The organism is Gilliamella sp. B2828, assembly GCF_026537125.1.
In the GTDB taxonomy this organism is placed as follows: domain Bacteria; phylum Pseudomonadota; class Gammaproteobacteria; order Enterobacterales; family Orbaceae; genus Gilliamella.
This window is the reverse complement of sequence record NZ_JAFNMU010000015.1, coordinates 1-49,363: the sequence shown is the minus strand read 5'-3', so window position 1 is coordinate 49,363 and position 49,363 is coordinate 1. Positions and strand designations below refer to the sequence as shown.

Genomic DNA, 49,363 nt, shown 5'->3' with positions numbered 1-49,363 from the left:
TTTGCTGATCAATTGGGCATAAACTCGTTGCCAACTAAAGCGATTGGCAACGGCTCATTCACCCCGATCATTAACATAGAAGGACAGCTTATGTTGAAACACATTATTACCGTCGTCAGTTTGGTAATGCTTATCACCGGTTGCCATACCTCACGTAACACTAACCGAGTTGACCCCAATTTACCCAAAAAACCTTACGCTGAATGGCGTATTGGTGGTCGTTATCCACTCTATTTTCAATCAACAGTTTTTTCAACCATGGTAAAAACCCAATCCAATAAATATAAAATTATTAATATCGCTGCTGGGGGTAATTACAGTCGGGATCCGGGTAAATGGAACACACGTTTTGGTATCAATGACCTGCCTGTGTATTCTGATTTACCGGAAGAATTTTATATTTGCTGGTCCTCTTTTGCCGATCAAACTTTTTATCGCACTAAATTAGTGGTGCCATTGTGGGCACGGCAAGAAATGGTAACGCCACATCACTACTATTCTGAAGCCTACGATCAAAATGAGATTGGTTATAATGACACGGTTATTATTGGTTTTGCCCCGGGTGGCAGTGTGACCGGTTGGCTCATAGGCGTTGCTCACCCTGACGCACCGTCAATAGAGTTTGGTAAAGGGATCACCGAACGGATACCGCAAGGATCTGATGTGTGTCCCAATCCTTACCCGAACGGAAAAATAACTGAAATCACTCCCGAAGCTAAAGCCTGGTTAAAAAAACACGGCATGCCTAAAGCGTGGCAAGAAAAGTACAATAACGTCACCATGGGACAATACCTGAAACTGAAAAATCCACCCAATTTTTAGGCTATTCTTGCATATGAACATAATGATTTCTCAGGGTCATCTTATACAATTAGGTAAGTGAGTTTGAAGGTTTTAATTAAAAAAATCATATATAGCGTATACGTAAGAAATCATAATGCACTTGATAATATGGAATCTCTACAATACGCTAAAAAGTACAATCTATTTAACCTAAGTCGTTTGTTTGTTATTGAGTAGTATATGTCAGTTGCTTGCTTTTTTTTCAGTTCAAAACTCAAATGTGCCAATGGCAGTCAATGATTATTTTTATATTAATTAAATTGATTTATATCACCAAATACCATTTTAATACCTTCACTAATATCACATATATCATCCAGGTATAAAATATGTAGATTCTTCTTCGCACGAGAACAAGCCACGTAAATTAGATTCTGAGTATTTTCTATTTGTCCTTTATAATTGTTATCCAGCAATTTTCTATTTTGTTCTTCTGGAGTAGATTGAATATGTGAAAAATAATTTTTAAACTTATCTTTTCCAGGACCTGTACTGCCGAAATTATGTTCCATAATAATAGCCACATTATCATATTCGGATCCTTTAGTTCCATGATAGGTATGATAAATGACCTTCGTGTTAGTATCTCTATCTTCATTAATAAATGAAACCCATTTCAACCATTCAGTTAAATTTACATTGAGAATTGTCTGAATTTTTTGATCATTTTCAATTTTTAGCTCTTCAACTTCGTTAGATTCTTCAAACATTGTTTTATAAATCATATCTCTGATATATGTATAAAATGAATTATATTTTTTGATTTCGGAATAAAGTTTTGAAAAAATGTTATTGAGACAATATTTAATTGCCAAATTAGTATCATCAACGTGATGACTTTGAATAATTTCCGATATATTTTTTAGTAACTCTTCCAAAGTATTCACTTTCATACCAGAAAATAAATCAATTACTGTTTTAGCATTATCAAATGTAATATCATTATTAGTCTTTCCAAACAGATCATAATATGTTGTATTCTCATCATTTAACTTTTTATAAAACATTACTAAATGATAAAAAATAAGCACAGCAGGATGAAGTTTTTCTAGTTGATGTGACAGAAGTTGAGAATTAATATCTTTATAGTAAATAATTTTAGAATCACTAATTGATTTATAAACATTTTCAAATCCTCCAAGACTGGCTAATGAACGATTTAGAGGAATCAAACAGTCAATTTTTTCATCTTGCGGAATTGTTCTATGATATTGGTCTATGAATTCTCGTATTTTACTAGTTTTATTTTCTTCATCCGTTTTCTTTAAATAGAAAAACTGGATGTCCCCCTTGTTACGGCTGGGATCTATCGGTTTTTGTTGGATACTGTCATTTCTAATTTTATTAATAATATCAATTACTTGAATATGGGATCGTCGATTAAATATCTTATCAATATTTTCTATTTCTGAATGAATTTCCTGAATATTACTACCGACGCCATCATCATAGATATTTTGTTTTGTATCTCCAAAGTAACCAACTAGCCATCTTTTCTTGTTTTTGAGCACATAATAGTGCAATATTTGAACTAACTTTATCACATTCTCGTGAGAATCTTGATACTCATCAATAAAAATAAAAGGGTATTTATCCACAAGAATTCTTGTTAGCATTGGATGTTTATTAATCAACGACAGGCTATATTCCAATAATGTATCATGACTAAACCTCATAGAGGCTAATTGATCTGAATTAAATTTACTGTCATAAAGGATTGTAATCTTTTTTCGTTCTAGAGGATCATTAATTCTATCTAACGCATTTGTGTAACGCTCTTTTTTATAAAAAAGCTCTACAAGTTTTTTAAAGTTACTTACATTGTTTAAAGCTGAGGAGAGATAAGCGTGTTTAGATTGATAGCTTGTATAACATTGCTTAAATTTATCTGCAGAATAATCTCTATTTACATAAAAGCAATGTTTTGTTTCTTGAATTAGGGATAAAAATAACTCTAAGTTGTCATTAAAAATGGCTGATAGATTTTTATCCTTTTTATATTCTTCTATTTTTTTTTGAATATTAGTTAATTCAATTTCTAGCTTTTCCTTATGTAAGTCGATTAATTCGCTCTTTTGATATAATTTTATCTGTTCCCATAACATTTCATGAATAGTTGAAACTAAAACAAATTGTGTATTGCCAAGACGTTCTTTAATCTCATTAACGGCTACATTGGTATACGTTATACATAGGATTTTTTGATTATTCTTTTTCAGTTCTAATTGTTTTGTATTTAGAATATATTTTATAGATTCGATTAGGGCATAAGTCTTTCCCGCACCTGCGCCGGCATTGAATCGAAAACTTTTAAACTTTTCAATTGCATCAAAAATTTTATCTTGTATTTCACGCTCTTGTTTAAGATTTTGCTCTAATGTCATAACTTATACCTTATACCTTATACCTTATACCTTATTGCTTAATTTATTTTCCAACCATATAAAACCATCCTTAATATATTTAGGTAATTCGCGTTTTATACAGTTATCAGATGTACAGTTATCAGATGTAATGAGTTTATAAAGTAACTGACTCGCAAATTCAGATTTGCCATCATTATTGCTAAGACTTCGCTGTAATCTAAATGAATTCTGTATTAAGTTTTCCATTTTTTTTCCGTCTTCAGTTATGTCGTTATAAATATTTGGTCTAATATTAGATATTACTTTATGCAAAAGAGCATTTTTGTAATGAGTTAATATGATGGCTTCTTCAAAACTTGTTGCAAATTGCCCCTCGATGGGATCTTTTTGATAGACAGCATAGAGCAAACCTTCTTCAAAATAATCTTTTAAATCGATGAGACAAATGGTTTTATCTGATGTATCTGATGTATCTGAGTTAATTAAATTTTTTAATAAATAAATTAATGTTGGATTAGTGGTATGTCTATTTTCTAGAGACGTTATTTGTGCATAATTTATTTGATCAGAATCTTGGTTAAAACAAATAGGGCATTGTTGATCTTTTTCTTTGTGTTTTTTATTTTTCTCGCAGCTATATCTTTTGATATCTAAATCAGTAATGATTAGGCAAGGAATATTTAATTTTCGAATTAAAGGCAAATAGACTTTACTATGAGCACCATCGATTCTAAATATTGAGATATAGTAATTATTTAATATCTTATTTTGTTCTAAATAATAATATAACAATGTTTCTTCTGTTACTCCTTCCACAAGGATAACCGCATCTGAAAAGAACAATTCAGATACTTTGTATTTAATATGTTTTTTTAAGAATAAAATATCATTCTCTCTCGTTGGGCTATCTTCTTCAAAAATATTCGTGTCATCTAAAGGTATCGAAACTGAATATTGATTTTTAATTGTTAAATAATTAATATTATTGAAAGAATTTGAACCATGAATTTTACTATTTACAATATGAGAGGAGTGCGTTGTTACTATGATTTGACATTGAAGTGTTTTCTTACTTTCTGACTCCTTATAAGCTAATTCTAAAGCTTTTTGAACGGCATTATCAATTCGAGAAATAAAAAACTCTTGCATTTGCGGATGCATGAATACTTCTGGTTCTTCAATAAATAATAAATTTATTCGACTTTGATGGCAATTTTCTTCATAAGTATCAATATAATGAATTATTTCACCGATGATATTGAGTAAGTTTATATAACCTAAACCAAATTGATCTTCGGGTATGAAATCATCACCATCAGTAAAGCTATATTTAATTAAATTTTTTAGAATACTTTTTTGTGTAACATTTCCTCTTAATTGCATGCCAACGTGATTTTCATGTTCAATCTTCTGTAAAATTGTAGAAACAGATTCATTTTTGCCTTGAACTCTTTCTGTAATGGTATCATTGATGGTTTTAATATCATTCTTAAATAAATCTTTATATCTCTCATCGTCGAATTGAGAATAGACAATTCGTTGAAAAACACTTGTAAGTACATTTTCATTTAGATGACGATTCGCTCTGATATATCTAATTGAAAATAGGTTATGCAATGAAAAAGAATTAATATCAGTATCATTTTTATTTTTGTATGTAACTTTATATTCAATAACCGATTTATCATCAAGCAGCTCACATAGTTTTTCTAACAGTATATTATTTTTTGAATTAGTATTAATTTGATCTTCTTCGGTTTCGGTTTCTTTAATTATTTTTTTAATATGATCATGAAAAAGTTGGGTATCTTTTAATTCATATATAACTTTTATTTCAATTGCTTCTGCTATTCCATTATGACTTAATGTGATCAATTGGGAAAGGTTTGTAATAAGATCTTGACATCCATTAAAGTCGATTTTTACCCTAAGTATGAACTCTAACTCAGGAGTAGGAAGGTTTTCGAATGGTTTATCTGCTTTATAAATTTCTAGATACCTATTAAGTAATTTTTTTAAATAATAGATATTGAAATCAGACGATTTAAGAGATTTGTTTCTTTCTTCAGTAATGAAAGCTAACGCATTAGTAATTGTTGATTTTCCAGCATTGTTTTTACCAATAATTAATGTACTTGATGGAGAAATTAAAGGTTCTGATTTTCTATCTTCATCTTGATGATTGGATGAATGAGCGATCTGACTGGGATTGACAAAATATACTGTATTATCCTCTTCGCCAAACTTTCGATAATTTTTTATCGTAAAGCTCTCTAAATACATTATTTATCTCCTTATATACACTTATAAAATCAGTATGGGAATCCAATCTATCTTCACATGAAATATTTTTGTTTTAATTACGTAAAAAATTAGTTAACAAAAGGTAGATAGAGATTCTTTTAAATGAACAGATATTTTGCAGCTAGACCATGTAATCATTGGTTCATTCATTATTAAAACTCTTCCTTCCTATTTAAGAGTGTTATCTTATTAAATAATATCAGAAAATTTTCTAATTTGAAATTGATTATTTATCTTCACATTCTATTATTTTTTTAAAACGCTCCAAATATCTGCTGTTCGGTCAGTAGAGTCGAAACGAATTTTTGCTCGAGGCAGAATTCTTTATTTGCTCATATTTTGCAACAAAAATAATTGGAAAAAAAAAATAATATTCGACCTACTTTTTTTTTCTTGCTCGTCCAATCTAGTTGCCTTAAATATCCCCGTTGAGCTTACTGAACTATCCTACACATATTCCCCAACAGTATCATGATGTGTAGTAATAATGCCTTACTTGCAATTCATTGAGTGCTATAGATGACATAAGATAGAATACCATGCTCAAATCCCTAGAAACCTGTGCCAAAACTTTCTGGTTTGTAAAACTTTGATTTTGATAATATGCTATAGCTTCTTGATCAAAATTATACCCGAGACTATGCGGTGAACGTTGAACTTTAGGATCAATGGTTTAAGAAGGATTGCACAGTAGTGCATTCCTACTGTCGATGAATAGGTTGGTATTAGTCAACATCATTCTTAAAATAAGGATTAACTTTGCCTTGCTGCCTATATCAATTTAAAGTAGTCGTTTGTAACTAGGTTTTTAACTTACAGATGAGTAATTAATCACTTTTTTATTAGGAACGATTAACCACATATTAACGCAGATGATTATTTTTAATTAATAAAGCACGTTGATTTGAAGAAGCACAATGCGTTTCATAATGTTCTGATACTATTAATAAAAAAGGGAAAGTTGGTTAAAGATAATCTCCTTCCAAAAGACGGTTATTGTTGACGCAAGAAACAGATCCGTATCATCAGCAAATAATAGGAAAGTCAATGTCGAAGCGAATTTTACGTCGTTGAAGATATTTTTTTAATTTCTATTTACTCTTACTGTAATAGGATTATGACAGTATCCCCCCGCTAGAGCGATAACTTATGTGGATTGTCTGTCTAACTGAATAGAGACGAAAACCTACCTCAGAATTAAAGAAGACCGGTCTAAATGTGGCACATTTTATTATGTAATAATGGATGATAGTCTTGTTGAATCAAACTACCTCAGGTTATGCTTAACAAGTCAGCGAATCATGCCTTGTTTATCCCGTCATCTTAAATAAAATCAACCTTTATTTTTGCTACCATTATCTGTTAACAAGGAAATAGGATATCAAGGAAGATATCTATAAATTTCTTTATTTTTAATGGAGATATTCGAAAGCATGATGACTTATTTTTATTAATTGGCAAGACTGTTGATTAATTAGAATAGTTTAAGTATTTATAGCATCAATATTGTTGATCAAGTCGAAAATGTATTTTTTATCATGTGCAAAATTGTGATTTTCTGTACCAAATAAGGAAGTGTAAGAAATCATCCCCTCTAATGCCAACATGATAAAATGAGAAACTTCTTCGCATGATTGTGTTTTGCCTAAACATTCTTGAATCGTAGTTTGAATCCAATATTTATGTTCTCGTGCAATTGTACAAATTTCTTCATTTTTATTTTGATATTCAGCTTGAGCACGAACAAACATGCAACCATGAAAATTATCACTATGAAACCATCGAATATACCATGAAATAATGGCATTTATCTTGTCAATTTTATCCGAAAAGACAGCCACCACATTGGTAAGAGACTCTCTAAAGAAAGCATCTCTTCTCAATAGCACTTTACATACTAACCCATTTTTATCACTAAAATATTTATAAAGTGTTCTTTTAGAGACACCTGCACGGTTTGCCACTAAATCTAAACTTATAGCACGATAGCCTTGTTCATTAAATAATAATTCAGCAGAATCCAATATATTATCTACAATCTCGGGTTTAAGTTTCATTACTCTACTCATTTCAAATTGGTTCGAAAACGACCTCAATTATATCACGATTATGATTATAGAATATTTTAAGAATAACATTTGATCATTTCTGACTAAATAACTACACTATGTAAACGATACAGTTTACATAGTGTAGTTATTTATCTTTTTTTATATAAATATAAGGAGCAGGCATGTTTAAAAAAATCGTTGGTGGGGAAGTTTTACAATCTAGACCCGATGTAAAAACAATACTGAGAGGTTTTGCAGGTGGATTTTTGGGGATTATCGTGTTACTTTTAATTACCCGTTTATATGGTGTTGTTTCAATTATGGCGCCATTAGGAGCGACGTGTGTTTTGTTATTCGCTGTCCCTAAATCTCCATTAGCTCAACCTAGAAATATTATTGAAGGGCATTTAATTTCTACATTAATAGGATTATTAACAATGAATCTATTTGGTGATGGAATGCTCCCTATCGCATTCGCTGTTGGTGCTTCAATTGCATTAATGCAACTACTGCGTGTTGTTCACGCACCTGCTGGAGCTAATCCACTCCTTATTATAATGTCAGGAACGACTAATTATTCATTTTTACTTACACCTGTACTTATTGGATCAGTATTGCTAGTTATTATTGCATTAGTGATCAATAATATTGGTATTGGTACTCGCTGGCCTTGTTACTGGTTTGGATATCAGCTAAGTATAAGTAAAAGGAAGATAAAATCAAAAAAGGAATAATCCACCCATTTTATTTCTAACCATTTCAACCGTTTGAGAATTAATTTCAGTACAACAAAGAGTTAAATTAATTAATCGATTCATACTCATATTATCTTGATAAGAAATAAAATAAAAAACAAAAGGAATATAAAATTGAAAGCATAAAAAGGTCTACCTACTCAAAACAAGATAGCATCAAACTGAATCAGAAATGAATGTATCAATGTTCAAATTGCAAAGTAAGATACTTAAAAGTGTAAGTATAAGCCGTGTATTTTAAATTCTCATCAATAGTTTGGCTTAGAAAGATAAGTACGTAACGCTTTGATTACTTAGTATCCACTGGCATTATACGATGTTAGTAAATAAATAATTAGAATTGGAGCGGGAAACGAGGTTCGAACTCGCGACCTCAACCTTGGCAAGGTTGCGCTCTACCAACTGAGCTATTCCCGCATGAGAAGTGTTTTAAATGGTGCCCGGGGCGAGACTTGAACTCGCACGGCCAAAAAGGCCGAGGGATTTTAAATCCCTTGTGTCTACCGATTTCACCACCCGGGCTCAAAACTAATTACTAAATGTAATTGCGTTTTGGATGCTGTGCATTTTACTCATTTGAGAAATATCGTCAACTAAAAAATAAAAATAATTGTTCGATTGCTCAATGTTTATCACATTTGCGAGTTTATTAACCTTTTTTACTATTAACGATGTTTTTTAGATCCATAATCGGTAAAATTCAAATAGGCATAAATTTTCTTGAGCTAAATTAGAATATAGTTTTTAACGTCAAATTTTTCACGCTTGAAGATCAGAACATAAAAATATTTAGGTTTATTGTACATAAATTTATGTTCTGAATAGTGGCATTAGCAAAACGCTAGTTAACAATACGACGATTTTGCTACTACGAATGGATGATAAAAAAACGGTAGTTTAATTAAACACTAAAAGATGAACCACAACCACATGTGGATGTTGCATTAGGATTATCTACTACAAAACGTGAACCCTGTAAGCCTTCAACATAATCAATAGTGCCTCCAACTAGATACTGTAAACTCATTGGATCTACAACAAGTGATACACCATTTTTTTCGATAGCAAGATCATCTTCATTTACATTTTCATCAAAAGTGAAACCATATTGAAAACCACTACAACCACCACCAGTTATGTAAACTCGTAATTTTAGGTTTGGATTTTCTTCTTCTGTGACTAATAATTTAACTTTATTAGCGGCAGCATCCGTAAAGTTAATCGGAAAAGCATTACTCATTTTTTTCTCCCAATATTTGATAGCGATATTATATACCGTTGCTGATTGAAAATACAAAACGAAAACTTCTATTAAATAAATTTTTAATCGCTAACTTGAATTTATTTTGATTTTATGAATAAATACAACAAATTTTTTTACAGAGGTTACCTCAATGAAGCTAAATAAATTTAAGTCAGAAAAGTTGTATCATCAAGCATTATCTGTAATGCCTGGTGGTGTAAACTCTCCTGTGCGGGCTTTTAATGGTGTAGGTGGTACACCATTATTTATTGAACGCGCAAATGGCGCTTATATTTATGATGTTGATGGAAAAGCATATATTGATTATGTTGGTTCTTGGGGGCCAATGATCTTAGGGCATAACGATCCCGATGTAGCTAGTGCAGTTATTGATGCCATTCACAATGGATTAAGTTATGGTGCGCCAACAGAAATAGAAACCAAAGTAGCTAATCTTGTTACACAGTTAATGCCTTCAATTGAAATGCTACGTATGGTAAATTCAGGCACAGAAGCAACCATGAGTGCGATACGTGTTGCTCGTGGATTTACTGGACGAGATAAAATTATTAAATTTGAAGGTTGTTATCATGGGCATGCGGATTACTTATTAGTTAAAGCAGGGTCTGGTGCCCTCACCTTTGGTCATCCTACTTCACCGGGCGTCCCTAATGATTTTGTAAAACATACTTTAGTGTGTGATTATAATAATTTGGCATCCGTTAAACAACAATTTGAGCAATATCCTAACGACATTGCTGCGATTATTGTTGAGCCTGTAGCAGGAAATATGAATTGTGTTCCTGCGAGAAAAGAGTTTCTGCATGGATTACGGACATTATGTGATGAATATGGAGCACTCTTAATTATCGATGAAGTGATGACTGGATTTAGAGTCGCTTTGGGCGGAGCTCAAGATTATTATGATGTAGTGCCGGATTTAACATGTTTAGGAAAAATTATTGGCGGTGGCATGCCTGTCGGTGCGTTTGGTGGACGAGCTGACATTATGCAACAATTGGCTCCAACTGGACCTATTTATCAAGCAGGCACATTATCCGGCAATCCAGTTGCCATGGCTGCGGGATATACAACTTTGACTAAACTGATGGAAGTAGGTATCTATCAAGAATTAATGGATAAAACAGCAGTATTAGTTAATGGTCTAAAAAAAGCAGCCAAAACACATAATGTCCCCTTAGTAGTCAATCACGCAGGTGCCATGTTTGGACTATTTTTCACAACCGCTGATGAAGTAAGCAGCTATCAGGATGTTATGCAGTGTAATATTGAATTATTCAAAAAATTCTATCATTATATGCTCGCTGAAGGTGTTTATCTTGCGCCATCTGCATTTGAAGCAGGCTTCATGTCGATTAAACATACCGACAGGGAGATCAATCACACAATTGATGCAGCAAATCGTTTTTTTAGTAACTTAAACTTTTAGTTTATAAATTCTCTATTTTTAAACAAAAGGCATGACACTATTTTTTAATACACTACAGAGATAAAAAATTAAATTATTAAAATAGGTAAATATTATATGGTTAATCCTCTAAAAGAAGGTGAAAAAGCACCTGAGTTTTCATTACCTGACCAAGATGGAGAGTACATCAGCTTGAAAGATTTTAAAGGTCAACGTGTTTTAATCTATTTTTATCCCAAAGCCATGACACCCGGTTGTACAGTGCAAGCTTGTAATTTACGAGATAGTTCTGATGATTTCAACCAATACGATGTGGTGATCCTTGGCATTAGTACAGATAAACCTGAAAAGTTATCTCGATTTGTTGAAAAAGAGTTGTTAAATTTTACTTTGCTTTCTGATGAAAATCATGAAGTTGCCCAAGCATTTGGGACTTGGGGCGAAAAAGAATTCATGGGTAAAACCTATGAAGGTATTCATCGAATTAGTTTTTTAATTAGCAAAGACGGGAATATTGAAAAAGTTTTTGATAATTTTAAAACAAGCGATCATCATGAAATCGTTTTAGACTATTTAGAAAATCAATCTAACTAATTTTTCAAGCAGATTAAATTGTTTAATCTGCTTTAATTTCTTTTATTCCATTATTATTAATATCTTCAGGTGTTGGCCAAGCGTTAATAATAGCTTTAACTAATGTAGCCAATGGTATAGCAAAAAATATTCCCCAAAATCCCCATAATCCCCCATACACAATCACAGAAATAATAATCACTAACGGATGGAGATTTAATTTCTCTGAAAATAAACAAGGTACCAATAAATTGCCATCCAACGCTTGGATTAAAACATAACAGATCATTAAATAGGTAAATTCAGGACTTATTCCCCACTGGAAGATGGCAATTAGCACTACAGGGATCGTTGAAATAATAATGCCAATATATGGAATCAATACTGATAGACCGACAATCACTGCAAGCAACAAACCATAATCCAATCCAAAATACCAAAATGGAATATACACACAAACAGCTAAAATGATTATGTGTAACACATTGCCAACGATATAGTTTGAGATTTGCATATCCATTTCAGCGGCTACCTTATTTAAAATCGTACGATTTTTAGGTAAAATTTTAGAACAATAGGCTAATATCTTGGTTTTGTCCTTTAATAAAAAAAACATCATTATGGGTACCAAAACAGCGTTAATTGCAACGGATACAAACCCTAACAAAGAGACAATTGAAAATTGTAATAATGAGTTTCCTGTTTGCACAACTTTGCTCGTAATGCCTTGAATTATTGAGTCAAATAACCTAACATCAATTAATTCAGGATAATGTTGAGGTAAAGTTGTTAAGAAATTATTAGCAAAATTAAGCATGTTAGGAATATTAGTGATCAAGCTAATACTTTGCTGCCAAATCAATGGTAGTAAAATCATGATTCCGACAAGAACTACCATCATAAACAGTAATAAAACAATAATAACTGCTAATGTTCTTGGCAAACCTTTTCTATGTAAAAAATTAACAGGACTATCGAGTAAATAGGAAAGCACTATGGCAATTAATATAGGTAGCAGAATTTTATTGAAAAAATAGATGATAATAAATAAGCCGATAATCACCGCCATTAATGACACTACATGCGGATCACTAAAACGCTTTTTATACCATTCCATAAACATTTTTAACATCAAAATTCTCCTATCGTACGGGTTACTTGAATTATAAACTCTTTAATTGATTATTTTTTAAAACCACCTAATATACCACGGGTGATTTTTCGACTAATTTGATTCACTACTTGTCTAGTTGCACTTTTAGCTAGCTGTTGGGCAATACCATCATGTTGTCCACCTTTTGGTCCTGTGGAACCAAAGAATATTGAGCGGAAAAAATCAAGTAATCCACCACCGTTTTTATTTTGTTGATTAATCGGGTTGTTATTTACGCTTTGATCATTCTTATCAGACAGAGAGTTAGATAAGTTATCTAATGAAAATCCATTTTTTAATATCTCATAAGCAGATTGACGATCAATAGTCGATTGATATTTGTTATAATACTGGGAATGTTGGATAATTGCTGATTGGTTTTCTGGAGACATTGCCCCCATTTTCGATCCTGGTGCAATAACAAAACCACGTTCGACCATATTCGGACGACCTTTTTCATCTAAAAAAGAAATCAATGCTTCACCAACACCTAATTCCATTATCGCTTTCTCAGTATCAAAACTTGGATTAGCACGCATTGTTTGTGCAGCGGTTTTGACGGCCTTTTGATCTTTTGGTGTAAAAGCTCGTAAAGCATGTTGAACACGATTACCTAATTGCCCTAATACGGTATCTGGAATATCTGTCGGGTTTTGCGAAGCAAAATAAATACCCACCCCTTTGGAGCGAATTAAACGTACTACTTGTTCAATTTTTTCTAGTAAAGCTGGCGAAATATCATTAAATAACAAATGGGCTTCATCAAAAAAGAACACCAGTTTAGGTTTGTCTGGATCACCAATTTCGGGTAAATGTTCAAATAGTTCAGATAAGAGCCATAAAAGGAAAACAGAATACAATTTAGGTAAATTATATAATTTTTGTGCAGACAAAATATTGATAATTCCTTTTCCTTCTGCATTTACTTGTATTAAGTCTTGAATATCAAGCATAGGTTCGCCAAGAAAAAATTCAGCACCTTGTTGTTCAAGCGTCAGTAGTCCACGTTGAATTGCTCCTATTGACGAAAGTGAAATATTACCGTATTGAGTTATAAATTGTTTGGCATTCTCACCAACAAATTGAATTAAAGAACGAAGATCCTTGAAATCAAGTAACAATAAACCATTATCATCAGCGATTTTAAAAACCAATTGCAATACACCGGATTGAATATCATTTAGATTGAGTAATCGTGCTAATAAAATCGGACCTATATCAGATACGGTACTACGAACAGGTATCCCTTTTTCAGCAAAAACATCCCAGAGTTCAATGGGTGATGCATCAGGTTGCCAATTATTAACTTGTATATTATCTAAACGAGCCTTCAATTTCTCCGTTAAAATAGCCTTTTCCCCAAGACCAGTTAAATCGCCTTTCACATCAGCAAGAAAAACTGGTACGCCTATTTGTGAAAAACCTTCGGCCATTTTTTGTAATGTAACTGTTTTACCCGTACCTGTTGCGCCAGTAATTAAACCATGACGATTAGCTAATGCTGCTATAATGGATAAATCTTTGCCATGGCTTTTGGCGATTATGATCGATTCATTCATGGATTAACCTCTTGAAAAATGTTGTTTAATATTTGATGGATAAAAACAATTTACCTATTTTGTCAATTAAATGCTTTTTACTGTTAAAGTTTTAAAGAATATTGTATGCTGAATTAGCAGTAACCGCTATTTTTATTATCCATCTAGCCAATATAAGGAGCCGTTATGTTTCCAGAATATCGCGAATTAATCTCTAAATTGAAAAATAACGATTTACGTTTTCAAAAACTGTTTGATTTACACAATGAACTTGATCAAAAAATTAAAAATATTGAGTCTGGAATTACTGTTGATACGAGCGAAACGATAGATGAGTTGAAAAAACAAAAACTAAAACTGAAAGATGAAATTTATGATATTTTAAGAAAAACCAATGATAACCATTTAAAGTTATAGTTAATTAAATAGTTATTTTTAGACAGATAATAGATTCAAAAAATTAATGAATAAATAAAAAACCCCAATTAATGGGGTTTTTTATTGTATATTAACTTACCTAATTACACCAACGATTTTATTATGATATTGGTGATTATGCTTTTTATTACTTAATCAAGTGTCCTCGAGCCTTTTTTTGTTTGCGACTTTTGATTAGTACAATTAAATTTTTATGTGGTGTTTTCATGTGTTATTTCCTTTTAGTTGTAATTGTATGATTCACAAGATGTTTTATTAGATATAATTTTTAAGATATAAATTAACTATATAAATGAAATTTACATCATTTATATAGTTTTTAATCAAGCTAGAACCATTGGCCGAAACGTTTGATATAGATACGTTTCATTAATTGAGCAACACAGCAATAGCTGAATAATGTTGCTAATAGCCATGGGAAATATGACCAAGGTAATGGTTGCAATCCAATTAATCCACCTAAAGGTGAAAACGGAATATAAATACCCACAGCCATAATTAACAGTGTCATTACAATAACTGGGAATGCAGCTGTACTTTGCACAAATGGAATTTTTTGTGTTCTAAGCATGTGCACAACCAGCGTTTGTGATAACAAACCTTCAATAAACCAACCAGAATGGAACAGTGATTGGGCTTCAATATTATTAGCACTAAATACAAACCACATTAGTGCATAGGTTGTGATATCAAAAATGGACGATGTTGGTCCTATCCAAATCATAAAACGCCCAATATTACGAGCATCCCATTTACGTGGTTTTTGTAAAAACTCGTCATCCATCTTATCCCATGGTAATGAGAGTTGTGAAATATCATACAGCAAGTTTTGAATAAGTAAATGTATCGCTAGCATCGGTAAAAACGGTAAAAACGCACTAGCAACTAATACTGAAAATATATTACCAAAGTTAGAACTAGCCGTCATGTTCAGATATTTCATGATATTACCGAAAGTTTCACGACCACAAATAACGCCTTCTTCTAATACCATCAAGCTTTTTTCTAATAAAATGATATCTGCAGATTCTTTAGCGATATCCGTGGCGGTATCAACAGAGATCCCCACATCAGCATCACGTAAAGCCGGTGCATCATTAATACCATCGCCAAGAAAACCAACAGTATGACCATTATCTTGCAATAAACGAATTATGCGTGATTTTTGCAATGGAGTTAATTTTGCAAAAATAGTACGTTGTTCAATTTGCACTTTTAGCTGTTCATCGTCCATTGTTTCAATTTCAGTACCCAGTAAAGGAATACCTGGTTCTAAACCTACTTCGCGGCATACTTTAATGGTGATTATTTCATTATCACCTGTTAACACTTTAACCCCAACCCCATGTTCGTTTAACGCGGAAATAGCTTCATAAGCGCTCTCTTTTGGCGGATCTAAAAAAGTTAAAAAACCACGAATCGCTAAAGCTTTTTCATCTTGAACATTATATTGAGTTTTAGTTTGGTTAAAGGGTATCTCTTTTATACCAACCGCTAATACTCTAAAACCATCTCTATTATAGTTATGAGCCAATTCAATCAATGCTTGTTTACGGTTTTCATCTAATGGTAAATATTCTCCGTTTTCATAAACAAAATCCGAAATTGATAGCATTTCTTCAACGGCACCTTTACAGATCATCAAATGATTATCATCATTACCTTGAACAACAACAGATAAACGACGACGAACAAAATCAAATGGTAATTCATCAATTTTTTTATAAAAACCAATACCTACTTTTTTGACACTGGTTTTTTCTTCGGCAAAACGGATGATAGCTTTATCCATCAAGTTTTTCATTCCACTTTGATAATAACTATTGAGCCAAGCTAGTTGTAGAACAGATGGATCAATTTGCCCGTTTATATCTAAATGATGTTCTAAAATGATTTTATCTTGAGTCAATGTGCCAGTTTTATCAGTACATAAAATGTCCATCGCACCAAAATTTTGAATAGCGTTTAAACGTTTCACAACAACTTTACGTTTTGCCATCCCAACGGCACCTTTGGCAAGGTTTGCACTAACGATCATTGGCAACATTTCAGGCGTTAAACCAACCGCAACAGCTAAAGCAAATAACGTTGCTTCCCCCCAATCCCCTTTTGTAAATCCATTTATTAATAGAACAATAGGAACCATCACTAACATAAAGCGAATCAATAACCAACTTACACTATTTACGCCGCGATCGAATGAGGTTTCGGCTCTTGATCCAACTATTGATTTAGCTAATGAACCAAAATGTGTATCAGCACCGGTTGCAACCACTATAGCTGTTGCCGTTCCGCTCACTACATTTGTACCCATAAAACAAATATTATTAACATCAAGCACATTATCTTTATCAAGATCAGAAGCTTCAACATTATCGCTGGTTTTTTGAGTTACCGCGCCTAATGTGTCGTATTTTTCAACAGGAATGGATTCGCCTGTTAATACAGCTTGGCTAACAAATAAATCACGTGATTCTATCAAACGAATATCGGCGGGGATCATATCGCCTGCTGATAAATAAACAATATCGCCTGGAACAATTTCACTTAATGGAATTTCAATGCGTTCGGGGCTCATATCTTTATGTGCTCGGCGCAATACCGTTGCGGTGGTTCGGATCATGGATTTTAAAGCTTCGGCAGCCTTGTTTGATCTAAATTCCTGCCAAAAACGTAATATTCCACTTAGTGTTACCATAGTTAAAATAATGATAACGCCAGTCAGATCGGTTTCTTCACCACTTTGTAGTGGTAACCAGTAATCAGTGACAAAACTAACTATTGCTAATATCAATAGCACAAATATAAACGGATTGTTAAAAGCTAATAGTAATTGAGCAAAAGCAGAAGGTACTTTTTCACGAGCGACTTCATTTTTTCCATACTGTTCCAATCGAGATTTAGCATTTTCTTGAGTTAATCCAGATAGGCTTGATTGGAAATTAGATAAAATATTATCAAGACTGTTCTGAGCTTCTTCAAGAGCCTTTATGTTTGAAGTATTTTCTGTCTTTACTTTAGATGTTTTTTTGATCATAGTTTGTACCTATCCATACTTTTTAGACAAAAGAAACCTACACTTTAGTTAAATCATAACTAAGCATTTAAGTCCTAATTGCTAAAATCTAAACGCAAAGCAATAACTAGCCATTTAAGCTGATGCTTAGCATAAAATAAAAATTTAGAAAAAAATAAAATGAGTTAAGAGTTAGATACAACTTGGTGGTTCTAGGTGCTTATCTGTAAGATATAACACTCTTAGAAGCACTTTTAGGGCGCAATGATGTTTTGAATTTGAGTGATAGCATTTAGAAAACTGCATATCGTTCACCGTTACCGTTTTTATCAATTTCGGCTCGTGAACTGAAAAAATAACTATTTAGACAGGTTCATTAACCGATAATGATGCGTTTGAATTTATCTCCCCACTGTTTGGGGTGACCCGATTGAGTGTCCATATTTCTCCTGTAAATTGAACTCTAACCTTTGGATTTCAACTTTTCTTTACCCTCATTTTTAAACCATTTTTATAGTTAAAAAAGAAAGAAAAGCTCCAAGGTGGGCAAGTTATACGCTTTTCACAAAAAGAAGTCAACCTGTAAACAGAAAAATATGTCGAGTTCGCTTAAAAACAACACTTAAAAATGCATAAAGTTGCAATTCAGCATAGAATTAATACTTCTTATGTCCGAGATCAGATATTATTAAAATATGATTAATTAACCTAGATGATTAAGATGGAAATATCACAACCTACTCCATAATAACTGCTCCAATCGATAATCATCTTCACACTTGGTTATTTTGTTTATAAAAGGCAAAGTTCTAGTAAACACTTATAAATTTCGTTAAATATGCCGAGATTTTATAAAGAATGACACTACCAAATTACAATGTGATTATGAATACAATATCAAAGAAATCACGTTAGAATAAGATCTGTTTTTATAAATTTGGTGACATAGAAAAAGAAAATATTTTTTATTCCATCAGTGAGTGTTAAGCTGAATAATATTATTGTTCTGACATAACAAAATTTATTAACCCAATATTTTACTATTTAACAAAATCGCTTAATATCAGTTAAACTCAACTCAATTAAACAAGTTGGGCTTAGGATAGGATATTAACATTTGCACTTATTGGGTTAATGATTGATTTTTAACTCATCTTGTATTGTCAATGTCGTCATTTCGATTCTAACTCTTTTTTGATTTTGCTCACTACATATCGTTTTGCACTCGATCCAGTCAATTGATTGAAAACCTATTTAGTCGTTTTAAAAAACCAATCTTTGTCACAAAGAGCGAAAAACCACTATTTAAAATTATAACGACACGCAAACAATCATACATTATGATTAACCGATTGAATAACAATAAACCAATAAACATTTACATTAATACGTTTTATGCTGTTTTTTAAATATGGGGTTTATGCACAAATCTTCAATCGTGTATTTTTCATTTGATCAATTAAATCTGATAATGATAAACTCAGTTCTTGCATAAATTGCTGATACGAAAATGATTTTTTACTGATTTCCTCTAATTGTAATTCCCAATGTGCAGTCATGTCGGGCATAGACATAATATCAGGCAGTGATAAAATCAAATTTTTACCAACTTCAGTAGAACAAATTAATTTGCCTTTTCGAATTAGAAATTGCCTTTTAAATAGCAGCTCAATAATACTGGCACGCGTTGCTTCAGTGCCTAGACCATCTGTTTCACGTAGAATCTTTTTAATTTCAGGATCTTTTACGAAGCGAGCTATGCCTGTCATTGCTGCTAATAATGTAGCATCCGTAAATGGTCTTGGTGGTTGAGTTTCTTTACTAAGCAATTCGGTATCGATACATTGGACATGTTCGCCTTTTTTGATGAGATTAATTAAGAAATCCTTGCCAACATTATCCTCCGTATTGCTATCAAGTTGAGCGTTTTTGCTTCTAAATAAAGCCTTCCAACCTTCATCAATCATTTGATTATTTTTTGATATAAATTTCCCTCCTTGAATCTCGACATCAATTTGTAATTCAGCATATTGATAGGCGGGATAAAACTGAGCTAAATATTGAGTTGCAACAACTTGATAAACAACTTGCTCATTATTGGATAAACTGCCCATGTTGACTTTACGTAAGGTAGGAATAATGGCATGATGCGCTTCAACTTTTTTATCATTCCATACTTTAGAACGCAATGAAAAATTAGCATTGTCAATTGCTGTTTGCAGATCGGGACAATTGTTTTCAATGGCTGATTTAACTCCATGAATTTGCTTTAAATGATCTTCAGGCAAAAAACGACAATCCGAACGGGGATAAGTGATTAATTTATGCTTTTCGTATAATGATTGACAAATATCAAGCACTTCTTGTGCACTCAAACCTGTTTTTTTCGCCATTTCAATTTGTAAAGCAGATAAATTAAACAACATTGGTGGAGCAAGTTCCTTCTTTTTATTGCTTACTTTATCAATTATTCCTGACTTATCTTTAATGCGCTGGCAAACATTCTCAGCTAATGCTTTAACCAGTACTCGACCTTCTTCATCTTGATAAGGTTCGCAAGCTTCACTTGGTTGCCACTTAGCTTTAAACGTTTCGTTATCCTTAGTTTGCAAAATAGCAATTACTTCATAGAACGGTTTAGGCACAAACTGGGCTATCTCTAAATCGCGTCTCACCACTAATCCTAAAATAGGCGTTTGCACACGACCAATTGATAACACGCCACGATAGCCATTTTTTTGTCCTACCAAGGTACAAACTCGGCTCATATTCATACCATAAAGCCAGTCAGCCCGAGCTCTGGCTAATGCAGAAGTCGATAAAGGTACAAAATCTTGGTTACTACGTAGCTGTTCAAGAGATTTTTCAACTGCACTAGCATTCAAATCACTAATTAAGCAGCGCTTAATAGTTTTGCGTTTTTCTGGGGATAGCTGACAATAGTTTAATACTTCGTCCACCAACAGTTGCCCTTCTCTATCGGGATCACCTGCATGCACAATTTGCTTAGCAGATTTAATTAAATCGACTAAAATATTAAATTGCTTTTCGGTACTTCTTTTTGGAATTAATATCCATTTCTCAGGCATAATAGGTAAATCATCTAAAGACCATTTTTTAAAACGTTCATCATAGATCTCTGGTGTTGCTTGTTCCAATAGATGCCCAATACACCAACTAACCACGTCTCCATTGCTGGCTCGAATAAAACCATTACCTTTTTGATGAGGTTTAGGCAATACATCAGCGATAGCCCTAGCTAAGCTCGGTTTTTCAGCAATAAATAAACGAAAATATTGATTAGATTGCATAATAAGTATTAATCATAAATTTCAAACGACATAATCGCTTTAGGGTTCATTTAAGATAGAGCCTAATTTGGTAGCGATTTTCATAGAGGACTGATTATGCGCATCAAAATTGACCGATATATTACGATCCAAATAGGCTAAAATTAACTTTGTAGAAAAAAACAATGCAAATCCTTTTTGTCTTTCATGAATTACAGTATCAACTTCAATTTCAGTACACTCATTATACGTTAAATAAGATGATGCAACAAAACAATAACATTATCTTTTAAATTAATAAATCCTAATCCTGATTTTTCTAACTCTTAATATAAATGATAGTTTTTATAAAATCTTTAGCTCATTTGAGATTGATAATTTGCTGATAATTTTTTCATCAATGGCTTTTAATAAGTTGTTTCAGGTTATTTTAAGATAATTAATTGTAGTTTCTGGATATTATAAATTGTAGCCAGATAGAAACTAAAATATATCATTTTCTCATCATTATTGCGAAGGTCATTTCCAATCAAATTTTGCAGGTTTTATCACAGGGAATCAGGATTGCATAATTATCACTGTATCCTTTTGGAATATGGTGAGGCATATCCTGATTTGGTTGACCTGCAAAAAAGAAACCACCAATATTAATTACAACTGAACTTAGTTGCAATAGATTAGCTTTACAAGCAGATCGAATATTTCCTTCCCAATAAACATGAATTAATGTTTGAGGTGTAATCTCAAAAAATGATTTAAGGCCGTTTAGATTCATAACCTCATTAAGGTGAATCATAGCTTATCGGTAATTAAAAAATCCATCAGCTACCACCATTTTTTGAGTTTGAGCCATAATACTGAAGCAATACTAATAACAATAAGCAGTAAAATTAAACCGATAAAAGACCATTCTTTTTCATTGAAAGGGATGCCCGCCAAATTAACCCCAAGTAAGCTGGTTATAAAAGTAATTGGTGTAAATATGATGGTGAACAGCGACATTAAATAGATACGTTTATTCGTCGATTCAGCCAAAATGCTGTTAATTTGCTCCATCACTGAACCAATTCTAATTAGGCAGCTGTCAATCTCAGAAACATAATGATTTTGTTGATTTGAAATATCATGCAATCGTTGGCGATCATTATCATCAATCCAAGATATTCGTTCTGTTGAAATTTTTACAAAAATATCTCGTTGTGGTGAAAGTAAACGACGTAATATGAAAAGTTGTTTACGAACTCTTCCTATTTCTTTATGAGAAAAAACTCGCTGATTTAAAAGTAGATCTTCTAATTTGATAATTTTATTATGAACTCCATCGAATGATAAATTAGCTTGTTCACAGATTAATTCAGATAGTTGAATCAACCAATCGGCAACATCTACAGGACCAATTCCTTTCTCTAAATTTTCCTTTAATTTAATAATAGCGTCTATTTTTTGGTGTCGGGTTGAGATAACTAAATTATCCGTAATATAAAATCGAAAAGTGACGATGGGATCGGGAAGTTCGTTGGGTGTGAAATTAACGCCTTTCAGTACGACTAAAATCCCAGAATCGCAGCGAATTTCTTTTGGAAATTGATTTGGCTTTATCAACTCATTTTTGACAAGATCAGGAATGAGTTTTGTTTGATTGATCCAATTGATTGTTTTGCTGTTAGCAAAATCAAGATGTATCCAATAAGGTTGGGTCTTTGAAGCTTGAGTTTTATCACTCAAAGCATTAGCCTTGCCTTTTCCATCCAATTGGCAACTAAAAACAGGTTGTGCTGCAAGGAGATCGGAAACCAGAATAGAACAATCACTATTTTCGTTAATCATTACTAGCCCCATTTATTAAGTTTCCTTAATTATATACTGATTTTGATTCAAAATGCAGCGAATGATTGAGTATCGAGATTAAATGGTTAAAGGTTTAAATATATTTGAGGTACCGACGAATGATTAGGATGATTAAAAATTCCTAATTCAACACCATACCATTGATGAATTTTTTTAACCGTTAACACCTCCGCGGGCGCCCCTTGCTCAACAATTTTTCCTTGATGAATTAATATAATTTTATCCGCATATAATGCGGCGAGATTAAGATCATGCAAAATACAACAAACTGCTAATTTTTGTTTGCAAACTAATTGTTTCAATAATCTTAACGTATGTTGTTGATGATATAAATCAAGAGCAGATGTCGGTTCATCCAAAAATAGTAATTTTTCTGTAGGTTCAGGTTGCCATAACTGCGCTAATACACGCGCCAATTGTACTCGTTGCTGTTCCCCCCCTGACAAACTACGATAGTCACGATCAGCCAGTTTTAAACAATCTGTTTGTTGCATACATTCTTGTATTGCTACCTCAAAATTAGCCTTACCATGAGGAGTGCGTCCCATTGCCACTACTTCTTTCACCTTAAATGGAAAAGTTAATTGGCTTTGTTGCAACATAACAGTTCTAATTTTAGATAATTGTGTTTCAGACCATTGTGATAATGGTTTATTGAATAAGTAACACTCACCTGAAACTGGCTTTTGATAACCTGTTAACAATCGTAATAGTGTTGATTTACCGGCACCATTAGGACCGATGATAATGACCATTTCACTGGATTTTATATTTAAAGACACATTATTAATTAAAGTGCGATTAGCATAACCAAAAGTCAAATTTTCAGCAGTTAACATCATTAAATACCATCTATTATTTATGTCTTAAAATTAGCCAAATAAAATAAGGGCCACCAATTAGACTCGTGAAAAGTCCGACTGGAATTTCGGTAGGCGCAATTAAAGTACGCGCAAAGGTATCTGCTAGTAGTAATAAACAAGCACCACCCAGTGCTGATCCCGGCAATAACCAGCGATGATTGGCACCGACTCGTAATCGAATCATATGTGGTACAACTAGACCGACAAACGCAATCATGCCACTAACTGCGACGGATGTACCTATCAGTACAGCAGAAAGTAATAATAAATACTGCTTAATTCTTCGCACTTTAATACCTAGATAATGAGCATCTTCGTCACCTAGTTGGAGAATATTTAGTTGATGAGAAAGCTTCAATAAACAAAGTAAAGCAGGAACGATAAGTGATAAGGCAACCAAAACTAACTCCCAAGATCCCTTACCTAAATGCCCCATGGACCATAAAGAGAGTTGTCGCAATTGCGCTTCATCACTAATATAACTCAAACAACCCATAATCGCACCAATGACAGCATTTATTGCAACACCTAGTAATACCATTTTAGCCAAATTACATTGCGAATTTATGCTATAAAGATAAATTAACAAACAGATAAAAAAGCTACCAACAAATGCTGCTACCATTTTGCCATACATGATCATAATCGGTGGAAAAACAGCAGGAAACAAAATAGAGAAACCAACCATTAAAGCCGCACCACTACTAATGCCAAGTAAGCCTGGATCAGCTAAAGGATTACGAAATAATCCTTGCATCACTGCGCCAGAGGTCGCTAATGCCATTCCTACAATAATAGCTAACATTATTCGTGGCATACGTATATTTAACCAAATATTCCATAACGGATCATCCACCGACATATCCACTAATTCATCAAGGGTTAGTTTTAACGCGCCAGAATTTGCAGAAAATAGAATTAGCGCCAATAGAATGGCAAATAATCCCCACAACAAAGAACGATGACTATACTTGCGCACCCATTATCCTCTTATCTGTTCTAATTTATTCTCCTAATGGAGTCAATTAATAGGTTATGTTCAAGCTAGGATCAACTACACTGTAAGCTCGATTGTCAATCTGTTGATTGACAATTTTGTCAATAACCATTTTCGCTAAATCTGTACGATAAATAAAACCATGTACTTCTTGCTGATAATAACACTCAGCTTTTAGCGTCATTTCACCATTACGTAATCCGCCTGGTCTTAAAATCAAAAAGTTTAACTGGCTAGTTTGCAACCAAACCTCTGCTAATGATTTTTCACGTACTGCATTACCAAAGGCTTGTTTAGCACGTTCTGACAACGTAGACCATGAATCACCACACCCTAATGAAGTGACTAGAACCATCTGTTTAATAGAAGATTGTTCAGCACAGTCGATAATCACTCGTTGAGCTAAATAATTACCCGTTTCACCGCCCAAAGTTGATATAATTGTGGCTTCACTACCAGCTAATTTGCATAGATTTTTAACCAATGTATAATCGGTTGCATCTCCAACATGAGCCTCAAAACCTTGCTTAGTCAATTGGTTAGCAAAATCAGCATCACGAACTAATACAATGCAACGCCAATTCGCGTGATATTGCTTAACTAAATGAGCAATTTGAAAACCTGTACCTTGTTTAGGGCTTACACCAAAAATTAATAATGTCTGCATTTTGTGAGTAACTTATAGTTAATTAATTTTTTTTGCTAAAGTACGGAATTTGTCTAATTGATCGGTTTTTAATTGATGCTTTTCGTCACGACCAACAAAAATTTTAAACATTGCTTGTCCTGTATGATTTAAGAATATTATTGAAGCTGTGGACATCTTCATAAATTTACGTTCAATAAAAGCAATATATTGACAATGTTCAGCTTTGATATGACCACTTAATCCTTTTTGATGACGAAGGTTAAAGTATTTTTGGCTATGAGTTCCTGATGGTAATTCGCCAGAAATTTCAGCGATTACATCTCCAGTATGAACTAAAAATAGCACATCTCCCCATGTTGAAACTTCTTCCCAAATGGTATCAAAATTACTTCCATCAACAATTTTCGCTTCAGGTAAAGCTTGAATAACTTGTGTTAATGTAACATGATAATCTTGAGCAATTTTTTCTAATAGCTCCTCTGGATCAGTTTTCATATAAGCGGTTAAATTATCTAAAAGGCTTAGTTTATCTGTCATAATAGTATCCTATAATTATGAAATTTGATGTGAATGTTTCGTTCTTTCAGTATTTGATCTAGCCATTGCTGGATGACTATTCATAGCTTGTCTCGCTTGAGCCATTTGTTTCTGTATTTCAATATATTCGGGATTATTAAGCTGTAGCAATAACTGTTGCAGTGCTTGAACTATATTGCTTGACCAAAAACGTCCAGATAAAGTTAGTTGCATACAATAATCTTCGCTTTCCAAGAGCCCAACTTGTTGCCATTGCTTAATTAGCGGTTTCAAGAGATCATATTGCTCAGTGAGTTGAGTTAAATCAATGCGCCCTTTTTCAATCCCTGCTTGTAATCGATAAAGCCATTCGCCTATCACTGGTTTACCAGTGAGCATCATAATTGGTTTTTTACCCTCATCAAGTTGAGCATAATATTGATTTAAATCACGATGAATCATAAATGACTGACCGCCTAATCGCCCACCAGCACAAGACCCAAATGCAAAAAAATGAGAACCTTGCTTAATTAAAAAGTTATACAAATTTCGTTCACGACTATTTTTAGCCCAGTGTGCATTGGTCAAATGTACCCAACCTTGTTTAGCTAAAAATTCTGCACCTTGATGATAAAAATTACATTTATCGGTAATTGACGGGATTTTAATACGCTTATTTTCAACACCTTTAGCCAAGGGGGTAGTTGGTAGAAGATTAAGTGAATACAAATCTACACCATCTAATGACAATTCATTGACAATTTCTAAATCACGTTGCCAAGTCTCAGTAGTTTGATTTGGTAAACCGAACATTAAATCACAAACTAAAGCCACACTATCACGAGCAGCAATACGTTCAAAGCTTCTAATAATTTGTTGCTCATTGGATTCACGACCTAACCGTTGTCGAATATCAGTATTAAAGGTTTGGATACCGATTGAAAATCGATTCGCTCCCGCTTCAATATAACTATCAACACGTTCATCATCAAAGTCAGAAATACGGCCTTCAACCGTAATTTCACAATCAGGTGCTAAAGGTGCATGTTGTTTTATATAGCGAATAACGCGCCCTATTTGTCCCGCTGCCAAAGCTGAGGGCGTTCCTCCTCCAATATAAATAGCATGAATAGGTGCAGATTGCATTGCGGTTTTACTGATTTCTAGCGATATTTCTTTAATTAAATAATTAATATAAGTTTCAGTATTAAATTTTCTTAATGGATTTTGGTAAAAACCACAAAATTGGCAATGGATATCACAAAAAGGAATATGAATATAAATTAACCTTTTTTTTCCCTTTAGAGGGGTTGATTGAATCGCGTTCCACTGAGAGTCAACTTCATGAGGTGATAATGGAATACTTGCTTGCAAAGGCATAACAGCCCAGCGGTCTTTAAAAGGCAAAGTAGCGTTTTGAGCAAAAAAAGTGCTGACATCTAATGATTTCATAACAACCGTTCTTAAATAAATAAACCGTAAAATTAAATAATAATTATTTTCATTTAGCAATATCTTTTATTAACCATTTTTATAATTCTTTGATATTTATATTATTATTTTTTTACAAAAAAATGTTTTTTAACTTATTTTCTTTGTAATTCGTTTACTTTTTAAGCTTCTTACTAAATCCTCACCATTCGTATTAACCAATTATTTATATTGATATTGTTAAAAAAACATCACTAAGCAAAAACATTTTTCTTAAAAAATTTAGGAATAAAAAACAATTTTGTTGATAATAGTTATCATTTTCACTATATTAACGCAGCTATTAAAGTCTACACACAGGAAGTAAATAATGAAGAATTTTGTAACAAAATTAAGTCTATTTTTGTTAATTTTTACCTTTAATGGGATCATAAATACATGCTCAGCTCAGAATAGAATTGTTATTGCAGGTGGATCTTTGACCGAAATTGTTTTTGCGCTTGGTGAAGGTGATCAAGTGATCGGCGTCGATAAATCGAGCACTTATCCACAAACCGTCACCCAACTACCCCAAATTGGCTATTGGAAATTATTAAATATCGAAGGCATTTTATCTTTAAAACCAACGTTATTTATCACTTTAAGTGACGCAGAGCCCAACAATGTCATAAATCAAGTCGCTCAAGCCAAAGTTGATGTTTTATCCTTACAACGTGTTCCTGGAACCCTTGAAGTACTGTATGAAAATATTGAAAAAATAGCCAACAAATTACATAAAACCGATCAAGGAAAAAAGCTCATAGAACATATTAAAAGCAATCTTTCACAAATCCAACATAAGATCGCTATGCACCCCAATAAAACCAAAGTACTTTTTTTAATGAGCATGGGAGGAACCAATTCAGTAGCGGGTAAAAACACCACAGCTGATGCTTTAATCACTATTGCTGGCGGTGAAAATCTCGCTAAACACAACAGTTATAAAAGCTACACAGCGGAATCAATCATTGCAATGAATCCTGATGTTATCATTTTAAATAACCACTCAATATTGCAACTTGGCGGGATGGATAAAATTGACACTATTCCTGGGATTACTGAAACATCAGCATTCAAAAATCATCGAATCGTTACTATCGATGATGGATACCTATTCGGTATTGGGCCTCGAGTCGATGAGGTTGCAAAAATTCTTTATGACAGCTTTTATTCTCAATAAAGATTTAGAAAAAATCGAAATAAAAAATTGTTTAGCAACTTGATTGAATTAAAAAATAATTCACTGAATTGTTATTTAATCTAATTGATTTTATTTAGTTTATTATATTTAAAAGGATTAAAATGATTAATTGTACTAAATTAAAGGTGACCAGCACTTTAGCTCTAGGTTTGACGATTACCATGCCGGTAATGGCTACGGATAGAAATGATGATGAAAGTTACGATGTCATGACAGTCACCGCACACGAAACGACCCAAAAACCAGGTACAATTACTGAAATATCAGAACAAGATATCCGCCGTGACGGTGGTACTAATTTTGGTACTATCATGCGTTACCAACCTCTCATTTCAGCACCAGGTAATATCTCCGGTTCTGGCAGTGGTAAAAGTAGTTGGGACCGAGGGGGCTTTACTGGCTATAATATTCGTGGTTTAGATGCTAACCGTGTATCAATCGACATTGACGGTATGCCATTACCTATCGCTCAAGGTCGAGTTAATTCTGTAGGTCGAGCAGGATTCGGCTCTTATGGTATTGGACGTGATTACATTGATACCTACATGTACAACAAAATTGATATTCAATCTGGCGCCACATCGGTAAGTAATGCCAATAATGCCTTGGGTGGTTCAGTATCTTTCCAAACTAAAACGGCTAGCTATTATTTATATCCAGGTAAAACCCGTTATTTTGGATTCCAGAATAATTATGACAGTGCAGATAGAAGCTATCATCAAGGACTTACGATGGCTGGTGGTGATGATCACCTTAATGGCATTATTGTAGTAAGTCGTCGAGATGGCCAACAAACAAGAAACTATGGTGATTCAATAAGTAGTTATCCCGAAAATTGGCACTCTAACTCAATTTTAGCAGGCTTAGGCTGGCAAATGACGGAAGAACATTTACTTAATACGACGATCGATTACAATAATAAAACCAAAAACTCACATTATGATACTTGGGACAAAGACGGTAAAAAAATAGAATCGTTCGACCATCAACGCAGTAAAAATAACCGCTTTAATTTAGCCATTAAAGATTTATGGCAACCCACCAATATGAGTTGGATTGACTCATTAACTACGCAGTTAAATTACCAGCGTACCAATGTCTTTGATGACACACAATTACAGCACAAATCCAAAGGAAACTTTTATACTCAAACCAACTATAATACCAAAGCGTATAATTTAATCACTACTTTGATAAAAAACATTGATAATCAAAAAATAAGTGCTGGTCTGAATGCAAAATGGAGTGAAGATGAATCCCCCTTCTTTTCATCCGCTAAATCACAATATGGAGAGATTTTTCCTGACGGTGATTATACTAAACCACAAGCAGACAGTAGAAGTTATCAGCTTGGTGGATTTTTTGAAGATCGCATCAGCTTTAGTACTGACAATGGTAATAACTTTTATTTAGTACCAGGAGTTAGAGCAATCTATCAAAATACTAAGCCACGCAATCTTGAAAACATGTCCGTATCAAATATTGATTCCCATCAATTAGGTAAACAGTATAGTAGTAACAGTGATTTCAAAGTTTTACCATCAATGGCATTTATGTATGATATCAATCCAAATTTTACTGCTTATCTACAATATAAACGTAGCGCGCAAATGCCAAATCAAAATCAATTATATGGTACTTATTTAGCACATAGCACTATGTATGTACTCGTTGGCAACTCCAATTTGAAAACGGAAACGGGTGATAATTTTGAACTAGGTTTAAAAGGTCAACCAATATCAGGAATTACGTTATCGTCTTCTGCTTTTTATAACAAGTACAAAAACTTTATTGCTTTCACTCGTTATAGGAAAGATTTTGTTGGCATAGGTAATCGTATCGTTTATCAATCAGAAAACCGTGACAAAGCCTATACTTATGGTGCTGAATTAAGCAGTGAATTTAATATTGGTACTTGGATAGAATCACTAAATGGCTTAAGCACACGATTCGCTATTGGTTATAACCAAGGGAAATCAAAATCAAGTTACTTGGGCGATAAATACATTGAAATGGATACGATTGCTCCATTAAAAAGTACTATTGGTTTATCTTGGGATGATCCAAACAAGTTCTATGGTGTTTCATTAATAGCAACATTCCAAAAAGGTAAAAAAGCGGATGCAACTTCTCGAGAATCATATAATAACGAAGGTCAGCCAATCAAAGATTCATCAGTAGATTATTTTCGAATCGCAGGTCATGGTATTGTTGATTTAACAGGTTATATTAATATTACCGATAATATTAAATTGAGTGGAGGTATCTACAACCTCACGGATCAAAAATACTGGGATTACTTGAGCAATAATAAATTATACAGTACATCAGATCATAAATATCTAAACCTGTTTACCGCACCAGGTAGAACATTCCAGTTAGGTTTAAATATTGATTTCTAAATAAATATCTTAATGTATATTTATGATTATTTTTCACCCGCTTATGCGGGTTTTTTTTTGATAAAAATATCACATGTAATATTTACATGTGATATTTTTGTGTTAATATTGTTTACATAAATTTAACAAATACCGAACAAACTTGATGAAAAAAACTAAAGAGACTAAAAATTCAGCTTTTTATCAGCAACAATATCGACAACGGTTACGTGAACAAGGTTTGATCAAAAAAGAAGTTTGGATTTTACCTGAGAATACAACGAAATTGTTAGAAATTGAAAAACAATTTCGTCACTCATTAGTCAAAAACAATAATATTAATAATAATAAGGAAGTGAACAAAATGGAAAGAAATCAAATTTGGTCAATTGAAGAGCTCTTTAACAAATTAATGCAATCAGAATTAGTTAAACAAAATCATGCAAGTGTTGAAATTATTGATGGTATAGATGCTTGCTTACATATTATCATGCATGAATACGGTGATTTGCCTCTATTTTTAAGCATATCAAATCAACAAATTGTTGTTGAATGTTTACTTTGGCCAATCAATATGGTCAAAAATAAAATTCAATTTAATGAGGAAATTTTATGTACTCGCAAACTATTTCCGTTATCAACTATAGCAATTGAAAAAGCTGGAGACGGATCAGTCAACTACATTATGTATGGTGCGTTAAGTTCATCTTCACTCTTAAGTAACATCATTTATGAATTAGAAACTCTATCTGACAATGTTATTAAAGCGACAGAAGCTTATGAACATCACATCACTCTTAACTAATAAATCGATATAAATAATAAGGAGATTAAAATATGGCTATCTTCAAAAAACTAGTTACAGCTCTTCGGGGTGGTATTAATGAAGCAGGAGAAGCAATCATTGACACTCAAGCACTTAGAATACTCGATCAAGAAATTCGCGATGCAGACAGTGAATTAAAACAAGCTAAAGAATCACTAGCTAATATAATTGCACAACAGAAATTAGCCGCTAAAGTTATTAAAGAAACACAATCTAAAATAGATGAATATGAAAGTTATGCAATTAAAGCTCTTGAAAGTGGCAATGAAGAACTAGCAGTTGAAATAGCAGAAAAACTTGGGATTCTTGAAAATGAACTCGAAAATAATAAACAACAAGAAACTTACTATGATGAAACTGTAAAGAGTTTACGTCAATCCATTTCACAAACAGAAATTAATATTCGAAATTTAAAACAGCAAGTAGATATTGTAAAAGCAACAGAAAGCGTTCAAAAAGCGCAATCAGCAGTTGCACAGCGCTATGGTGGCTCAACTGCAAAATTACAAACTGCTTTAGATTCTTTAGATAGAATAAAAAAACGTCAAGATAAAAACAGTGCGCTTATCGAAGCTAAAAATGAATTGGCTAAATTTGATAATCAAAATGTGCTTGATAGTAAACTTGAAGCCGCAGGAATCAAATCAGGTAATAAAAATGCGGCTGCAATATTAGCAAGATTAAAAGAAAAGCATGATAATCAATCTATTTAATAAAACATACGTTCAAGTGAAAATCGTTAAAGCAATAAATTGATTAACTGATTAAGTTTAGTTAGTTCAAGAGAATGATATAAGGGAAAATAATGGAACTTTTCTGGGGAATATTTTTTTCTTTTCCAGTAATTATATTTAGTGGGTTACTAACACTTTGTGTATTATATTGGTTAGTTGCGGCGTTTGGTATTTTAAGCATTGATTGTTTAGATTTACAACTCAATGTCGATATTGATGATATACCATTAGACATTCCAAATACTCCATCCGGCTTTACGGGTCTATTGATGAAATTAGGTTTTAATAAAGTTCCAATGACACTTATTATTACTTTGATTTCATTAATAGGATGGTCGATCTGTTATTTCTTATTTCGTTTCTTTATGTTACCTCTGTGTGATTTATTGCTAATTTATTACATAGCTGGTTTTTTCATTTTCATAATTGCCTTTATTGCTGCAGTATACCTTACCGCATTTATCATAAAACCTCTTAGACCACTGTTTAGTAAATTAGAAAGCACCAATAGTCATAAATCATTTTTAGGGCAAACTGTTGAAATTCGTTCGAGTTTTGTGAATGAAAATAAAGGAGAAGCTATTTACGATGATGGTGGAGCTGGTTTAATTCTACAAGTTAGATGCACTAACTCATATCAATTCAAACGTGGGGATACAGCTGTTCTACTACGTTACGACACAACATATAACAGCTATGAAATTATAAGCGTTGAAGAATTTAATGGATAAAAGTAAATATTTTTTTGGAGAATAATAAATTATGTCAATCAATACTGATACTATCATGTTTTTTTTAGTGATTATTGGAATAGTCTCTCTAATAATTGTTGGTTTTTTCTTATTGTTTAAAGCCTTTTATATTAAGGTTCCGCAAGGTACAGCACTCATTGTTAATGACATGACGTCAAAACCTAAAGTGCATTTTACTGGTGCTTTAGTCTACCCTATCATCTACAAAAAAGAGTTCATGAAAATATCATTAATTACTTTCGATGTAGAACGACGTGGTAAAGATGGTTTAATTTGTAAAGATAATTTACGTGCAGATATTTGTGTCGCTTTTTATCTTCGAGTTAATGAAACGACAGAAGATGTTTTAAAAGTTGCTAAATCAATTGGAGTAGATAGAGCATCCGATCAAAAAGCGGTAAGTTCATTATTTAGCGCAAAATTTTCAGAAGCGTTAAAAACAGTCGGTAAACAATTTGAATTAGCTAAACTATTTGAAGATCGTATAAATTTTCGTGAACGTATTATCGATGTCATTGGTAAAGATCTTAATGGCTATGCACTAGAAGATGTGGCTATCGACTATTTAGAACAAACTCCAATTAAATCACTTGATCCTGATAATATTTTTGATGCCGAAGGTATTAACAAGATCACCTCAATCACTGCTGTTCATAAGGATGAAACCAATAAACGTGAAAGAGATCTTGAATTAGCATTAAAGAAAAAAGATACCGAAACGATTGAAGCCAAATTAGAGCTTGAACGTCAGCAAGCGGATGCCGAAGCTCGCCAAAAACGTGAAATAGAAACGATTCGAGCTCGCGAACAAGCTGAAACATTAAAAGTACAAGAAGAAGAACGCCTAAAATCGGAACAAGCAAGAATCCAATCTCAACAAGAGATTGAAGTACGTGAGGAAAATCGCTTGCGTGAAGTTGAAGTTGCTCAGCAAAATCGCCTTAGAGCTATTGCTATCGAAGAAGAACGAGTCGAACGTGCACGTTCTTTAGAAATTGTTGCTCGTGAGCGAGAAGTAGAATTACAACGCATTGAAAAAGACAAAGTGATTGAAGAAGAGAAAAAACATATTGCTAATGTGATTCGTGAACGAGTTGCTGTCGAAAAAACGGTAGCCGTTGAAGAAGAAAATATCAAAGAAGTACGAGAAATCTCTAAAGCTGATCGAGAAAAACAAGCAACCATTATTGAAGCGGAAGCTAGAGCTGAGCAAGAATTAGTTAAACAAGTTAAGCAAGCTGAAGCAGATGAACAATCATCTAAACACCGTGCAATTGAAATTAGTACACTAGCACAAGCTGAACTTGAGGTCGCGGCTAAACAAGCTGAAGCAAAAAAACAACTTGCTCAAGGTATTGAAGCAGAAGAAGCCGCTATTGGTTTAGCTGAAGCCAAAGTTCGCAAAGCCCGAGCTGAAGCAGAAGAGAAAGAAGGTTTAGTAAAAGCAAATATTACCGCTGAACTTTTACTTGCAGAAGCAAAAGGTAATCAAGAAAAAGGCTTATCAGAAGCTAAAGTTATTGAAGCAAAAGCATTAGCAACAGAAAAACAAGGTTTAACCGAAGCTAAAGTCCTTGAAGAAAAACTTTCTGCTCAAGCGCGCGGCGATGAAAGAATCGGTTTTGCCAAAGCTTCAGCAACCAAAGAACAAGGTTTCGCTGAAGCACTTGTTATTCGTGAACGCTTAACAGCTGAAGCTAATGGTTTGGTTGAGAAATTTCAAGCAATGGGTACGATGAATGAACAATCTAAAAATCATGAAGAGTTCCGCTTGGCACTTGAAAAAGGTTTTGAACAAGCTATGGCTGCCATTGCTGCTAACAAAGAAATTGCCAGAGAACAAGCTGAGGTTCTTGCTGCTGCATTCAGCAAAGCAAACATTGAAATTGTTGGAGGAAATGATAACTTCTTCAATAGCTTCTCGAAAGCTATCAGTGTCGGTAAAGCCATTGAAGGAACGGTAAATCAAAGCCCTGTACTACAATCTGCTTTACAATCAGTACTATCACGTCTATCCGGTAATAAAAATATGGATTTAAACGAAACATTAAAAAACACTGATTTAAAAGCACTAGCGGAACAATTTTTACCATCAAATAGTGATGAAAAAAGCGAATAAGAAATGATGATTTGAAACATTAGACATTACTTAATTATCGTTAAATAATTATTCAGTTAACATTATCACTATTATCTTCCTTCGGTAGAATATTAAATTTTACCGAAGGTAATAGATTTTCTGTAAAAAGATCAAGAGTAAAAAATGGCAGAAATAAAACAAGAAAACGAGCAACAAAATTCACTCGATAAAGCGGTTGCAGAAGGTGGAGCCTATGAGATCCTTCGTAAACGTTTAACCTCTTTGGGGCAAGAACTTAATCAGAAAACGGAAGCCTTGAATCAACAACGACTTTCGGAATTTGGTAAAAGTGATATGTCAATCATTGGGCGAATTCGCATTAGAACCGAAAATAACTGTATCGCTCGAGATATCGTTAGATTTGGTGATTGGTTATTATTTGGTTATAACGTCTTTTTAGGATTAAAAAAAGAAACAAAAATTGAAGATGTGTTTTCTCTTTACCATCTTGTTGAACGTGATGACAATTACGAGGCAGATCCGGTTGATCTGTCAAATACTTTTCTAAATATCAATCGTTTTGTTCAAGACTTTAATGAACTTTATACCTATTATAAAAATGCTCAATTATTGCAACTGGTTGAACGAGACGGTAAGCTTCTTGCCAGTTTTCAGATTGGTGAAAGAGTTAGTGACATTCGAGTTTTTCGCTGGTCAATATCCAGCGATAAAAAAACGATTGACTATATTGATAATCGCGGAGAGCGTGATATTGCTTTACCTCCTGCTTATGATTTTGAATGGACTGAAACTACCCGAGAAAATATCGTTAATGGTCGATTCTCCCATGTGAATATTCTTGATACCGTTTTTGTTGAAACCATTGGTGGTGACCTTACCATAAAATGTGAAAACAATACTAACGATGGATTAGGTATTTATCGTGAAGAGGTATTAGATAAAAATCAATCAATAAACGATGCAAAAATTGAATACGCAAAAGTAGGCGCCTTAATTCTTTTAAAAGTCTTACCCTACCGAGAAGATAATTGGCGATACCTAATTTATAATACCCTTACCCAAAAAGCACAACGAATTGACTTTATTGGTCAAGCATGTATTCAATTGCCAGAAGATCATGGAGTGATATTCCCTGGTGGTTACTACTTACAAAATGGAGAATACAAAACATTTGATCAATCAATGGCTGGAATGCGTTTTAGACGCATTCGTCGTTCACCCAATGGTGAAGATGTCTTATACATTTTTTATGAACCAAATTCTGGTCGTCTAGCTCTATTCAATTACAATATGATTGAGCGAAAATTAGATAACCCAATTCTAGGTCATGGTTATGCCGTATTTGAAGATGGGCGAATGGTTGTATTTGAAGGAGAAAACAATGAACCAACTCGCGTTCATCCAATGCAAATTTGGCAAACGCCCTTTTATAGTGCCGAATTTGCAGCAACACAGCCAACCCACAATACGTTTTTAGGCAAAATCGGCAACGCTGAATTAGTACGTGGAATTTCTGATCTCTATTTTATTTCTCGCGAAATTGATAATCAATCCATCTCTTCACAACTCTATAGCAAATTAAGTGAAGATACTAAAAAATTATTTGATGGCTATTTTTGGCTTGCTGATGAAAAAAATCTATCTTTCTCACCAATACTTCGTAATATTACCCAAACCAGTGAATTAGTACTTGATGAATACGAAAAAGTAGAAAGCATTCGACGCCAATCAGAAAGTGCGATGCGTGAGGCTATTACTCATCAGCAAGATTTACTAACCAAATTATATCCTGATAGCTGGCAAGACACACAAGAATTCGTCGATGCGCTTAATGCCATAAAACTGCAATTAGGTCGCCTTGTGACATTGAGAACTTATCGTTATATCAATTTAGAGCAAATTGATAAAATGGAAATTGAGCTAAAAGAACGTCAATCTTTAGTTTCACTTGCTACTGCCGGATTTTTAGGTAGCGAAAAAGCTCTCGAACCATTTATGTCAAAAATAGATAACATTGAAAAATATTTAGAGGAAGCTGATACTGTAGTCAAACTCGTTGAGCCAATAAAAATCACGGACGAAATGTCCAATGATTTGGATATGCTTTCGCAACTTATGGCATCTTTAAAATTTGATGATGTGACACTTCAAACTAAGATTATTGAATCAATTGCCGAGGTTTATGCCAAACTAAATCAAACTAAAGCAAGAATCAATCAAAAACGAAAAAATCTATCAAGTATTGAAATGATTGCACAATTTGGTGCTCAATTCAAACTATTTAGTCAAAGCATCGCTAGCGCTTTAAGCATCGCAACTACTCCAGAAAAATGTGACGATGAATTATCAAGACTACTTGTTCAACTTGAAGAACTGGAAAACCAATTTAGCGAAAGCGAAGAATTCCTTAATGACATACTGACTAAACGTGAAGAAATATTAGAATCTTTTGAAACTCACAAACAAGCACTACTAGAAGACCGTACAAGACGCACTGAATCCTTGCTTACCGCAGCTGTTCGCATCTTAGATAGCATTCCGAGACGTACGGCTAAATTTTCGGATCAAAATGAACTTAACGCTTTTTTCGTGGCAGACCCACTAGCTTTAAAAATTCGTGAAATTATTGAAAAATTGAGGAATTTATTCGATAACGTTAAAGCCGATGATATTGAATCACGGTTTAAAAGTGCACGTGATCAGGCCATACGAGCATTACGCGATAAATCAGAAATATTTGAATCTGGCGGCAATGTCATAAAATTAGGTCCGAAACATAAATTCAGTGTCAATACTCAAGAACTTGATTTAACTATAGTTCCGAAAGAAACGCACCTATATTTACAATTAACTGGTACGGATTATCAAGAAAAAATCGAGAATAGTCGCTTAGAAAGTTATAAGCCTTTCTGGACCATAACGATTGAATCTGAGTCACCGACACTTTATCGTGGTGAATACCTAGCTTACTCCATAATCAATGCGACGTTAAAAAAAGAGATTGATCTCAGTTATGAAGAATTAGTCACTCAATTAAGTCAACCAGATAACTTGGTTAAAACTGTACGTGATTACGCAGCCATGCGATATCGAGAAGGCTATGAAAAAGGTATTCATGACCATGATGCTGTAAAAATCTTATCCAAACTTATTCCATTAGGAGAAGCAGCTGGTTTATTACGTTACAATCCATTGGCACGGAGTTTAGCTATACTATTTTGGCAATATAATCAAAAGAGTGATGTCGCAAAATTATGGCCCGAAAGAGCCAAGACCTGCAAAGATATTCTAGCTCTTTTTGGTCATGATGAAGGATTAATTAATCTACAAATTGAAATGGCTTCAGAGTTGAATCAATTTTTGCAAAACTTTCCAATACATCATGAAGATTACCATATCAAACAAGCGACTGAATATCTAAGCTACGCATTGACTGAAATACCACAGGAATTTAATTTAAGCAAATACAGTACTTACATGTATGAAGGACTAAAAGCTAAGTTAGAAGAACTTCATATGTGGGGGGATTTTAATCAATCACAACTTAATTTACAAACTCGTTTGACGGATCGATGGAATCTTATTGAAAGTTGGTATAAAGGACTTTGTACTCTACCTCAATATCAAAAATTCGTTGACTACATACCCGAAGCAATTTTGCTGTGCATGCTAGATAAAGAAAATAATATAAATATTCAAATCAGTGAAGTTGAACTGGATATCACCGTTAATGACTTATTAGGTGAACATCCAACAATCAAACAAGGGATTTTAAATATTAACCTCGATGATTTCTTTAGTCGTATGCGTAAACATGCAAGAGTGGTCATTCCTGAATTTCGACATTATCAGACTTTGCGTCAAGAAGTTCTTGAGGAACAGCGATACTTTTTGCGCATCGATGAGTTTAAAGCAAAACCATTAAGTTCTTTTGTTCGCAATAAACTGATTAATCAAATCTATCTACCTATTATTGGTGATAACCTAGCCAAACAGATGGGTACCATTGGAGAAAGCAGAAGAACAGACTTAATGGGATTATTATTACTTATCTCCCCTCCTGGTTATGGTAAAACGACATTAATGGAATATATCGCCAATCGTTTGGGTTTAATTTTTATGAAAATTAATGGACCAGCATTAGGACATAGTGTTTTATCTTTTGATCCCCAACAAGCGCCCAATGCAACGGCACGTCAAGAACTTGAAAAGTTAAATTTAGCATTGGAAATGGGCAACAACGTTATGCTTTATGTAGATGATATTCAACACACCAATCCAGAATTTTTACAAAAATTTATCTCACTTTGTGATGGATCTCGCCGTATTGAAGGTGTTTGGAAAGGTAAAACAAAAACTTATGATTTAAGAGGTAAAAAATTCTGCGTTATTATGGCGGGTAACCCATATACTGAGTCAGGTGAAGTATTTAAGATACCTGATATGTTAGCTAACCGTGCTGATATATATAACTTAGGTGAAGTTCTCGGTGGTATGGATGAGGTTTTTGCTTCAAGTTATATTGAAAACTGTTTAACCTCTAATTCAATTCTGTCCCCTTTGGCATTACGTGACCTTAATGATCTCTATCATCTCATCGATCATGCCCAAGGCAAACCACTTAATACCAATGAGCTAAGTTATGACTATAGTCAAGCTGAAATAAGTGAAATTGTTGCAGTTCTACGCCATTTATTAAAAATTCGTGAAGTAGTATTTAAAGTGAATCAGCAATACATCATTAGTGCAGCACAATCGGATAAATACCGTACTGAACCTCCATTTAAGTTACAAGGCAGTTATCGAAATATGAATAAACTTGCTGAAAAAATTTCGTCAGTAATGAATGATGAAGAACTCAATCAAGTTATCGAAGATCATTACTTAGGAGAAGCACAATTACTAACAAACGGCGCAGAAGAAAATCTTCTTAAATTAGCCGAAATTCGAGGAGTATTAACAAAAGAACAAACTGAACGATGGCAACAAATCAAACATGATTTTATGCGAAATAAAACACTGGGTGGTGATGAAACCAATACAGGTAACCAAATAGTTACTCAACTCGCTGATCTAGTACAAAGCGTACAAGCGTTAAAGTTATAAAACTAGTGGGGTAATGATCGTTCTCGATAGTTTTAAAAGTAAAAATAAGGATAAAGTCTGAGAAAAATTTAAATTTCATCAAAACTATCCATCATTTCGAACTATGTTACTTATAATTTTAAAAATTATAAGTAACATAGCTTTGAAAATAATTTCCATTTATTATTATCAACTATTTGACAAAATAATGTTTTTATCACATACCAATTAATATATACAGCATAGTTCGTCTAGATTCAAAAATCTACCCAACCCTGTATTATTTCTTTATTCGAATGTAACAACCGACTTAAATCGGTTTAATTACATTGTTGGGTAATGAACTTATTATCGTTACCCTGAATTTGCTTTATCAAGGTATTTCGTTCACATTCCCAAGCATTAGGTGGATACATCTTATCCCAAGCTTGCATTAACTTATATTCTGAACTTGATAAATTAATATTGTATTTATCTGACATGTAGAAATAAGTGCGAGCGATAGTGCCTCGTATTTCATCTCGTGGTTGAAATTTTCGATCTTTAAAATCTACTGCGCTTTTACATTTTCCGTACTGAGTAAATTCTTTTGTAAACTGCGAGTATCGATAATTAGAACGGTCACCGTTAACTTCACCAATTGATGGCTGTAAGTTATGTAGATCTCCTTCCATTTCATTAAAGTTAGGGTCTTTCTTACATTTGCTACGCCCACCATCTCGCCAACATTGAAGATGACGTCCAAAGTTCTCTGCTGGCATAACATGCTCCCATTCAATGCGTTTAGCCCGCACTTGATTTTTTCTAGGTACATATCCACATTTATCGAAATCAACTACCCCCTTTTTATTATTGAATGTAAATTCACAGTCGCAATAAAAAGTAGTCTGTTCCGAATTTGATTTGTACAATCGAATGAGTTTTGTTTTTGCTGTACTAAAATTTTGGGCTGAGTGAACAAAATGAGGAATAAATAAAAGAGTAACAAATAGCTTTTTCATAATTCAATTAACATAATAAAAAGCCCAACTATTGAGTGGGCTTAAACTTTGTGCGCTAAAAAACGCATTTTTACATTACTGTTTTTAAACCTTAAAAAAAATTAAAGGGTTAATTAGTTTAATAGGTTAAGTGGTAAAATTAATTATTTCTTATTATCGGCAAAACTTTATGCCAATTATCTACAATTCTTTTAGTTTTAATGTGTGCTGTTTCCCGTTCGATTATTGTTCTAGCATCATTTAAAGTCCGCTTATATTCAACAGCCATTGAGTAAAAAGCGCCTCTAAATTTCGAATCCATCAAGCGTAATGCCGGCTCTATTAATTCTATCTGATAACGCATTTTATCTGCAGCTTTGTATAACCAGGCTAATTTATACAAATCTTCATCAGACAATGCATTTCTAGAATGCATACCGCCAAGCCACTTCATCGCTTCATCAAATTTGCAAGATGGCAAATCCAGATAGCTCGTAATTTTAAATTGCTGATGAAATTTTGAGTAAACAGCTTGAAGCCGTTCACCTGTTCGATAAACCCGCTCATTAATGGCTTGTTGGATTTGCTGTTGTTGTTCTGCATTAATTGTTAATGAATATGATCCAGTTTTTCTAATTGTGGGTAATACTTCTTCTAATACCCAATTTTGAAACTCTATGGCTTCCTTTTTATTGCTTCTAAAAATGATACGATATAAATTTGGTTCGTTAATAAATAACAGTTCTTGATTACCACCATTTGTAGGGAGGTACATTTTATGTACTCCCTTGATTGATATATTAAAACGACTTACTTTAGCATTGCTAATATTTAAAATACCAGCAATATCCTTTAAACAGAAAATCGGCTGATTTTCTAAAAATTGAATACGAACTTGTGATTGATGAAAATTAAAAATTGATAAGTTTGACATGATTAAATCCTCGTAAATAAGTTATTTAATCACCACCAACACGCCAATATTGGAGGTGAACTGAATAAGGTTGGCGTACCGTCTTTACGAGAAACGGTGCTTCTTTCGAAGCCCTCACTCAGCCCACCATAAAAATATAACTAAGCATGCATAAAAATACCGCTTATAGCGGCTATGTTCTCGTAAAAGTTCAGGACGCCAATCCCGACGTTAGATTGTGCTAACGTTTTTTATAATATATAACTTATTTACAATCATTGTCAACCACGCTACTTTCGTGAAAAATTCGATGATATGACCTTTAAAAAATCACTTTTTGGTAAGTAAAATTTCATTTATTTTAGAAGTTTTCTTGCCAAACTTTACGCCTATTTTTTACATGATATTTTGTAAAGAGCATCGCATTTTAATTGATGAATTTCCAAACCATTGTGTGATAGTGATGTCGTTATTTTTAAAAAAATTTTTGCAATATTAGTGAGACGTATGAGCGAAGTAGAAAAAGTAAAAATGATGACATCATCGGCTATAAAATATAGGCAGCTAATAGTACGTTTTCTATATCAATGTATACCATTTTAGCAAAAGAGTTTGTATAAAAAATAGAATGCTCGAAAACTTGTTTATGGAGAGATATCAAACAAAATCGATTCAATAGATAGTCGGAAATAATTATGACTGAACAATTAAAACACTGTCAATTCTGTTGTAGTGAGTATTTTTCTTTCAATGATATCGATTATCCTATGATAAGCATGTCCAAATCGAATGCCAAGCGACACAAGAATTAGACGATCTATTGAGGTGAGTGATAAAAACTCGCCCATGAGTATCACGAGAAAGTAAAACATGAACTGTCGACTATAAGTAGACTGGACAAACGATTGGAGCGGACCTTTGATAAGGTTCTGCTATTATGATTGAATGATGGAAAAGATCAAAATGATTATGCAACGAAGGTCCGACATGCAAAATATTGGCGACCGGTTTTCGGCGGTAAACCTTTATCATGCATTACTGGTGAAATGATAGATAATAATTTACCGACACATAATGCAAAAAATAAAGCGCCGTTGGCTCCAGCTACAAAAAATAAATATCACAAGACCATACTCAGGGCGTTGAGTTTAGCCCAAAAGAACAACTGGATTGCATCTGTTCCGTATGTCGGAAAACAGAAAGAGCCTAAAATTAGGGTTAGGTAGGTAACAAAACCACAAGTTCAAAAGCTATGAAAAGCTCTTTCCCTAAAATGGTTGAAAGATGTTTGTTTATTTGCCCTATTAACAGTTGCAAGAGGTACCAAAATTTTAACCATGACATGGGTTAAAATAGATTTTAACAATAAAATAACAATAGTCAGTAATAATATTGCAAAAAACGAAACCGCTCGACCACTATTATTAAATGACGAGGCAATAGCGTTATTAAAAAGCCGACGATTGATCAATAAAAACTGTGTGTTTGTAAATTCGAAAAACAATCATATCAATAATATTGATCGCCGTGCGTTTAATCGTGCTACTGAAAAATGCAATATCAAAGATTTTCATTTTCATGATTTACGGCATACATGGGCGAACTGCCATCTTCAAAGTAGAACACCTCTATTTACTCTAAAAGAGTTAGGAGGTTGGAGGTTGGAAAACGCTGGAAATGGTGAAAAAATACGCTTATTTGAATGCTGACCATTTAAGTCAATTTTCAAATGCAGTCACAATTTGGTCACAAAACATTAATAAAGATAATCAAGGCGTAAACTTGGCGGTATAACTCGTTGATTATCTTATATTTAATGGCGTCCCCTACAGGATTAAAAGAAAAAGAATATATATTTGATTTATATGAATTTTTATATAAAATAAAAATAATATACCGTTTAAAATACCGTAGAGGTTCATTAAAATAATATTTAAAGATATATTTTATGTTTTTTGATTATTCTAACACTTTCTGCGATCCACTTTCCAACTTTTTACTTCAATTCACACTCCCCAAAAATATTAGTTTATGATGAATAAAACTAACTAACCTTTCATAACATGATCACAATAAACTACACAAAAACGATTTACATACTAACCGACCCAGATAACGATTCAATTTACAATTGCAAAAATGATTCGTACCTAATTTTTCCGTCACTTGATGTCAATAAAGAATGGTGGTGTTTTTATCGAAACAATGGATTAAATAAAGTTGGTATTTTTGAATCGTATAAAAAAGCAATTGAATATATTAAATGGTTATGTGATCTAGTATGACATTTATCACATCCGTGAACGATATTTACATAAAACTGATGTGTATTGGTTATTATGGATAACATGGTTTATTATAAAGTCCCAAAGCCAGAATTACCTCTACAACAAATTAACGTTTTCAAATTTAAAAAGCATTTTATCTAGATAATGATCTTATCATTAACCACCGCATTCTTATCTCCTTCATCAAATGAAATGCCAACATATTCATGTCCTGAGGGCAATTCAATTGAAAATTGACCTAAATTATCACTTCTTGTTTTATATGCTGTCATTGTAGGTTTTTGATAAAAATAAACATCACGACTTAAGCCATTCCCTTCACTACTTTGTACGGAACCATTTAATATCTTCGTTTTGTTATTAATAAAATATAAAATAGAATTAAGTAAATTAAGCCCAGCAGCTGTGTATCCGACAGTACTTAACCAACCAAACCACATACAGTTAGCCTTAAAAGTTCCCCCTAAAGCATCAGCACCTCCCTTTTTGAAAAAAACCGTATCTGCATAACCATCCTTTACATTTGCATTAGCGCCTAGAACTACAGCGCTTGAACATAACGTACTAATTTTTATAGATGATGACTCGTCACCAAGACTAGAACCATAAAAGACTGGGATATTTTCCATTCTACTAAGAATGCTTGCAGAATTAAAAATGAAGTGATCAGCAGCTGGCTTAAGATATTGATGCTCTTTTTTCAAAATAACTGACCCTCCAGTGGTTGTCATCCCAAGAATTAAATGAGATGAATTAGTATTATATAATAAATCATTACCAACAACTAAGGGGACTTCTGCATCAAGAATTGATTTCAGTATTATTGTGTTTGCATTTTGAAGTGTTGATATTACACAATCAAACTGCTTTGCATAATCAACAGTAAGTGAATTATCATTATCAGCAATTAGTGTTGATTCATGATTAAGTGCATTGTTCAACGCATTCTTTAATGTTAAAGATCTTTCATTACTTATTTTATTTGTAATTATTAAAATTTTCATAGTTATTTACTCAAATAAAAAAATAGGATTATTGGGATTAAAAGGTGTATTATTAAATTTAAATACAATTAAACTTTGAAGATCTACGCTATGTTGATAAGGAATTGATACTTCATTATGTAAAATTGTGACAATCTTAATATGCAAGGTTCCAACAGCTAAGCTTGGTAAAGAAAAAGTTTTAATTGTATTTGTTACAACTTCATCTACAAGCATTTTCTCATTAAGATGTATGGTTATTTGATACTTAGTTCCATTCTCTGGCTGTACATTACCCATAAAAAAACCCAACTTTTTATTTTGGGTTTTCTTGTTACGATGTGACCATGTAACTGTTAGACTGGAACCGAAAAGCATCTCAGGATAATAAATTTGATTAATTTTTACATTCGCTGGTGGATAGGGTTTTCTTGCTCTACCTTTCATGTTTATATGTTGCGTTATTATTTCATTGTTATTTAGTGTATCACTATCGCTTAACGGCATAAATTTACAATAAATATCCTCATTCATTGAATAATCATTCTCAGATATATTTAATGAATTTTCGCAAAAGAAAACAACACAATCCTTTTTGTGGGGCTCTGGCAACGTATCAAGACAACCTCTTATTACAATGATTTTATTATCGACAATTGACGATATAAACATTATTTCATTATCGACAATAATAAAATCATCAAGATCAGCTTCAACAGAAGAATCAATTAATAATTCTGTATCTAGTTGTGTAATAGATTCTATAAGCTTTCTTGATTCACATATATCAACATCACTATCATAATCAAATTTTTCATTATCTTTACTAGTTAAAAGTTCAATGTTCATTACATCGCTCGAAACACCTGAAACAACACTTGATATATTACAAACATCCATGTTTTCAAGGCTGAAATCTGCAATTGATTGACCGACAGACTGAACAATCAAATAATACGGCGTTTCAATTAATAACGTTTTATTGATACTTTGTAAAGAGTCAGGCGGAATGGTTATAGAGGGTTGATCACCGATTAATCCTATATTTGACAAATTAAATACATCTACCGTGCAATTAATAACAACTTTATTGCTTGTGTAAGTCCCGTTATCAATTGATTTCACCCTCATAGGTGTATTATTCATTTCATAATATGGCAAATTAAGCAAAAAAACATCACCAACGCTTAACTTTCTACCTTCAGTGTTAACCGTAATTTGCGTAGAGGCTAAATCACTAGATAATACACCTAAGATGCGTAAAGCAAGCCTTGTCGCTAATGCTCTACTATAGACCATATCGTAAGAAATGGTTGTATTATTTTCACCACCGACAAGATTAATTAATGCATCATCACGTACGGTTACTGAACCTTGCACATAATCATTTTCACGATCAATAAAATTAATCGTTACGGAGTTAATCATCTCCGTTATTATATTTTTTGATATTTCACCAACGTCAACAATATTACTTTCATCAAATACCTTTAAATCAGATAATTTATAATCTTCTCTAAAGAGTTTAATTTCAAACTTATTTGTTGTAGCATTCTGATATAAAACACAATCAACAGTTTCTTCAATATTTGATTTCAACTCTTCTATTTTACCTTGAGAAGTCCAATAATAACTAAGTCCAAACGACTCAGAATATAGCCTGTCTGCTACCTCTTTAAAATTTTCTTCATTAATTTCATTTTTTACGCCACCTGAATTCATACCCCAATTTTCATTTAAAACAAGCTCTCGGAGTATGTGAGCTGGATTCATATCGTTTCCTATTTTACCGTAAGCCACGGTAAATATATTTTGCATATCATTTAGCCCAATTGATACTGGTATGGTATCTTCAGGCGTATTGTCGATATGAGACAAATTACCAATTTTATTGCTGAGTGATCCACAATAAATATCTACGCTATTTATATCGCTAAATTTACCTGTTCTCGCTATCATTTGCTTAACACGTTCACTACCATTACTATGTATATTGGATATTTCATCGTCTGACATGAATATACAAATTCGGTGATATTTTTTATTTAAAGTGTTATCAAAAAAATCAGCAACTAAATCCATTATTAAGGGTAAATTATCACCGCTTATTCGATATTGAAGTTTGACCAAAGCTAAGAAATAGTTAAGTGTATCAATCGTTATATTTTCTTTTTTTAAGTTAAATGGTTTTGAATTACCATTATATAAACCAACGAAAACATCCACTCTTGTTTTGGTATTTGTAATAATCTCTTTAATTCGCTCAAAAGAATAATCTAGAGCACTGATCATGTTTTTCATCTGTTGCTCGCTTGGGCTAAGACTAAAATCAAGTACAAAAGCAAAAGCTATTTTTTTACCATCACCCGTAAATATTGCGGCTTTTTCTTTATACCATTGTTCATTTTCTGAATCTTGATAATTAATTCGCTGAACAACACAAGATACTTCTTTAGGGTAAGGCGTATTACCGATATAAAAACCTTTATCGCCGCCATGCATAACAACTGACGCTACATGTCGATAGGCTGGAATAAACCTATCTAACTTCCTTATTAAATATGAATCTCGATCTTGATCGTGAGATCCATTATGAATATTGAAAGTACCAGCGATACCTCCTTCCTGGTAAATACCACCAAAAAGGTTTTGCTTATCTATGTTAATTGAGCCCACTTGTTTTCGTCCGGCCCATGCAACCTTGTCCGCAAAAAAAATCTTATTAATAAAATCAATTCGCCCCTGACAAAGCAAAGCATGCATACCGAGATAATATTTATGCCCAATAACACTTTTTTTCTTTTTACCGAATAACCCCATTATTTTTTTATCCTCGCCGTACTTTTATTTCCATACCAGACATAAATGAGTTTATTCACTTTAACAGTACCAAAAACAACAGGAATTTCAGTGCCCTCTTTGGATGTCCCCGTATTAATATCATCCGCAGTCATTTTGTTACTTGCTTTTACTCTTGCAGCCAATAAAACACCTGCTATCGCGGCTATAATCGAAACAGCTATACCAATAATTGCAAACATAATTAACCTATTGATGTTTTAGTTGGCGATTCAAGGGGGAGGTAAGGAAAACCACCATAGTTGATTAGATTACCATTAAGAATAAGCGATCCTTTTTCATCGTATATTTTAAACGATTTACATGCATTAGTTGTTCTATCACAACCCTTATAAAAAGTAGCCTTTACTGATCCGTATTTTAATGCGTTTTTGATGTGTTTATTTTCTCTTATCATTGTGATAGATTTATCAGTATTAGCAATAATGTAAGTTTGTTCAATACCTTCAAAATCAACAATACCGCTTGCTAAATAATTATCAGGAATAGAAGATTCAAAATTCACAATGAGTGTATTTTTTTCCATCCCAGTTATTTCTCCAGAAATTGCAAAATATTTTTTATTTAATCCGCATTTTTTCCCATACAATTGATATCGGCATGTACGTTGTACACGTTCATTGACAGCAGTGTTACCGCTTCGGGTAATAAATAATTCAAAAGTAAACGTCATTTCTTTTTTTGATATTTTAGTTTTAGTTAACCGTCCTGACCACGACAGTTCTAAAGAATTATCGTTATTTACAAAAATATCAACAAGAAGATACTTTGTTATGTCAGGATTGATCCAATCTTGTGCCAGTTTGTTACTAATTGGTACACTGATTTCAACTTTATTTTTAGATAACGTTGAATCTCTTTTTATTGCTGTTCTTTTTATGCTTTCTCTCGTAAATATTAACCCGTTAATTTCTACGG

35 protein-coding genes, 2 tRNA genes and 1 pseudogene are annotated in these 49,363 nt (G+C 33.0%); 14 read left to right on the top strand and 24 right to left on the bottom strand.

The features are described from left to right. The first annotated feature begins 90 nt into the window (after positions 1 to 90). Complete coding sequence (locus tag J3U19_RS10750) at positions 91 to 822, top strand: DUF2931 family protein (protein ID WP_267346294.1); 732 nt, start codon at positions 91 to 93, stop codon at positions 820 to 822. A 272-nt stretch (positions 823 to 1,094) separates the two neighbouring features. Here J3U19_RS10750 and J3U19_RS10745 read toward each other — a convergent pair whose 3' ends face one another. From J3U19_RS10745 to J3U19_RS10735, 3 genes are all read right to left on the bottom strand, one after another. Beyond that, positions 1,095 to 3,227 (bottom strand): ATP-dependent helicase, encoded by a 2,133-nt coding sequence (locus J3U19_RS10745; RefSeq protein ID WP_267346292.1) that lies wholly within the window; start codon positions 3,225 to 3,227, stop codon positions 1,095 to 1,097. Positions 3,228 to 3,251: 24 nt separating this feature from the next. Further along, positions 3,252 to 5,492 (bottom strand): AAA family ATPase, encoded by a 2,241-nt coding sequence (locus tag J3U19_RS10740; RefSeq protein ID WP_267346290.1) that lies wholly within the window; start codon positions 5,490 to 5,492, stop codon positions 3,252 to 3,254. Positions 5,493 to 6,997: 1,505 nt separating this feature from the next. Then, the gene (locus J3U19_RS10735; protein WP_267340969.1) at positions 6,998 to 7,570 is read right to left on the bottom strand and encodes a TetR/AcrR family transcriptional regulator; all 573 of its coding nucleotides are present in this window, start codon (positions 7,568 to 7,570) and stop codon (positions 6,998 to 7,000) included. A 176-nt stretch (positions 7,571 to 7,746) separates the two neighbouring features. Here J3U19_RS10735 and J3U19_RS10730 point away from each other — a divergent pair, with 176 nt between their 5' ends. After that, positions 7,747 to 8,298 (top strand): HPP family protein, encoded by a 552-nt coding sequence (locus J3U19_RS10730; protein ID WP_267346289.1) that lies wholly within the window; start codon positions 7,747 to 7,749, stop codon positions 8,296 to 8,298. A gap of 362 nt (positions 8,299 to 8,660) precedes the next feature. On the opposite strand, the gene J3U19_RS10725 is transcribed toward J3U19_RS10730, so the two are convergent. From J3U19_RS10725 to erpA, 3 genes are all read right to left on the bottom strand, one after another. Continuing rightward, positions 8,661 to 8,736, bottom strand: a tRNA-Gly gene (locus J3U19_RS10725). A gap of 17 nt (positions 8,737 to 8,753) precedes the next feature. After that, positions 8,754 to 8,841, bottom strand: a tRNA-Leu gene (locus J3U19_RS10720). Between the two features lie 379 nt (positions 8,842 to 9,220). After that, positions 9,221 to 9,559, bottom strand: coding sequence for an iron-sulfur cluster insertion protein ErpA (gene erpA, locus J3U19_RS10715; protein WP_267340971.1), 339 nt, complete (start codon positions 9,557 to 9,559; stop codon positions 9,221 to 9,223). A 154-nt stretch (positions 9,560 to 9,713) separates the two neighbouring features. Here erpA and hemL point away from each other — a divergent pair, with 154 nt between their 5' ends. Beyond that, positions 9,714 to 11,012 (top strand): glutamate-1-semialdehyde 2,1-aminomutase, encoded by a 1,299-nt coding sequence (gene hemL / locus J3U19_RS10710; protein ID WP_267340973.1) that lies wholly within the window; start codon positions 9,714 to 9,716, stop codon positions 11,010 to 11,012. Positions 11,013 to 11,108: 96 nt separating this feature from the next. After that, on the top strand, positions 11,109 to 11,585 hold the full coding sequence (gene bcp / locus J3U19_RS10705; RefSeq protein ID WP_267340975.1) for a thioredoxin-dependent thiol peroxidase: 477 nt from the start codon (positions 11,109 to 11,111) through the stop codon (positions 11,583 to 11,585). Between the two features lie 22 nt (positions 11,586 to 11,607). Here the strand turns inward: bcp and J3U19_RS10700 are convergent, their stop codons facing one another. Both J3U19_RS10700 and J3U19_RS10695 read right to left on the bottom strand, forming a co-directional pair. Then, positions 11,608 to 12,696 carry an AI-2E family transporter gene (locus J3U19_RS10700; RefSeq protein ID WP_267340976.1) on the bottom strand — a complete coding sequence of 363 codons (1,089 nt, stop codon included), beginning with the start codon at positions 12,694 to 12,696 and terminating at the stop codon, positions 11,608 to 11,610. 50 nt (positions 12,697 to 12,746) lie between these two features. Next, positions 12,747 to 14,276 (bottom strand): helicase HerA-like C-terminal domain-containing protein, encoded by a 1,530-nt coding sequence (locus J3U19_RS10695; protein ID WP_267346287.1) that lies wholly within the window; start codon positions 14,274 to 14,276, stop codon positions 12,747 to 12,749. A gap of 165 nt (positions 14,277 to 14,441) precedes the next feature. Between J3U19_RS10695 and J3U19_RS10690 the strand changes: the two genes are divergently transcribed. Further along, positions 14,442 to 14,672 (top strand): YdcH family protein, encoded by a 231-nt coding sequence (locus J3U19_RS10690; RefSeq protein ID WP_267340979.1) that lies wholly within the window; start codon positions 14,442 to 14,444, stop codon positions 14,670 to 14,672. Between the two features lie 349 nt (positions 14,673 to 15,021). On the opposite strand, the gene mgtA is transcribed toward J3U19_RS10690, so the two are convergent. The 10 genes and pseudogenes from mgtA to hutW all read right to left on the bottom strand — a co-directional run bounded on the left by mgtA (position 15,022) and on the right by hutW (position 27,324). Further along, a complete protein-coding gene (gene mgtA / locus J3U19_RS10685; protein ID WP_267340980.1) occupies positions 15,022 to 17,730 on the bottom strand; it encodes a magnesium-translocating P-type ATPase in 2,709 nt (902 codons plus the stop codon). A gap of 1,397 nt (positions 17,731 to 19,127) precedes the next feature. Beyond that, positions 19,128 to 21,020: a DNA topoisomerase III gene (locus tag J3U19_RS10680; RefSeq protein WP_267346285.1), complete on the bottom strand. Its 1,893-nt coding sequence runs from the start codon at positions 21,018 to 21,020 to the stop codon at positions 19,128 to 19,130. 39 nt (positions 21,021 to 21,059) lie between these two features. Then, positions 21,060 to 21,254, bottom strand: a pseudogene (locus tag J3U19_RS11595) (GNAT family N-acetyltransferase); the annotation flags it as partial. A gap of 274 nt (positions 21,255 to 21,528) precedes the next feature. After that, complete coding sequence (locus J3U19_RS10675) at positions 21,529 to 21,774, bottom strand: hypothetical protein (RefSeq protein WP_267340982.1); 246 nt, start codon at positions 21,772 to 21,774, stop codon at positions 21,529 to 21,531. 50 nt (positions 21,775 to 21,824) lie between these two features. Further along, positions 21,825 to 22,838, bottom strand: a complete 1,014-nt coding sequence (gene zntB / locus J3U19_RS10670) for a zinc transporter ZntB (RefSeq protein ID WP_267340983.1) — start codon at positions 22,836 to 22,838, stop codon at positions 21,825 to 21,827. A 74-nt stretch (positions 22,839 to 22,912) separates the two neighbouring features. Further along, positions 22,913 to 23,689, bottom strand: a complete 777-nt coding sequence (locus J3U19_RS10665) for a heme ABC transporter ATP-binding protein (RefSeq protein ID WP_416380239.1) — start codon at positions 23,687 to 23,689, stop codon at positions 22,913 to 22,915. Positions 23,690 to 23,702: 13 nt separating this feature from the next. Then, positions 23,703 to 24,689 carry a FecCD family ABC transporter permease gene (locus tag J3U19_RS10660; protein ID WP_267346281.1) on the bottom strand — a complete coding sequence of 329 codons (987 nt, stop codon included), beginning with the start codon at positions 24,687 to 24,689 and terminating at the stop codon, positions 23,703 to 23,705. Positions 24,690 to 24,735: 46 nt separating this feature from the next. Next, complete coding sequence (locus tag J3U19_RS10655; protein ID WP_267340987.1) at positions 24,736 to 25,374, bottom strand: NAD(P)H-binding protein; 639 nt, start codon at positions 25,372 to 25,374, stop codon at positions 24,736 to 24,738. Between the two features lie 18 nt (positions 25,375 to 25,392). Beyond that, positions 25,393 to 25,893 (bottom strand): heme utilization cystosolic carrier protein HutX, encoded by a 501-nt coding sequence (gene hutX, locus J3U19_RS10650; protein ID WP_267346279.1) that lies wholly within the window; start codon positions 25,891 to 25,893, stop codon positions 25,393 to 25,395. 15 nt (positions 25,894 to 25,908) lie between these two features. Further along, positions 25,909 to 27,324, bottom strand: coding sequence for a heme anaerobic degradation radical SAM methyltransferase ChuW/HutW (hutW, locus tag J3U19_RS10645; protein WP_267340990.1), 1,416 nt, complete (start codon positions 27,322 to 27,324; stop codon positions 25,909 to 25,911). Between the two features lie 349 nt (positions 27,325 to 27,673). Here hutW and J3U19_RS10640 point away from each other — a divergent pair, with 349 nt between their 5' ends. The 7 genes from J3U19_RS10640 (at position 27,674) to J3U19_RS10610 (ending at position 40,443) form a co-directional block, all read left to right on the top strand. Further along, the gene (locus tag J3U19_RS10640) at positions 27,674 to 28,522 is read left to right on the top strand and encodes a heme/hemin ABC transporter substrate-binding protein (protein ID WP_267346277.1); all 849 of its coding nucleotides are present in this window, start codon (positions 27,674 to 27,676) and stop codon (positions 28,520 to 28,522) included. 122 nt (positions 28,523 to 28,644) lie between these two features. After that, positions 28,645 to 30,945: a TonB-dependent receptor domain-containing protein gene (locus J3U19_RS10635; RefSeq protein WP_267346276.1), complete on the top strand. Its 2,301-nt coding sequence runs from the start codon at positions 28,645 to 28,647 to the stop codon at positions 30,943 to 30,945. A gap of 145 nt (positions 30,946 to 31,090) precedes the next feature. Next, positions 31,091 to 31,729 carry a YjfI family protein gene (locus tag J3U19_RS10630; RefSeq protein ID WP_267340993.1) on the top strand — a complete coding sequence of 213 codons (639 nt, stop codon included), beginning with the start codon at positions 31,091 to 31,093 and terminating at the stop codon, positions 31,727 to 31,729. A gap of 32 nt (positions 31,730 to 31,761) precedes the next feature. Next, positions 31,762 to 32,463 carry a PspA/IM30 family protein gene (locus J3U19_RS10625; protein WP_267346275.1) on the top strand — a complete coding sequence of 234 codons (702 nt, stop codon included), beginning with the start codon at positions 31,762 to 31,764 and terminating at the stop codon, positions 32,461 to 32,463. A gap of 92 nt (positions 32,464 to 32,555) precedes the next feature. Continuing rightward, the gene (locus J3U19_RS10620; RefSeq protein ID WP_267346273.1) at positions 32,556 to 33,215 is read left to right on the top strand and encodes an OB-fold-containig protein; all 660 of its coding nucleotides are present in this window, start codon (positions 32,556 to 32,558) and stop codon (positions 33,213 to 33,215) included. Positions 33,216 to 33,246: 31 nt separating this feature from the next. Continuing rightward, positions 33,247 to 35,355 carry a flotillin family protein gene (locus tag J3U19_RS10615; protein WP_267340997.1) on the top strand — a complete coding sequence of 703 codons (2,109 nt, stop codon included), beginning with the start codon at positions 33,247 to 33,249 and terminating at the stop codon, positions 35,353 to 35,355. 144 nt (positions 35,356 to 35,499) lie between these two features. Continuing rightward, positions 35,500 to 40,443, top strand: coding sequence for a DNA repair ATPase (locus tag J3U19_RS10610; protein ID WP_267340999.1), 4,944 nt, complete (start codon positions 35,500 to 35,502; stop codon positions 40,441 to 40,443). A gap of 299 nt (positions 40,444 to 40,742) precedes the next feature. Here the strand turns inward: J3U19_RS10610 and J3U19_RS10605 are convergent, their stop codons facing one another. Then, the gene (locus J3U19_RS10605) at positions 40,743 to 41,423 is read right to left on the bottom strand and encodes an endonuclease (RefSeq protein WP_267341001.1); all 681 of its coding nucleotides are present in this window, start codon (positions 41,421 to 41,423) and stop codon (positions 40,743 to 40,745) included. Positions 41,424 to 41,562: 139 nt separating this feature from the next. After that, complete coding sequence (locus J3U19_RS10600) at positions 41,563 to 42,336, bottom strand: BRO family protein (protein ID WP_267341002.1); 774 nt, start codon at positions 42,334 to 42,336, stop codon at positions 41,563 to 41,565. Between the two features lie 920 nt (positions 42,337 to 43,256). Here J3U19_RS10600 and J3U19_RS10595 point away from each other — a divergent pair. Together J3U19_RS10595 and J3U19_RS10590 are read left to right on the top strand one after the other, a co-directional pair. Further along, complete coding sequence (locus J3U19_RS10595) at positions 43,257 to 43,541, top strand: hypothetical protein (RefSeq protein WP_267346271.1); 285 nt, start codon at positions 43,257 to 43,259, stop codon at positions 43,539 to 43,541. A 51-nt stretch (positions 43,542 to 43,592) separates the two neighbouring features. Next, positions 43,593 to 44,024 carry a site-specific integrase gene (locus J3U19_RS10590; protein ID WP_267346269.1) on the top strand — a complete coding sequence of 144 codons (432 nt, stop codon included), beginning with the start codon at positions 43,593 to 43,595 and terminating at the stop codon, positions 44,022 to 44,024. Positions 44,025 to 44,740: 716 nt separating this feature from the next. Here J3U19_RS10590 and J3U19_RS10585 read toward each other — a convergent pair. From J3U19_RS10585 to J3U19_RS10570, 4 genes are all read right to left on the bottom strand, one after another. Beyond that, on the bottom strand, positions 44,741 to 45,607 hold the full coding sequence (locus J3U19_RS10585; protein WP_267341007.1) for a hypothetical protein: 867 nt from the start codon (positions 45,605 to 45,607) through the stop codon (positions 44,741 to 44,743). A 6-nt stretch (positions 45,608 to 45,613) separates the two neighbouring features. Further along, positions 45,614 to 48,406, bottom strand: a complete 2,793-nt coding sequence (locus J3U19_RS10580) for a phage tail protein (RefSeq protein ID WP_267346267.1) — start codon at positions 48,404 to 48,406, stop codon at positions 45,614 to 45,616. Further along, positions 48,406 to 48,627, bottom strand: coding sequence for a hypothetical protein (locus J3U19_RS10575; protein WP_267341010.1), 222 nt, complete (start codon positions 48,625 to 48,627; stop codon positions 48,406 to 48,408). Before J3U19_RS10575 ends, J3U19_RS10580 begins: the two co-directional genes overlap by 1 nt. A 2-nt stretch (positions 48,628 to 48,629) precedes the next feature. After that, a partial coding sequence (locus tag J3U19_RS10570) for a hypothetical protein (protein ID WP_267346266.1) occupies positions 48,630 to 49,363 on the bottom strand: 734 nt, incomplete at its 5' end.

Bases quoted from the DNA above. Each gene is read 5' to 3' on its own strand.
- J3U19_RS10750 (WP_267346294.1), top strand. From the start codon at position 91: ATGTTGAAACACATTATTACCGTCGTCAGTTTGGTAATGCTTATCACC.
- J3U19_RS10745 (WP_267346292.1), bottom strand. From the start codon at position 3,227: ATGACATTAGAGCAAAATCTTAAACAAGAGCGTGAAATACAAGATAAA.
- J3U19_RS10740 (WP_267346290.1), bottom strand. From the start codon at position 5,492: ATGTATTTAGAGAGCTTTACGATAAAAAATTATCGAAAGTTTGGCGAA.
- J3U19_RS10735 (WP_267340969.1), bottom strand. From the start codon at position 7,570: ATGAAACTTAAACCCGAGATTGTAGATAATATATTGGATTCTGCTGAA.
- J3U19_RS10730 (WP_267346289.1), top strand. From the start codon at position 7,747: ATGTTTAAAAAAATCGTTGGTGGGGAAGTTTTACAATCTAGACCCGAT.
- erpA (WP_267340971.1), bottom strand. From the start codon at position 9,559: ATGAGTAATGCTTTTCCGATTAACTTTACGGATGCTGCCGCTAATAAA.
- hemL (WP_267340973.1), top strand. From the start codon at position 9,714: ATGAAGCTAAATAAATTTAAGTCAGAAAAGTTGTATCATCAAGCATTA.
- bcp (WP_267340975.1), top strand. From the start codon at position 11,109: ATGGTTAATCCTCTAAAAGAAGGTGAAAAAGCACCTGAGTTTTCATTA.
- J3U19_RS10700 (WP_267340976.1), bottom strand. From the start codon at position 12,696: ATGTTAAAAATGTTTATGGAATGGTATAAAAAGCGTTTTAGTGATCCG.
- J3U19_RS10695 (WP_267346287.1), bottom strand. From the start codon at position 14,276: ATGAATGAATCGATCATAATCGCCAAAAGCCATGGCAAAGATTTATCC.
- J3U19_RS10690 (WP_267340979.1), top strand. From the start codon at position 14,442: ATGTTTCCAGAATATCGCGAATTAATCTCTAAATTGAAAAATAACGAT.
- mgtA (WP_267340980.1), bottom strand. From the start codon at position 17,730: ATGATCAAAAAAACATCTAAAGTAAAGACAGAAAATACTTCAAACATA.
- J3U19_RS10680 (WP_267346285.1), bottom strand. From the start codon at position 21,020: ATGCAATCTAATCAATATTTTCGTTTATTTATTGCTGAAAAACCGAGC.
- J3U19_RS10675 (WP_267340982.1), bottom strand. From the start codon at position 21,774: ATGAATCTAAACGGCCTTAAATCATTTTTTGAGATTACACCTCAAACA.
- zntB (WP_267340983.1), bottom strand. From the start codon at position 22,838: ATGGGGCTAGTAATGATTAACGAAAATAGTGATTGTTCTATTCTGGTT.
- J3U19_RS10665 (WP_416380239.1), bottom strand. From the start codon at position 23,689: ATGATGTTAACTGCTGAAAATTTGACTTTTGGTTATGCTAATCGCACT.
- J3U19_RS10655 (WP_267340987.1), bottom strand. From the start codon at position 25,374: ATGCAGACATTATTAATTTTTGGTGTAAGCCCTAAACAAGGTACAGGT.
- hutX (WP_267346279.1), bottom strand. From the start codon at position 25,893: ATGACAGATAAACTAAGCCTTTTAGATAATTTAACCGCTTATATGAAA.
- hutW (WP_267340990.1), bottom strand. From the start codon at position 27,324: ATGAAATCATTAGATGTCAGCACTTTTTTTGCTCAAAACGCTACTTTG.
- J3U19_RS10640 (WP_267346277.1), top strand. From the start codon at position 27,674: ATGAAGAATTTTGTAACAAAATTAAGTCTATTTTTGTTAATTTTTACC.
- J3U19_RS10635 (WP_267346276.1), top strand. From the start codon at position 28,645: ATGATTAATTGTACTAAATTAAAGGTGACCAGCACTTTAGCTCTAGGT.
- J3U19_RS10630 (WP_267340993.1), top strand. From the start codon at position 31,091: ATGAAAAAAACTAAAGAGACTAAAAATTCAGCTTTTTATCAGCAACAA.
- J3U19_RS10625 (WP_267346275.1), top strand. From the start codon at position 31,762: ATGGCTATCTTCAAAAAACTAGTTACAGCTCTTCGGGGTGGTATTAAT.
- J3U19_RS10620 (WP_267346273.1), top strand. From the start codon at position 32,556: ATGGAACTTTTCTGGGGAATATTTTTTTCTTTTCCAGTAATTATATTT.
- J3U19_RS10615 (WP_267340997.1), top strand. From the start codon at position 33,247: ATGTCAATCAATACTGATACTATCATGTTTTTTTTAGTGATTATTGGA.
- J3U19_RS10610 (WP_267340999.1), top strand. From the start codon at position 35,500: ATGGCAGAAATAAAACAAGAAAACGAGCAACAAAATTCACTCGATAAA.
- J3U19_RS10605 (WP_267341001.1), bottom strand. From the start codon at position 41,423: ATGAAAAAGCTATTTGTTACTCTTTTATTTATTCCTCATTTTGTTCAC.
- J3U19_RS10600 (WP_267341002.1), bottom strand. From the start codon at position 42,336: ATGTCAAACTTATCAATTTTTAATTTTCATCAATCACAAGTTCGTATT.
- J3U19_RS10585 (WP_267341007.1), bottom strand. From the start codon at position 45,607: ATGAAAATTTTAATAATTACAAATAAAATAAGTAATGAAAGATCTTTA.
- J3U19_RS10580 (WP_267346267.1), bottom strand. From the start codon at position 48,406: ATGGGGTTATTCGGTAAAAAGAAAAAAAGTGTTATTGGGCATAAATAT.
- J3U19_RS10575 (WP_267341010.1), bottom strand. From the start codon at position 48,627: ATGTTTGCAATTATTGGTATAGCTGTTTCGATTATAGCCGCGATAGCA.